General features: G+C 74.0%; 51 protein-coding genes and 1 pseudogene (1 of these 52 running past the window's edge). 25 read left to right on the top strand and 27 right to left on the bottom strand.

Annotation, left to right across the window (positions count from 1 at the left end; translation table 11 throughout):
* The 8 genes from ACIQWR_RS10095 to ACIQWR_RS10060 form a co-directional block, all read right to left on the bottom strand.
* Positions 1-1,040, bottom strand: the 5' portion of a protein-coding gene (locus ACIQWR_RS10095; RefSeq protein ID WP_404006376.1) for an FAD-dependent oxidoreductase. It extends 37 nt beyond the left edge of the window; the window shows 1,040 of its 1,077 coding nt (coding positions 1-1,040); its start codon is at positions 1,038-1,040; its stop codon lies beyond the left edge, outside the window.
* A 63-nt stretch (positions 1,041-1,103) separates the two neighbouring features.
* Positions 1,104-2,465, bottom strand: a complete 1,362-nt coding sequence (locus ACIQWR_RS10090) for a cytochrome P450 (RefSeq protein ID WP_404006374.1) — start codon at positions 2,463-2,465, stop codon at positions 1,104-1,106.
* Positions 2,466-2,547: 82 nt separating this feature from the next.
* Positions 2,548-3,225 carry an HAD family hydrolase gene (locus ACIQWR_RS10085; protein ID WP_404006372.1) on the bottom strand — a complete coding sequence of 226 codons (678 nt, stop codon included), beginning with the start codon at positions 3,223-3,225 and terminating at the stop codon, positions 2,548-2,550.
* 46 nt (positions 3,226-3,271) lie between these two features.
* A complete protein-coding gene (locus tag ACIQWR_RS10080) occupies positions 3,272-3,751 on the bottom strand; it encodes an Lrp/AsnC family transcriptional regulator (protein WP_354379367.1) in 480 nt (159 codons plus the stop codon).
* 123 nt (positions 3,752-3,874) lie between these two features.
* Complete coding sequence (locus ACIQWR_RS10075; RefSeq protein WP_404006370.1) at positions 3,875-4,684, bottom strand: DUF1295 domain-containing protein; 810 nt, start codon at positions 4,682-4,684, stop codon at positions 3,875-3,877.
* A complete protein-coding gene (locus ACIQWR_RS10070) occupies positions 4,684-6,009 on the bottom strand; it encodes a class I SAM-dependent methyltransferase (protein WP_404006368.1) in 1,326 nt (441 codons plus the stop codon). The genes ACIQWR_RS10075 and ACIQWR_RS10070 overlap by 1 nt, the downstream gene beginning before the upstream one ends.
* Complete coding sequence (locus tag ACIQWR_RS10065) at positions 6,006-6,803, bottom strand: DUF1365 domain-containing protein (RefSeq protein WP_404006366.1); 798 nt, start codon at positions 6,801-6,803, stop codon at positions 6,006-6,008. Before ACIQWR_RS10065 ends, ACIQWR_RS10070 begins: the two co-directional genes overlap by 4 nt.
* Positions 6,800-8,083: an NAD(P)/FAD-dependent oxidoreductase gene (locus ACIQWR_RS10060; protein ID WP_404006365.1), complete on the bottom strand. Its 1,284-nt coding sequence runs from the start codon at positions 8,081-8,083 to the stop codon at positions 6,800-6,802. The genes ACIQWR_RS10065 and ACIQWR_RS10060 overlap by 4 nt, the downstream gene beginning before the upstream one ends.
* Positions 8,084-8,295: 212 nt before the next feature.
* On the opposite strand from ACIQWR_RS10060, the gene ACIQWR_RS10055 reads away from it, so the two are divergent.
* The 3 genes from ACIQWR_RS10055 (at position 8,296) to ACIQWR_RS10045 (ending at position 12,466) form a co-directional block, all read left to right on the top strand.
* Positions 8,296-9,903 carry an SDR family oxidoreductase gene (locus tag ACIQWR_RS10055; RefSeq protein ID WP_404006363.1) on the top strand — a complete coding sequence of 536 codons (1,608 nt, stop codon included), beginning with the start codon at positions 8,296-8,298 and terminating at the stop codon, positions 9,901-9,903.
* A gap of 14 nt (positions 9,904-9,917) precedes the next feature.
* Positions 9,918-11,291, top strand: coding sequence for a cryptochrome/photolyase family protein (locus tag ACIQWR_RS10050; RefSeq protein ID WP_404006361.1), 1,374 nt, complete (start codon positions 9,918-9,920; stop codon positions 11,289-11,291).
* Positions 11,292-11,386: 95 nt separating this feature from the next.
* The gene (locus ACIQWR_RS10045) at positions 11,387-12,466 is read left to right on the top strand and encodes a MerR family transcriptional regulator (RefSeq protein WP_404006439.1); all 1,080 of its coding nucleotides are present in this window, start codon (positions 11,387-11,389) and stop codon (positions 12,464-12,466) included.
* Here the strand turns inward: ACIQWR_RS10045 and ACIQWR_RS10040 are convergent.
* A complete protein-coding gene (locus tag ACIQWR_RS10040) occupies positions 12,390-13,016 on the bottom strand; it encodes an RNA polymerase sigma factor (RefSeq protein ID WP_404006360.1) in 627 nt (208 codons plus the stop codon). The two genes, ACIQWR_RS10045 and ACIQWR_RS10040, sit on opposite strands and share 77 nt — an antisense overlap.
* A 343-nt stretch (positions 13,017-13,359) precedes the next feature.
* On the opposite strand from ACIQWR_RS10040, the gene ACIQWR_RS10035 reads away from it, so the two are divergent.
* Positions 13,360-14,556: a sensor histidine kinase gene (locus tag ACIQWR_RS10035; protein ID WP_404006358.1), complete on the top strand. Its 1,197-nt coding sequence runs from the start codon at positions 13,360-13,362 to the stop codon at positions 14,554-14,556.
* Between the two features lie 76 nt (positions 14,557-14,632).
* Positions 14,633-15,301, top strand: a complete 669-nt coding sequence (locus tag ACIQWR_RS10030) for a response regulator (protein WP_399258545.1) — start codon at positions 14,633-14,635, stop codon at positions 15,299-15,301.
* Between the two features lie 102 nt (positions 15,302-15,403).
* Here ACIQWR_RS10030 and ACIQWR_RS10025 read toward each other — a convergent pair.
* Positions 15,404-15,931: pseudogene (locus ACIQWR_RS10025) on the bottom strand (phosphatase PAP2 family protein); the annotation flags it as partial.
* A 238-nt stretch (positions 15,932-16,169) separates the two neighbouring features.
* Here ACIQWR_RS10025 and ACIQWR_RS10020 point away from each other — a divergent pair.
* Positions 16,170-16,784, top strand: coding sequence for a TetR/AcrR family transcriptional regulator (locus ACIQWR_RS10020; RefSeq protein WP_404006356.1), 615 nt, complete (start codon positions 16,170-16,172; stop codon positions 16,782-16,784).
* A gap of 138 nt (positions 16,785-16,922) precedes the next feature.
* Here ACIQWR_RS10020 and ACIQWR_RS10015 read toward each other — a convergent pair whose 3' ends face one another.
* Positions 16,923-17,465 carry a TerD family protein gene (locus ACIQWR_RS10015; RefSeq protein ID WP_404006354.1) on the bottom strand — a complete coding sequence of 181 codons (543 nt, stop codon included), beginning with the start codon at positions 17,463-17,465 and terminating at the stop codon, positions 16,923-16,925.
* Positions 17,466-17,637: 172 nt separating this feature from the next.
* Between ACIQWR_RS10015 and ACIQWR_RS10010 the strand changes: the two genes are divergently transcribed.
* On the top strand, positions 17,638-18,453 hold the full coding sequence (locus tag ACIQWR_RS10010) for a glutamate ABC transporter substrate-binding protein (protein WP_404006352.1): 816 nt from the start codon (positions 17,638-17,640) through the stop codon (positions 18,451-18,453).
* Positions 18,454-18,493: 40 nt separating this feature from the next.
* Here ACIQWR_RS10010 and ACIQWR_RS10005 read toward each other — a convergent pair whose 3' ends face one another.
* A complete protein-coding gene (locus ACIQWR_RS10005) occupies positions 18,494-19,630 on the bottom strand; it encodes an alpha/beta hydrolase (protein ID WP_404006350.1) in 1,137 nt (378 codons plus the stop codon).
* Positions 19,631-19,892: 262 nt separating this feature from the next.
* Between ACIQWR_RS10005 and ACIQWR_RS10000 the strand changes: the two genes are divergently transcribed.
* The gene (locus tag ACIQWR_RS10000; protein WP_404006348.1) at positions 19,893-23,171 is read left to right on the top strand and encodes a TIM-barrel domain-containing protein; all 3,279 of its coding nucleotides are present in this window, start codon (positions 19,893-19,895) and stop codon (positions 23,169-23,171) included.
* On the opposite strand, the gene ACIQWR_RS09995 is transcribed toward ACIQWR_RS10000, so the two are convergent.
* Complete coding sequence (locus ACIQWR_RS09995) at positions 23,161-24,153, bottom strand: LysR family transcriptional regulator (RefSeq protein WP_404006346.1); 993 nt, start codon at positions 24,151-24,153, stop codon at positions 23,161-23,163. The two genes, ACIQWR_RS10000 and ACIQWR_RS09995, sit on opposite strands and share 11 nt — an antisense overlap.
* Before the next feature lie 71 nt (positions 24,154-24,224).
* Here ACIQWR_RS09995 and ACIQWR_RS09990 point away from each other — a divergent pair, with 71 nt between their 5' ends.
* Complete coding sequence (locus ACIQWR_RS09990; RefSeq protein WP_404006344.1) at positions 24,225-25,163, top strand: reductase; 939 nt, start codon at positions 24,225-24,227, stop codon at positions 25,161-25,163.
* 272 nt (positions 25,164-25,435) lie between these two features.
* Positions 25,436-26,938 (top strand): FUSC family protein, encoded by a 1,503-nt coding sequence (locus ACIQWR_RS09985; protein ID WP_404006438.1) that lies wholly within the window; start codon positions 25,436-25,438, stop codon positions 26,936-26,938.
* Between the two features lie 54 nt (positions 26,939-26,992).
* Here ACIQWR_RS09985 and ACIQWR_RS09980 read toward each other — a convergent pair whose 3' ends face one another.
* A complete protein-coding gene (locus ACIQWR_RS09980) occupies positions 26,993-27,472 on the bottom strand; it encodes a hypothetical protein (RefSeq protein ID WP_404006342.1) in 480 nt (159 codons plus the stop codon).
* A gap of 50 nt (positions 27,473-27,522) precedes the next feature.
* Here ACIQWR_RS09980 and ACIQWR_RS09975 point away from each other — a divergent pair, with 50 nt between their 5' ends.
* The 3 genes from ACIQWR_RS09975 (at position 27,523) to ACIQWR_RS09965 (ending at position 31,035) form a co-directional block, all read left to right on the top strand.
* Positions 27,523-28,500, top strand: a complete 978-nt coding sequence (locus ACIQWR_RS09975; protein WP_404006341.1) for a helix-turn-helix transcriptional regulator — start codon at positions 27,523-27,525, stop codon at positions 28,498-28,500.
* 196 nt (positions 28,501-28,696) lie between these two features.
* Positions 28,697-29,833 carry a nitric oxide synthase oxygenase gene (locus ACIQWR_RS09970; RefSeq protein WP_404006339.1) on the top strand — a complete coding sequence of 379 codons (1,137 nt, stop codon included), beginning with the start codon at positions 28,697-28,699 and terminating at the stop codon, positions 29,831-29,833.
* Positions 29,834-29,883: 50 nt separating this feature from the next.
* Entirely contained in the window at positions 29,884-31,035 is a 1,152-nt protein-coding gene (locus tag ACIQWR_RS09965; protein ID WP_404006337.1) for a lactonase family protein, read from the top strand.
* A gap of 581 nt (positions 31,036-31,616) precedes the next feature.
* Here the strand turns inward: ACIQWR_RS09965 and ACIQWR_RS09960 are convergent.
* The 3 genes from ACIQWR_RS09960 to ACIQWR_RS09950 form a co-directional block, all read right to left on the bottom strand.
* A complete protein-coding gene (locus ACIQWR_RS09960) occupies positions 31,617-32,540 on the bottom strand; it encodes a sirohydrochlorin chelatase (protein WP_404006335.1) in 924 nt (307 codons plus the stop codon).
* A 96-nt stretch (positions 32,541-32,636) separates the two neighbouring features.
* Complete coding sequence (locus ACIQWR_RS09955; RefSeq protein WP_404006333.1) at positions 32,637-33,323, bottom strand: uracil-DNA glycosylase; 687 nt, start codon at positions 33,321-33,323, stop codon at positions 32,637-32,639.
* A 45-nt stretch (positions 33,324-33,368) separates the two neighbouring features.
* A complete protein-coding gene (locus tag ACIQWR_RS09950; protein WP_404006331.1) occupies positions 33,369-34,457 on the bottom strand; it encodes a WD40/YVTN/BNR-like repeat-containing protein in 1,089 nt (362 codons plus the stop codon).
* A 219-nt stretch (positions 34,458-34,676) separates the two neighbouring features.
* Here ACIQWR_RS09950 and ACIQWR_RS09945 point away from each other — a divergent pair, with 219 nt between their 5' ends.
* From ACIQWR_RS09945 to ACIQWR_RS09930, 4 genes are all read left to right on the top strand, one after another.
* Entirely contained in the window at positions 34,677-36,029 is a 1,353-nt protein-coding gene (locus ACIQWR_RS09945) for a wax ester/triacylglycerol synthase family O-acyltransferase (RefSeq protein ID WP_404006329.1), read from the top strand.
* An 83-nt stretch (positions 36,030-36,112) separates the two neighbouring features.
* Positions 36,113-37,192 carry an NADH:flavin oxidoreductase/NADH oxidase gene (locus tag ACIQWR_RS09940; RefSeq protein WP_404006327.1) on the top strand — a complete coding sequence of 360 codons (1,080 nt, stop codon included), beginning with the start codon at positions 36,113-36,115 and terminating at the stop codon, positions 37,190-37,192.
* A gap of 104 nt (positions 37,193-37,296) precedes the next feature.
* Positions 37,297-37,647 (top strand): ArsR/SmtB family transcription factor, encoded by a 351-nt coding sequence (locus ACIQWR_RS09935; protein ID WP_404006326.1) that lies wholly within the window; start codon positions 37,297-37,299, stop codon positions 37,645-37,647.
* Positions 37,648-37,858: 211 nt separating this feature from the next.
* The gene (locus ACIQWR_RS09930) at positions 37,859-38,596 is read left to right on the top strand and encodes a class I SAM-dependent methyltransferase (protein WP_404006324.1); all 738 of its coding nucleotides are present in this window, start codon (positions 37,859-37,861) and stop codon (positions 38,594-38,596) included.
* 10 nt (positions 38,597-38,606) lie between these two features.
* Here ACIQWR_RS09930 and ACIQWR_RS09925 read toward each other — a convergent pair whose 3' ends face one another.
* Both ACIQWR_RS09925 and ACIQWR_RS09920 read right to left on the bottom strand, forming a co-directional pair.
* Positions 38,607-39,965, bottom strand: a complete 1,359-nt coding sequence (locus ACIQWR_RS09925; RefSeq protein WP_404006322.1) for an FAD-dependent oxidoreductase — start codon at positions 39,963-39,965, stop codon at positions 38,607-38,609.
* A gap of 52 nt (positions 39,966-40,017) precedes the next feature.
* Complete coding sequence (locus tag ACIQWR_RS09920) at positions 40,018-40,755, bottom strand: DUF305 domain-containing protein (protein WP_404006320.1); 738 nt, start codon at positions 40,753-40,755, stop codon at positions 40,018-40,020.
* Positions 40,756-40,858: 103 nt separating this feature from the next.
* Here ACIQWR_RS09920 and ACIQWR_RS09915 point away from each other — a divergent pair, with 103 nt between their 5' ends.
* Positions 40,859-42,370, top strand: coding sequence for an LVIVD repeat-containing protein (locus ACIQWR_RS09915; protein WP_404006318.1), 1,512 nt, complete (start codon positions 40,859-40,861; stop codon positions 42,368-42,370).
* Between the two features lie 28 nt (positions 42,371-42,398).
* Here the strand turns inward: ACIQWR_RS09915 and ACIQWR_RS09910 are convergent, their stop codons facing one another.
* From ACIQWR_RS09910 to ACIQWR_RS09895, 4 genes are all read right to left on the bottom strand, one after another.
* The gene (locus tag ACIQWR_RS09910; RefSeq protein WP_404006317.1) at positions 42,399-43,040 is read right to left on the bottom strand and encodes a TetR/AcrR family transcriptional regulator; all 642 of its coding nucleotides are present in this window, start codon (positions 43,038-43,040) and stop codon (positions 42,399-42,401) included.
* 37 nt (positions 43,041-43,077) lie between these two features.
* Positions 43,078-43,773 carry a phosphatase PAP2 family protein gene (locus tag ACIQWR_RS09905; RefSeq protein ID WP_404006315.1) on the bottom strand — a complete coding sequence of 232 codons (696 nt, stop codon included), beginning with the start codon at positions 43,771-43,773 and terminating at the stop codon, positions 43,078-43,080.
* Between the two features lie 83 nt (positions 43,774-43,856).
* Complete coding sequence (locus ACIQWR_RS09900; protein WP_404006313.1) at positions 43,857-44,795, bottom strand: M56 family metallopeptidase; 939 nt, start codon at positions 44,793-44,795, stop codon at positions 43,857-43,859.
* Positions 44,796-44,892: 97 nt separating this feature from the next.
* Entirely contained in the window at positions 44,893-45,489 is a 597-nt protein-coding gene (locus ACIQWR_RS09895) for a DUF5134 domain-containing protein (protein ID WP_404006311.1), read from the bottom strand.
* Between the two features lie 149 nt (positions 45,490-45,638).
* Between ACIQWR_RS09895 and ACIQWR_RS09890 the strand changes: the two genes are divergently transcribed.
* Positions 45,639-46,187: a GNAT family N-acetyltransferase gene (locus ACIQWR_RS09890; protein WP_404006309.1), complete on the top strand. Its 549-nt coding sequence runs from the start codon at positions 45,639-45,641 to the stop codon at positions 46,185-46,187.
* A 72-nt stretch (positions 46,188-46,259) separates the two neighbouring features.
* On the opposite strand, the gene ACIQWR_RS09885 is transcribed toward ACIQWR_RS09890, so the two are convergent.
* Positions 46,260-46,943 carry a glycerophosphodiester phosphodiesterase gene (locus ACIQWR_RS09885; RefSeq protein WP_404006307.1) on the bottom strand — a complete coding sequence of 228 codons (684 nt, stop codon included), beginning with the start codon at positions 46,941-46,943 and terminating at the stop codon, positions 46,260-46,262.
* Between the two features lie 180 nt (positions 46,944-47,123).
* Positions 47,124-47,828, bottom strand: a complete 705-nt coding sequence (locus ACIQWR_RS09880; RefSeq protein ID WP_404006306.1) for a PadR family transcriptional regulator — start codon at positions 47,826-47,828, stop codon at positions 47,124-47,126.
* A gap of 49 nt (positions 47,829-47,877) precedes the next feature.
* On the opposite strand from ACIQWR_RS09880, the gene ACIQWR_RS09875 reads away from it, so the two are divergent.
* The 6 genes from ACIQWR_RS09875 to ACIQWR_RS09850 all read left to right on the top strand — a co-directional run bounded on the left by ACIQWR_RS09875 (position 47,878) and on the right by ACIQWR_RS09850 (position 54,161).
* On the top strand, positions 47,878-48,999 hold the full coding sequence (locus tag ACIQWR_RS09875) for an LLM class flavin-dependent oxidoreductase (RefSeq protein WP_404006305.1): 1,122 nt from the start codon (positions 47,878-47,880) through the stop codon (positions 48,997-48,999).
* A gap of 69 nt (positions 49,000-49,068) precedes the next feature.
* Entirely contained in the window at positions 49,069-50,097 is a 1,029-nt protein-coding gene (locus ACIQWR_RS09870) for an alpha/beta hydrolase (RefSeq protein WP_404006303.1), read from the top strand.
* Between the two features lie 81 nt (positions 50,098-50,178).
* Positions 50,179-51,594 carry a DUF6421 family protein gene (locus ACIQWR_RS09865; RefSeq protein ID WP_404006301.1) on the top strand — a complete coding sequence of 472 codons (1,416 nt, stop codon included), beginning with the start codon at positions 50,179-50,181 and terminating at the stop codon, positions 51,592-51,594.
* Between the two features lie 26 nt (positions 51,595-51,620).
* Positions 51,621-52,382 (top strand): SDR family NAD(P)-dependent oxidoreductase, encoded by a 762-nt coding sequence (locus tag ACIQWR_RS09860; RefSeq protein WP_404006300.1) that lies wholly within the window; start codon positions 51,621-51,623, stop codon positions 52,380-52,382.
* The gene (locus ACIQWR_RS09855; protein ID WP_399259046.1) at positions 52,379-53,440 is read left to right on the top strand and encodes a threonine aldolase family protein; all 1,062 of its coding nucleotides are present in this window, start codon (positions 52,379-52,381) and stop codon (positions 53,438-53,440) included. The genes ACIQWR_RS09860 and ACIQWR_RS09855 overlap by 4 nt, the downstream gene beginning before the upstream one ends.
* A 121-nt stretch (positions 53,441-53,561) precedes the next feature.
* Positions 53,562-54,161 (top strand): transglutaminase family protein, encoded by a 600-nt coding sequence (locus ACIQWR_RS09850; protein WP_404006298.1) that lies wholly within the window; start codon positions 53,562-53,564, stop codon positions 54,159-54,161.
* A gap of 33 nt (positions 54,162-54,194) precedes the next feature.
* On the opposite strand, the gene ACIQWR_RS09845 is transcribed toward ACIQWR_RS09850, so the two are convergent.
* Both ACIQWR_RS09845 and ACIQWR_RS09840 read right to left on the bottom strand, forming a co-directional pair.
* The gene (locus ACIQWR_RS09845) at positions 54,195-55,457 is read right to left on the bottom strand and encodes an MFS transporter (protein WP_404006296.1); all 1,263 of its coding nucleotides are present in this window, start codon (positions 55,455-55,457) and stop codon (positions 54,195-54,197) included.
* A 79-nt stretch (positions 55,458-55,536) separates the two neighbouring features.
* Positions 55,537-56,259 carry a lysophospholipid acyltransferase family protein gene (locus ACIQWR_RS09840; protein WP_404006294.1) on the bottom strand — a complete coding sequence of 241 codons (723 nt, stop codon included), beginning with the start codon at positions 56,257-56,259 and terminating at the stop codon, positions 55,537-55,539.
* Positions 56,260-56,336: the final 77 nt, after the last annotated feature.

Genomic DNA, 56,336 nt, shown 5'->3' with positions numbered 1-56,336 from the left:
AGGCGGCGCAGTGCGCGAGCGGCGGCGCCGCCCGCCCGGTTGGCGCCGATGGTGCTGGCCGAGGGGCCGTAGCCGACCAGGTGCACCCGGGGGTCCCGGACCGCCCTGGTCCCGTCCACACGGATGCCGCCGCCCGGCTCGCGCAGGTGCAAGGGGGCCAGGTGGTCGATCGCGGCCCGGAAGCCGGTGGCCCACAGGATCACGTCCGCGTCCACGCGCCGGCCGTCGTCCCAGGCCACGCCCGTGGGGGTGATCCGGTCGAACACCGGCAGGCGGTCCAGGACGCCCGAGGCCAGCCCGGCGCGCACCGCCTCGTTCAGCGGCAGCCCCGTCACGCTGACCACGCTCTGCGGGGGCAGTCCCCGGCGCACCCGCTCGTCCACCAGCGCCACCGCGGCCCGCCCCTCGGCCTCGCCGAAGGAACCGTCGCGGAACACCGGGGGCCGCCGGGTCACCCAGGTGGTCTCCGCGGCGACCCCGGCGATCTCCAGCAGGTGCTGCACCCCGGACGTGCCGCCGCCGACGACGATCACCCGGGCGCCGGCGAACTCCTCGGGCCCCGGGTAGTTCGCGGTGTGCAGCTGGCGGCCCCGGAAGGTCTCCTGCCCCGGGTAGCGCGGCCAGAACGGCCGGTCCCAGGTCCCCGTGGCGTTGATCAGCGCCCGCGCCGACCAGGTCCCGGCGGTGGACTCCACGAGCAGCCGCCCGGCCTCCCCCTCGCGCACCGCCGTCACGTCCACGGGGCGCCGTACGCGCAGCCCGAAGCGCTCCTCGTACGCGGCGAAGTACTCCCCGATCACCTCGGAGGACGGGCGCTCCGGATCGGCGCCGACCAGCTCCATCCCCGGCAGCGCGTACATGCCGTGGACCTTCCCGTAGGTCAGCGAGGGCCAGCGGAACTGCCAGGCGCCGCCCGGTCGGGGCGCGTGGTCCAGCACCGTGTGCTCCAGTCCCGCCCGCCCCAGGTGGTACGCGCTGGACAGCCCCGCCTGTCCGGCGCCGATGACCACCACGTCCACGTCGCTCACGAAATCGTTCACGGTTGTACCAACTGGGCGCGGCCCCGAGATCTTCCCGCCCGGGGGCCGAACCGTCAGACACCTCTAGTCTCCGTGTGCCCGCAGGACCGCCGGCACCGGACCCGTCGGCTGGAGGGTGAGGCCGGGGAAGACCTCGGCCCGCCGCCCCCCGGTGTCCAGGTGGAACCGCTGGCCCAGCACCGCCAGCACCAACGCCGCCTCGACCAGCGCGAAGCGGGCCCCGAGGCAGGCCCGCGGGCCGCCGCCGAAGGGGAACCAGGCCTGTTCCGTCACCGCCGCCGCGGCGCCCGGGTCCCACCGCTCCGGGTGGAAGGCCGTCGGCTCCGGGAACCAGCGCGGATCCCGGTGCACGGACCACGGGCTCGCCCACACCAGCGTCCCGGCGGGCACCTCGCGCCCGCCGATGGTCGCGCCGTGCGTGGCCACCGCGGAGATCAGCCAGATCGGCGGATAGATCCGCAGGGCCTCCTTCACGACCTGCTGCGTCCACACCAGCCGCGGGTAGTCGTCGTAGGTCGGCAGCCGCCCGCCGAGCACCCGGTCCAGCTCCTCGGTGAGCCGGGCGCGCGCCTGCGGCGCCTCGGCCAGCAGCTGCCAGGCCCAGGTCAAGGTGGTCGAAGTGGTCTCGTGGCCGCCGATGTACAGGGTGATCGACTCGTCCCGCAGCTCCGTGCGCGAGAGCGGCCCGCCGTGCTCGTCGCGGGCCGCGAGCAGCCGGCTGAGCAGGTCGTCGCGCTCCTCGCCCGCCGCCGAGGCCGCCTCGTGCTCCCGTACGACGTGCTCGATCTCCCGGTCGAGCACGCGCACGGCAGCCCGCATCCGGCGCCGCCCCGGCGTGCGGACCCAGGGCGGCAGGAACAGCGTCAACCCGCGGAACTCCGCGCCCAGTTCCCGCTGGGCCGTGGCCATGGCCGCGCTGATGGGAGCCTCGCGGCCCGCGGCGTCGCCACCGAACAGGGTCCGCACCGCGATCCGTTGGGTCAGCCCGGCCATCTCCCGGTGCACGTCGATCCGCTGGCCCTCCCGCCAGCCGCCGGCCAGCGCGTCCGCGCACTCCACCATCGTGGCGGCGTACGAACGGACCTGGCGCGGTCGGACGGCGGGCTGCACCAGCGCACGTTTGCGGCGCCAGTCCTCACCGGTGGCCACCACCACGCCGTTGCCCAGCAACTGCCGAAAGGCCCAGCCCAGTTCCGAGGGCTTGAAGCTGCCCTCGACGGCTCCCAGCAGTTCGGCGGCGTGCTCGGGCCGGGAGACCAGCACGTTGCGCTGCGGCCCCAGCGCCCAGGGCACCCAGTCGCCGTACTCGTCGCGCAAGGACTCGAAGAAGGCCAGCGGATCGCGGGCGAACGCGGGAAGGTTCCCGAGCAGGGGCCACCGGCGCGGTCCGCGCTCGGCTCCCACGGGCGGCAGGGTGGCGGTCACGCAGGCATGGTGGCAGCGCCCCCGCCAAGGCACCAGAGCCGCGCCAGAGCCGCGCACCGTCACGGCTCGGGTGGGCTGCGGCTCAGGCGGCGCGGCGGGCGCTCAGCCAGTCGTACGCCGCGTCCGCCGAGAACTGCGCCTGCCCGGCCCGGAAGAGCAGCCCCGCCGTCGCGAAGGCCGGGTCATCGGCGCTCCGCGCCACGTACGGGATCGCCACGCAGGCCATCCCGGCGGCGTGCGCGGCCTCGGCTCCCGGGGCGGCGTCCTCCACCACCACGCAGTCGGCCGGTCGCGCCCCCAGCCGCCGCGCCGCTTCCAGGAAGACGTCCGGCGCGGGCTTGCCGTGCGGGACCTCCTCGGCGGAGACCACGGTGGTCAGCAGGGCGTCCAGCCCGGTCCCGGCGAGCACGGCGTCGATCGCCTCGCGCGAGGACCCGGAGGCCACCGCCATCGGGACCCCCTCGCCGTGCAGTCGCTCCACGAACTTCCGCATCTGGGGGAAGGCGTCGGTCCGGGCCCGGGCCAGCTCCAGGTAGCTCGCGTTCTGCTCGGCGAGCAGCTGCTCGACGGGGGCCCGCAGCGCGTACCGCTCGCGCAGGATCTCCAGCGTCTCCAGGGTGCCGATGCCGATGAAGCGCGCGTGGTCCTCCCACGTGAAATCGGCGACGCCGTGCCGCTCCAGGGTGAGGCGGCCGGACTCGTAGTAGTTCGGCTCGCTGTCCACGAGGGTGCCGTCGAGATCGAATATGACGGAAATCATCCGTTGTGCCCGTCCTGCCGGTTGCGTACGTGTCCCGTCCATCCTGTCAGGGTTTGCGAGCGGACCGGCCCACGGACTCGACGAGGGGGAGCAGCCGGTGCGCGACCCGCTCGCGCAGCGCCACCTCGGTGCGGGTGCGGACCACGCCCGGCAGCCGGATCAGCCCCTGGATCACGTCCTCCAGGTGCGCGTTGTCCCGGGCCGCCACCCGGGTCAGCAGGTCACCGCCACCGGTGATCGAGAAGGCCTCGATGATCTCGGGCACGGCGGCCAGCGCCTCGCCCACCTCGTCCAGGTGCCCCTGCGTGACCTCGATGTGCACGAACGCCAGCACCGGGTGCCCGAGCGCCGCGGGGGACAGCACCGGGCCCGTGCCCGTGATCACCCCGGTCCGCTCCAGCCGGTCGAGGCGGGCCTGGAGGGTGCCGCGCGCCACGCCGAGGCGGCGCGCGTACTCGCGCAGGCTGGTGCGCGGCTCCTCGATCAGCAGCCGCAGGATCCGGGTGTCCAGCTCGTCCACGGCCATGGGTCCGGGGGCCTTCCGTCGGGCGTCGCGATGGCTCCCGGACTGTACCAACGGCTCGTGCGACGACCGCCCGCGCGGCCGGCGGCCCGCCGGAGCCGCCGCCCGTACGCCCCGCCCGTCCCCTCAGCGCCGCCCGCGCGGTGGCCGGGGGAAGAATCCGCTGGTCCGCTCCAGGTACTCCGCGTACCCCGGTCGCCCCGCCATGTGCCGCTCCAGCAGTGCCTTGCCGCTGCCGGCCGTGAGCAGGTACGACATGACCAGTGGCGCCACGACCGTCGCCGCGGCCGCGCCGGGGGAGTCGCAGACGATCAGGAAGAGGCCCCACCACACGCAGAAGTCCCCGAAGTAGTTCGGGTGCCGGGTCCAGGACCACAGGCCCCGGTCCATGATCCGGCCGCGGTTCGCCGGGTCCGCCTTGAACCGGGCCAGCTGGTGGTCGCCGACCGCCTCGAAGGTGATCCCGAGCAGCCACAGGGCGCTGCCGACCGCCGCGAGCGGCCCCATCGGGCCCGTCACGTACTGCCCCGCCTGCACCGGCAGCGACACCAGCCACACCAGGGCCGCCTGGAGCAGGTAGACCATGCGCAGCGCGTACAGGTTCCGCCCGCGCGAGCCCGCCGCCCCCGCCCGGGCCAGCATGCGCTCGTACCGCGGGTCCTCGCCGTGGCCGCGCCCGCGCGCGGCGATGTGCCCGGCCAGCCGCAGCCCCCACACCACGGTGAGCAGGGTCAACAGCAGCCTGCGCCCGCCGTCCCCGTGCCCGGCGGAGGCGGCGTACGAGGCCGGCGCGACCGCGGCGAAGGCCGCGCCCCACGCCACGTCCACCCCGCGGTGCCGGCCGAGGCGCACCCCCAGCGCGAAGGCGACCAGCAGCACGGCGAGGGCCGCGCCCGCCGTCACCGGCAGGCCGGTCGCGAAGGCCGCCCATTCCATCAGCGGCCCCCGTCCCGCTCGGCCAGCACGATCTGGTGCACGTCCAGGTACCCGGAGGCGAACCCGGCCTCCGAATAGGCGAGGTAGAAGGTCCACATCCGGCGGAAGGCCGCGTCGAAGCCCAGCGCGCCGACCCGCTCGGAGCGCTCGCCGAAGCGTTCCCGCCACAACCGGAGCGTCTGCGCGTAGTGCGCGCCGTAGCCCTCGCACCGCTCCACCCGCAGCCGCGTGTGCGCCCGTGCGAGGTCCTCCACGGCCCGCACCGACGGCAGCATCCCGCCGGGGAAGATGTACTTCTGGATCCAGGTGTAGGTGGTGCGGGTGGCCAGCATCCGGTCGTGCGGCATGGTGATCGCCTGGAGCGCCACCCGCCCGCCCGGCGCGAGCAGCCGGTCCAGCGCGCCGAAGTACGCCGGCCAGTACTCGACGCCCACGGCCTCGATCATCTCGACGCTCACGATCGCGTCGTAGCTCCCCCGCGCCTCGCGGTAGTCGCACAGCCGCACCTCGGCCCGCGCGGCCAGGCCCGCGGCCGCGATGCGCCGCTCGGCGAGCGCCTTCTGCTCCCAGGAGAGGGTGAGCGAGACGACCCGGGCGCCGCGCCCGGCGGCCCGGATCGCCAGTTCGCCCCAACCGGTGCCGATCTCCAGCAGCCGGGTGCCCGGACCGACCCCGGCCCGGTCGAGCAGCATGTCGATCTTCCGGTGCTGGGCCGCGGCCAGCCCCGACCAGTCGGCGGGCAGCGCGCCGAACACGGCCGAGGAGTAGGTCATGGTGGGGTCCAGGAACTCGGCGAACAGCTCGTTGGACAGGTCGTAGTGGCGCCGGATGTTGCTCCGGGCGCCGCCCGGGGTGTTGCGGTCGGCGTCGGGGTGACGGGCGGCCCACAGACCCCGCAACCGCTGCAAGGACGGCGGGATCAGCGACGCGACGTTCCCCGCGAGGACGGTCAGCACCGCCACCGGGTCCGGCGCGTCCCACTCGCCGGCCTGGTAGGACTCGCCGAAGCCGATCAGGCCGCCGGTGGCGATCCGGCGTACGAACGCCCGCGGATCGGTCACCGAGAGCTCCGGGCCGCCCCGCCCCAAGGTCCGGCCCGCGGCGCCCTCCGGGGCCAGCCTGACGGTCAGCGGCAGCCGGTCCAGGGCCCGCCGGATCAGCAGCCCGCCGACGGCGGCCCGCACGCGCGAGCACCGGGGCACCGGCGGGGCGGCGGGGACGACCGGGGCGCCGTCCGGGGCGGGCGAGGTCGCGGGCGAGCCCGGGCCCGTGGGCGCCGTCGGGCTCGTGGTCGTGACCGTGGTGGACGTCGTGCGCGTGCTCACTTCACACCCTCCTGGGGGACGTGCGGGGGACGGGGCTGGACGGGCACCCCGCGCAGCCACAGCCGGATGCCGTGGAAGCGGATGCCGAGCGAGACGGCGGCGGTGGGCCAGGGGCGGCGCAGCGCCGCGCGCAGCACCCCGGCCGGGTCGGCGGGCCGGCGCGCACCGCGGACGGTCGCGGTCAGCCGGGTGCCGGCCCCCGTGTCGAGGCGGACGGTCAGGACGAGGCGCTCACCCGGTACCGGCAGCCGCATCCGGTAGTCCCCGGAGACCGGCAGGAAGGGCGAGACGTAGAACTCCTTGCGGGCGTGCCCGGCGCCGGTGGCCGCTTCGGGTCCCAACAGGTAGCAGTGCCGCCCGCCGTAGGTGTTGTGCACCTCGGCGACCACGTGGCGCAGCTCGCCGTCCGGGCCGTGGCACCAGAAGACGGACAGCGGATTGAAGACGTGCCCCAGGACCCGGGCGTGCGCGAGCATCAGCACCCGCCCGCCCGCGGGCGGCGCGCCCCGCGCGGCCAGGAACCGGTCCAACCCCGCCCGGATCGACGGCAGGTCCCCGCCGAAGTGGTCCCGCGCGTCGAACCGGGCCAGCGCGCGCAGCACCCGGGGCAGCCGCGGCAGCCGGTCGAGGTCCACCAGCCACAGCGAGGTGCGCTGGTGCAGCGCGTACGGGTGGGGCCCCGAGCGCACGTGGGTGATCACCGACGGGTACAGCGCGGGCTCGACGCCGTCCACGGCGCCGACGGCGGGCGCGGGGGCGGGTGCGGGGTGGGCCGCACGGATCGGGGCCGTCACCACTCCACCCCCAGCGCGGCGGCCGCCGCGGCCCCCGAACGGCAGCCGTCCTCGTGGAACCCCCAGCCGTGATAGGCCCCGGCGAAGGCCGTCACCGGCCCCGACAGTTCGGGCAGGCGCTGCTGCGCGGCCACCGATTCCGGCGTGTAGAGCGGGTGCGCGTAGTCCATCTCGGCCAGGACCAGCTCCGGCCGCACCCGGCCGTCGGCGTTCAGCGTGACGACGTAGGACTCGGGCCCGTCCAGCCCCTGGAGCCGGTTCATGTCGTAGCTCACCCGGACCCGCGCGTCGCCCGGCCGGCAGCCCGAGAGCCGGAAGTTCCAACAGGCCCGGGCGCGCGGGCCGCTCGGCAGCACGGACGCGTCGGTGTGCAGCACGGTCCGGTTGCGGGAGTACGCGAACGCCCCGAGCGTCGCGCGTTCGGCCGGCGTGGGATCGGCCAGCAGGGCCAGGGCGCGGTCCGCGTGGACGGCGACCACCACCGAGTCGTACGTCGCCCAGGTGCCGTCGCCGAGGGTGACCCGCACCCCCTGCGCGCCGCGGGCCAACGCCCGTACCGGAGTCGAGGTCCGCACCGCCGCCGTGCCCAGCGCGTCGCGCACCAGGCGCACGTACCGGGCCGAACCGCCGCTCACGGTCCGCCAGTCCGGTGAGCCGCCGACCGACAGCATGCCGTGGTGGTCCAGGAAGCGGAACAGGTACCGGGCCGGGTAGCGCAGCGCGGTGTGCTCCGGACAGGACCACACGCAGGACACCAGCGGGATGGCGAAGTGGGCGCTGAAGTAGGCGCCGAAGCGGTGCCGGCGCAGGAACTCGCCGAGCGTCGGATCGTCGTCCGGCGGGGCCGCCAGCAGCTGCCGCGCGCGCCGGTGGAACACCGGGACCCGCGCCAGCATCCCCAGGTACGCCGGGTCCACGGCATTGCGCGGCCGGGCGAACAGACCGCTCGGCCCGCGGGCCCCCGCGTACTCCAGCCCGCACCCCTCGCAGTGCACGGACATGCTCATGCTGGTGCTCCGGGTGGCCACCCCCAGCTCGCCGAAGAGCCTCAGCAGCTGCGGGTAGGTGCGGTCGTTGTGCACGATGAAGCCCGAGTCCACGGACCGGACCACCCCGTCGGACCCCTTGACCTCGTGGGTGTGCGCGTGCCCGCCGAGCCGGTCGTCGGCCTCGTACAGGGTCACGTCGTGGGCGCGCGCGAGCACGTACGCCGCGGTCAGCCCGGACACGCCCCCGCCGATCACCGCCGTGCGCGGCCGCCCCTGTCCTCGCTGCGTCATCGTGCTCCCTCGCCGTCGGTGGTCGCGGCCCCGGTGGTCGGCCGACGCGGGCCGGACACCCCCGTACCCGTACTTCGGAGCCGGAGCCGTTTCGGATGCCCCGGCATTCGGCCCAATGCGGGACCGCGCCGCATCCGCCCTCCCCGCCCGCCGCGAAGCACCATGAGAAGGTCCGGCCGACAGGGGATCGGCAGTGCCGAAGGGAGAGAGCGATGGTCGACCACGCGACCACCACCGGCGGGCTGTCCTGCCTGGTCACCGGCGCCACCGGATACATCGGCGGCCGTCTGGTGCCCGAGCTCCTGGACGCGGGCCACCGGGTCCGCTGCATGGCCCGCTCGCCCGAACGGCTGCGCGACCATCCCTGGGCCGGCCGCGCCGAGGTGGTGCGCGGGGACGTCACCGACGCGGACTCGGTGGCCGCCGCCCTGCGGGGGATCGACGTCGCCTACTACCTCGTGCACGCGCTGGGCACCGGCCCCGGGTTCGAGGAGCGGGACCGCTCCGCCGCCCGGATCTTCGCCGCCCGGGCCCGCGCGGCCGGGGTCCGCCGGATCGTCTACCTCGGCGGCCTGACCCCGGCCGGGGTCCCGCCGCGCGAGCTGTCCCCGCACCTGCGCTCACGGGCCGAGGTCGGCGAGATCCTCCTCGGCTCGGGCGTGCCCACCACCGTGCTGCGCGCCGCGGTCATCATCGGCTCCGGTTCGGCGTCCTTCGAGATGCTGCGCTACCTCACCGAGCGGCTCCCGGTGATGGTCACCCCGAGTTGGGTCGGCACCCGGATCCAGCCGATCGCCGTGCGCGACGTGCTGCGCTACCTCGTCGGCTCCGCCACCATGCCCGCCGACGTCAGCCGCGCCTTCGACATCGGCGGGCCGGACGTGGTCACCTACGAGCAGATGATGCGGCGCTACGCCGTCGTCGCGGGTCTGCCGCACCGGCTGATCCTGCGCGTCCCGATGCTCACCCCGCGCCTGTCCAGCCACTGGATCGGGCTGGTCACGCCCGTGCCGCGGGCGCTGGCCCGGCCGCTGGCCGAGTCCCTGCGCCACGAGGTGGTCTGCGACGAGCACGACATCGCGCGCCACGTCCCCGATCCGCCCGGCACCCCGATCGGCTTCGACCTGGCCCTGACACTGGCCCTGCGCCGGGTGCGCGAGGCGGACGTCAGCACCCGCTGGTCCTCGGCCTCCCTCCCCGGCGCCCCCAGCGACCCGCTGCCCACCGACCCGGACTGGGCCGGCGGCAGCCTCTACACCGACTGCCGGGAGCGGGAGGTGGACGCCTCGCCGCAGGCGCTGTGGCGGGTGGTGGAGGGGATCGGCGGGGAGAACGGCTGGTACTCCTTCCCGCTGGCCTGGGCGGTACGGGGCTGGCTCGACCGGCTCGTCGGCGGGGCCGGGATCCGGCGCGGCCGGCGCGACGCGGCCCGGCTGCGGGTGGGGGACTCCCTCGACTTCTGGCGGGTGGAGGAGATCGAACCGGGGCGGCTGCTGCGGCTGCGCGCCGAGATGCGGCTGCCGGGGCTCGCCTGGCTGGAGCTGTACGTGGAGGAGGACGGCCGGGGCCAGGGCGCGGCGGGCGGGCACCCCGGTGCCCGGTTCCGCCAGCGCGCCCTGTTCCACCCGCGCGGGCTCCTCGGGCACGTCTACTGGTGGAGCGTGTCCCCCTTCCACGCGGTGGTCTTCGGCGGCATGGCCCGCAACATCGCCCGCGCGGCGGCCTCGCTCCCCGCCCTCCCCGCGACCCCCGTCCCCCCGGTCGCATCCGAAGGGACCGGCGGGGCCGAAGTACCGCACGACAGTCGCCCCCCATCCTGACGCGGAGCCCGTCCATGAACGTCGCGGTCGTCCTCTACACCTCCGACCTGCGCCTGCACGACCATCCGCCGATGCGGGCCGCGCTCTCCTCCTCCGCCGAGGTGGTGCCGCTGTTCGTCCGGGACCGGGGCGTCGAGGCGACCGGATTCACCGCCCCCAACCGGCTCGCCTTCCTCGCCGACTGCCTGGTCGCCCTCGACGCCGGACTGCGCGAGCGCGGCGGTCGCCTCGTCGTGCGCTCCGGGGACGTGGTCGACCAGGTGTGCGCGGTGGTCCGCGAGGCCGACGCGGACGAGGTCCACATGGCGGCCGGGGTCAGCGCCTACGCCCACGGCCGGGAGGAGCGGCTGCGCGCCGCGCTGGAGCGCGAGGGGCGGCGGCTCTACGTGCACGACGCGGTGGTGACGGCGCTCGCCCCCGGCGCCGTGACGCCGGCGGGCTCCGACCACTTCGCGGTCTTCACCCCCTACTTCCGCCGCTGGTCCGATCAGCCCCCGCAGCCCCTCGCGCGCGCCCCGCGCGCGATCCGGGTGCCCGAGGCGGTGGGCTCGGAGCCGCTGCCCGAACGGTCCGCGGTGCGCGGCACCTCGCCGGGCCTGGCCCGCGGCGGCGAGGACGAGGCCCGGTCCCGGTTCGCCGCCTGGCTGCGCGACGGGGTGGCGCGCTACGAGGACGTGCACGACGACATGGCGGGCGACGCCACCTCCCGGCTCTCCCCCCACCTGCACTTCGGCACCCTCTCGCCCGCGGAGTGCGTCCACCGGGCGCGGGCGGCGGGCGGCCCCGGCGCGGAGGCCTTCGTGCGGCAGCTGTGCTGGCGGGACTTCCACCACCAGGTGCTCGCGGCCCGCCCGGCCGTCGCGCACGTGGACTACCGGGTCCGGTACGACCGCTGGCGCACCGACGCGGCGGCCGCCGAGGAGGTCGAGGCCTGGAAGGAGGGCCGCACCGGCTACCCGGTCGTCGACGCGGCCATGCGCCAGCTGCGGCACGAGGGCTGGATGCACAACCGGGGCCGGCTGCTCGCCGCGAGCTTCCTCGCCAAGACGCTCTACGTCGACTGGCGGACCGGCGCCCGGCACTTCCTGGACCTGCTCGTCGACGGGGACCTCGCGAACAACCAGCTCAACTGGCAGTGGGTGGCCGGGACCGGCACCGACACCCGGCCCAACCGGGTCCTCAACCCCGTCCGGCAGGCCCGGCGCTACGACCCGCACGGCCACTACGTCCACCGCTGGGTGCCGGAACTGGCGGACCTGCCCGCACCCGAGGTCTTCGAGCCCTGGCGGCTGACCGGGCTGGAGCGGGCCCGGTACGACTATCCGCACCCGGTGGTGGACCTCGCCGACGCGCTGGGCCGCTTCAAGCAGGCCCGCGCCGCATCGTGACGGATCACAGCGTCACGGACCGCAGCGTGACGGACCGGTCCGTGGTGGGCCGCACCGTGGCGGACCGCGGGGCGGATGGCCGTATCGTGACGGGAGTGGACCGTGCGCACCCCACCCCGGAGCCGCCGCCCGTGCCGTGGCCGCTGAGCACCGGCGCCGTCGCCCGGCGCCTGGGCGTCTCGCCCACCACCCTGCGCTCCTGGGAGCGCCGCTACTCCATCGGCCCCGCCCGCCGGGAGGACGGCAGGCACCGCCGCTGGACCCCGCACGACATCGCCCGCCTGGAACTGATGTGCCACCTGACCTCCCAGGGGGTGCCGCCCGCCGAAGCCGCCCGCGCCGCCCTCGCGGGTCCCGCCGGAGCGGCTCCGGAGGCCGTCCCGACCCCGACCCCGCCCCCGCCCCCGCCGCCGGCAGCGCCGGCCGCGCCGCCCACGTCGCGCGGTGCCAAGGCGCCGGGCGGGCGCAACGCGCTGCCGCTGGGGGAGGTCCGCCCCGAGTGCCGGGGGCTCGCGCGGGCCGCCGTACGACTGGACGCGCCCGCGGTGGCGGAGCTGCTGGAGGCGGCCCTGGCCGCGCACGGGCCCGTCACCGCCTGGGAGGAGATCATCGCCCCCACCCTGCACGCGGTCGGCCGCAAGTGGGCCTCCGCGGGGGAGCGCTACGTGGAGGTGGAGCACCTGCTGTCCTGGCTCGTCTCCGGTGCGCTGGGCCGGGTGCGGCCCGCCGCCGAGGGCCCGGGTCGGGCTCCGGTGCTCCTCGCCTGCGCGCCGGGGGAGCTGCACAGCCTCCCGATGGAGGCGCTCTGCGCGGCGCTCGGCGAACGGGGCCTGCCGGTGCGGATGTTCGGTCCCGCGCTGCCCGCCGACGCGCTGCTCGAAGCGGTCCGCCGGATCGGGCCCTGCGCCGTCGTGCTCTGGTCCCAGGTCCGCACGACGGCGGACCGCTCGCTGGTGCGGTCGGTCTCGGCCGTCGAATGGGGACTGCGCGGCGCGCGCGCCCACCCGTGGCTGCTGCTCGCGGGCCCGGGCTGGGGCGCGGGCGGCCCGCCGCTACCGGGCGCGGACCGGCTCCACGCGCTGCGCTCGGCCGTCGACGTCATCGAGGCGCTGGCAGCGGCTGCGCCTGCAGGGCGCTCCGCAGGCACTGCAGCGCGCGCCGCATGTGACTCTTGACCGTCCCCAGCGGCATTCCGGTGCGGGCCGCGATCTGGGTCTGGGTCAGGTCCCCGTAGTACGCCAGCCGCAGGATCCGCTGCTGGGCGGACGGCAGCCGGGCCAGCTCGCCCAGCACGAACACCCGGTCCAGGGCCTGCTCCGGCCCGGCCGCGCCCGCGGACGTCGGCGCGCCCGCGCACAGGGTCCCGGCGGCGGCCACCGCCCGGGCCCGCCGGGTGCGCGCGGCCAGTGCGTCCGCCACCTTGTGACGGGTGATGCCGACCAGCCAGCCGCCCAGGTCGCCGCTGGCGGGCCGATAGCCGCCGCGGCCGCGCCAGGCGGCGAGGAACACCTGCTGGGTCACGTCCTCGGCCTCCCGGTCGTCCCCCAGCCAACGGCGGGCGAGGGAGTGCACGAGCGGCCGCCAGCGGAGGTAGACGGCCGTCATGCCGTCCTCGTCGCCGGCGAGGAAGAGCGCCGCGAGCCGGGCGTCCTCGGCGTCGTCGGCCGTGCCGTCGTCGCCGGTGCGCTGGGCTCGTCCGAGGTCCGGGTGGTCCTTGAGGTCCATGGACCCAGCCTCGTGAGCACCACCGGCCCCTTCAACTCGCATCGTTTCTGCATCGGATTCCGCCGGGAGCGCTGCCCCCTCCGCACGGCCGTGCCCGCCCCCGAACGGGCACGGCCGCACGGCGTCCCCGGGAGCAGGGTCTGCTGCGGGCGGGGCGCCCGCGGAACCGGTGCGGTCGTGGTCGACGTGTCGTCGTGGAGAACGTACGTGCGCCGAGGGGCGGTGCTCGCCCATCCGCGGGTTGAAATGCGCCTACCCCCCTGGGTGTAGACCCTGTACAACCATGAGTGGTCCTGAGGGGGGTGACGTGCGAGGTTCTTCGCGCTGGAGGACGTCGGCGCCGGTGTCGGCACATCCGGCGGTCGTCCGGATCCGGGCGGCGCTGCCGATCGCGGGGGACGCCGCCTACGCGCTCGGGGGGCTGTGGATCTCCGCGACCATGCTCGCCAACTGGCCCGATCCCCACGGCTACTGGCGCGACGGCGACGTCCTCGCCTACGTGCTGCTGGGCGCGATCCTCCTGCCGCAGGTGCTGCGGCGCCGCTTCCCGGCGGCCGTGCTCGTCAGTACGGTGCTGTGGACGGCCTGCTACTTCACCCGCGGCTACTACCACGTACCCGCCGTGGGCTGCCTGTTGCTCCCCCTGTACACGGTCGCCGCCCGCCGGGAGCGGCGGGTTTCGGCCAGCTGCGCCGTCCTGGTGCTCCTCGTCGAGCTGTGGGGCTCGCGGCTGGCCGAACCGGGGATCGGCGCACTCAGCGCCGGCTTCGTCGTGGCCGCCACGATCGTCGGCTGGAAGGCGGGCGACGGGGCCAGGCGCCTGCGCGACCTGACCCTGCGGCTGCGCCGGGAGCAGGAGGAGAAGGCGCGCCGGGCCGTGATGGAGGAGCGCATCCAGATCGCCCGCGAACTGCACGACGTGATCGCGCACCACGTCTCGGTGATCGCCGTCCAGACCGGTGTCGCGGGGTACGTGGTCACCACCGACCCCGCGACGGCGCGCTCCGCCCTCGACGTCATCGCGGCCAGTGCCCGCGAGGCACTGGGCGAGATGCGCCGGATGCTCGTGGTCCTGCGCGCGGCCGACCGGGTTCCGGCCGCCCCGGGCGCGGCGGCCGAACCGGCGCCCGAGGTGCCGGGGCTGGGGCGGCTCGGCGAGCTCGCGGCGCGCGTCTCGGCGGCCGGGGTCCCGGTGCGGGTGCGGGTCACCGGGAGCGCGTACGCGCTCCCGCCCGGGATCGACCTCTGCGCGTACCGCGTGGTCCAGGAGGCGCTGACCAACGTCATGAAGCATGCCCCGGCCGCCCGCACCACCGTCCACGTCCACTACGCGAGGGACTCCGTGTCGGTCCTGGTCAGGGACGAGGGAGCGGCCCAGCGGGTTTCGGCCACCCGGTCCCCGTCCTCCGGCCAGGGCTTGATCGGCATGCGCGAGCGGGCGACGATCTACCACGGCACGGTGGTGACCCGGTCCGTCCCGGAAGGCGGTTTCGAGGTCAGCCTGACCGTCCCGGTGCCCCGTCCGGTCGCCGCCCGGTGAGGAGCGCCGGGCGACGGAACCGGCTCGTCCGGACCCATCGGTAAGCACAGGAAGCACGGGAAGCGGGGGAGCGCGGATGCCGTCTGTACTCGTCGTCGACGATCAGTTCCTGATCCGGTCGGGGCTGACCGCGCTGCTCCGGGCCGCTCCCGGCTTCGAGCCCGTCGGCGAGGCGGCGGACGGCGAGGAGGCGGTGCGCCTCGCGGCCGAGACCCGCCCCGACGTCGTCCTCATGGACATCCGGATGCCGGGCGCCGACGGGATCGCCACCACCGAGCGCATCCTGGCGGCCGCCGCCGCGGACCCGGCCGCCGGTCCGGGCCCGCGGGTGCTCGTACTGACCACCTTCGGCACCGACGAGTACGTCTACCGGGCGCTACGCGCCGGCGCGGGTGGGTTCCTGGTCAAGGACACCCCGCCGGAGCGGCTGCTCGCCGCCATCGAGACCGTCCACGCCGGCGAGATGCTCTTCAGCCCCGGCGCGCTGACCGGTCTGATCGAGAGCTGCGCCCCGGTGCTCCGCACCCCGTGGGCCGGGCTGGACGTGCTCACGCCGCGGGAGCGGGAAGTGCTCGGCCTGGTCGGGGCCGGGCTGTCCAACGCCGACATCGCGCGCCGGCTGGTCCTGAGCCCGGCCACCGTCAAGACCCACGTGCACCACTGCATGAGCAAGCTCGCGCTGTCCAGCCGCGCGCAGGCGGTCGTCCTCGCCCACGAGCACGGTCTCGTCGCCCGGAGCACGTGAACCGCGCTCCGGCACCCGCCGCGTCACGGGCCGGGGCATCACCAGCAGGGCGATGCCGAGCAGCGCGGTCGCCACGGCCGCGTCCAGCCAGTAGTGGTTGGCCGTACCGACTATCACGGTCAGGGTCAGCAGCGGGTGCAGCAGCCACAGGTACCGCCACCGCCCGCGGGTGACCGCGATCATGCCGATCGCGAGCATCAGCGCCCAGCCGAAGTGCAGCGAGGGCATCGCCGCGAACTGGTTGGCCATGTGGTCCTGGGCGGGCGCGGCGCCGTAGACCGTCGGCCCGTAGACCTGGCCGGTGTCGATCAGGTGCGCCGAGTCGAGCAGCCGCGGCGGGGCCAGCGGGAAGCCGAGGTGCACGACCAGCCCGACGGCGGTGAGCGCCGCGAGCACGCGGCGGGCCCACAGGTAGTGGCCGGGCCGGCGCAGGTACAGCCAGATCAGGAAGGCCGCGGTGGCCGGGAAGTGGACGGCCGCGTAGTAGGTGTTCGCGAGGTGGACGACGGCGTCGCTGTGCAGGAGCAGGTCCTGGACCCGGCCCTCGCCCGGCAGTCCCAGGGCGCGCTCGGCGTCCCAGACGCGGCCCGCGTTGCGGAAGGCGTCGTCGGTGTGGCCCGACGTCAGCATCCGGCCGCCCTTGTACACGGCGAAGAGGACCGCGACGAGCAACAGCTCGGGTATCGCGCGGGGCCGCCCGACGGCCGTGGTGCGCTGGGTCATGCCCCGGTCTCTTTCCTCTGCGACTATCGATACGACAATGTATCGATACGAGAGTGTACCGATACGTCTGCGTTCCGGTACGCTGCCGTATCGAAGGGCACCGCACCCGCCACCCGCCCCGCCGTCCGCCGAAGGAGAGCCGCTCATGACGTCGTCGCCGTTGCCGACGGCCGCCGCGCGCCGCTCCAAGATCACCCCGGAGCGGGAGCAGGAATTCTTCGACGCGGTCCTCGAACAGCTCCGCGAGCACGGCTACGAGGCCCTGACCATGGAGGGCGTCGCGGCCCGCGCCAATTGTGGCAAGTCCACGCTCTACCGACAGTGGAGGACCAAGCCGCGCCTGGTCGCCGCGGCCCTGCGCTCGGCGCGGAGCGACCGCAGCCTCGCCGCCGTGGACACCGGAACCCTCGCCGGGGACCTCCGCGCGGTCGCCCGCATCGCGGCCGGCACCTCGGGCCGTGACACCCGCCTCACCCAGGCCCTCGGCCACGCCGTCATGAACGACGAGGAACTCCAGGGAGCCCTGCGCGAGGCGCTGGTCGAACCCGAACTCGCCGCCTTCGACGTGATGGTGGCCCGCGGCGTCGCCCGCGGCGAGATCGCCGCGGGGCACCCCGCCGTGGAGTTCCTCCCGGCGCAGTTGATGGGCGTCCTGCGGATCCGCCCCGTCCTGGAGGGCCGCTACGCCGACGCCGACTACCTCGTCCGCTTCGTCGATGCCGCGCTGCTCCCCGCACTGGGCCTGGCTCCGGGCCCCTGAAGACCGGCGGGCGGCCGTCTCCGATGACCGGACGGCCCGCCTGCCCGCGCTGCCTCGTGGGGACGGTGGCAGCGCACCCCCGCGGACCGGGCGGCGGACGCTCCAACAGGAGCGGCCGCCACCCGGTCCGCGTTCGTTTCAGGCGCCGGCCCCGGGGGTGTCGCCCATGGTCCGGAGGTACTCGTCCGGACCGGCCGTCGAGCCGTGCACGGCCGCGTCCAGGGACCACGCGCCCCCGGCGTCCCGCGTGAACACCGCGACCGTGGCCGCCGTGGCGCCGGTCACGCCCGCGACCGGGCCCTCGGTGACGAGGTCGACGTACCCCTCGCGGATCCGCAGGGCCAAGCCGCCGATGTCGCCGAAGGTCTTCGAGCCGTCGTCGCCCTGGATGACCACGCCCACGACCACGCGGCGCAGCCGCTCCGACATCCGGTCGAGTTCGAGGGTCATCACCTCGTCGAAGCCGAACCCCTGGCCGGTGCGGCTGTCCCGGTTCAGGGTGACGGTGCCGTCGGGGGCCCGATGGTCGAAATGGACGACGTACTCGGGCGTGCCCCGCAGATCACCCTCCGCGTACACCGCCGCGATGATGTCGAGGTCGTTCGCGGGCTCACCGGACGCGCTGGGGTCCCATTTCAGCGCCACCTCCACCCGGGCCAGACTCTTGCGTACTCCACTCACCGAACTCCCCCTCCAGGTCATGTGCGTTGCCCCCGTACCCCGTCATGCTGTCACGGGGATCTTCGCGCCCGACCGGATCGTTATCCTCAAGTTTCGCTCAGATGTAGTGACGCTGCGCTCACGGGCTTTCTAGCTTCTCCAAGCAAGCCGTTACCATCGGAGAGAGTCCAGCATGAAGGTTTCCCAGGCCGGTGCGGTCGCCGCAACGATCGCCCTAGCCCTGACCACCTCCGGGTGCGGCGGGAACGACGACGCCAAACACACGATCCCGATCGGCATCAAGTTCGATCAACCCGGCCTCGGGTACCGGGCGGCGGACGGCACGTTCTCCGGGTTCGACGTGGACGTCGCCCGCTACGTGGCCAAGGAACTGGGTTACAAGCCCAGCGAGATCGAGTTCAAGCAGGTCTTCAGCGCCGACCGGGAACTGCTGATCCAGTTCAACGAGGTCAAGTTCGTCGCGGCGAGCTATTCGATCAACGACAAGCGCAAGTCCAAGGTCGACTTCGCCGGGCCGTACTTCCTGGCCCACCAGGACCTGCTGGTCCGTTCCTCCCAGGCCGACATCACCAAGGCCGAGGACCTCAACCACAAGAAGCTCTGCTCGGTGACCGGCTCCACCTCCGCCGAGAACATCAAGAGCAACCTCGCCCCCAAGGCGGAGCTGCTGGAGCTGCCCGGCTACTCCGAGTGCCTCGTCGCCCTCCAGGACAGCCAGCTCGACGCGCTGACCACGGACAACACCATCCTCGCCGGCTACGCCGCGCAGGAGGGGAACCAGGGCAAGTTCAAGCTGGCCGGATTGAACCTGAGCAAGGAGAACTACGGCATCGGGATCAAGAAGGGCGACAAGGAGCTCCAGAAGAAGATCAACGCCGCGCTGCGCAAGATGGAGCAGGACGGGTCCTGGGAGAAGTTCGTCAAGAGCAACTTCGGGGCGGCCAACTACAAGAACGAGCCCGCCCCGGCGATCACCGAAGGCAGCTGACCCGACCGTCGTCCCGGCCGCCCCGGTGACGGGACACCCCCTAGGCGGTCGGGACCGGTCCCCGCATGTGCTGACTGATCCACTGGATCAGGCCGCCGTCGTACATGCCGGGGACGTAGCTGTAGGCGTCGTGCCCGCCGCCCTCGTCGACCCGGAACTTCGTCTTGACCGGGCCGACCCCGTACTGCTTGATGAACTTCTCGATGGGCGGCCGGTTGCGGATGTCACTGCCCTTGGTGCCGACCTGGAAGCCCAGGTAGACCTCGGGGCCCTGGCGGTCCAGCAGCTTCTGCGCGAGTTCCGGAGGGCTGTTCTCGGCCTTCTCCCGCGGGTGTCCGTTCCACAGCCGGGAGTCGGGAACGATGTCGGGCCCTCCGGCGATCACGGCCTTGAACTGGTCCGGCTTCTGCAGCACCGCCTTGAGCCCCGCGAAGCCGCCCGAGGAACTGCCCATGAAGGCCCACCCGTCGCGCGAAGCGATGGTGCGGAAGGTGGCCCGGACCAGGTCCGGCACGTCCTCGGTCAGCCAGGTGCCCATCTTGGGCTGGCCGGGGATGTCGCTCCCGTCCCAGTAGAGGCCGTCCCTGTCGGTCTGCGGGTTGAGGACGGGCATGGCCAGGATGAAGGGCAGGCTGCTGCCCTCCCGTGACCACTTGGAAATGCTGGACTCCAGCTTGAGGTGCGGGTCCATCCAGTAGTTGTTCGGGTACCCGGGGCCGCCCGGCAGGGCGATCATCACGGGGAACCCGCTGTGTGCGTAACGGGGTTCCTTGTACTGCGGGGGCACCCACAGCCAGACCCTTCCGGTGAACCCGGACTTCTTCCCCTCCAAGTTCGTGACCATGACCTTGGTGCCGTCCTCGGGGACGGTGGCGGCGATCCGCAGCTCCGGCCGGGGTCCGGTCGGCATCAGGGTCAGCGGATCGGCGGGTGCGACCGCCGGATCGCCGGCCCGGACCGGTGGCCGGCCCTGGCCCTGGTCCTGTTCCTGGTCGACGCGGACGATGTCACCCGTGTCCGAGAACACGTCGTCGTACGCCAGCGCGCATCCGACCGCGCCGCCCGCCAGCACGACCGCGGCCACGGCGCCGATCCAGCGACCCCGGAGCGTCCTGCGCGGCGGGGCGGTCAGCGGCGGCGACGACGGCTCCGGGGGTGGTGGTGTGCGGTGTTCCATGGGGCCGCTCCTGTTGCCTCGTCGCCGTGTTGTCGCCCTGGCGTCACGGTAGGAGAGGCCGGGCCGAATACCGCGGTTCGCCACCAACGGGTATGAACCGCGCGAACGGTGAGCCGTGTTCGGCCAGCAGCGCGTGCTCGAAGCTGCGCGATAATGCGTCACTTCGAGCATCTTCCTTCACGTGAACCTGTGGGCGCGCTATGTTGCCCGGTGCATGCCAAAGAGCTGTGTCCGTTTCCCGGACCGCACGAGGAGCTGCCCCATGAGACTCACCCCCCACCTCCTGCCACCGCTCCCACCCCTGTTCCGGCGATCCCGGCGCCCCGGCGGGACCCCGCCCCGGCGCCGCGCCCACCTCGCCGCGCTCCTGGCCGGCGCCCTCGCCGTGGCGGGCCTGGCCGCCGCGGGACCGGCGGCCTCCACGGCCGAGGCCGCGCCCACCGACTCCGCCGCGGCCGCGTCCACGGCCGGCAACGCCACCGGAGTGAGCCAGTCCGCAAACACCTTCACCGTGACCTCCACCAGCGGCGCCAAGGTCCGCGTGGTGGTCGCGCGGGCCGATGTCTTCCGGCTCTGGCTCTCCCCGGACGGCGCCTTCACCAACGATCCCGCGGGCTCCGACCTGGCCCCCACCACCGACTTCGGCCCGGTGAACGCCGGATACACCGACGCCGGCAGCTATTACAAGATCACCACGGGTTCCACCGCCGGCTCCGTCTCGATCCGGGTGAACAAGTCGCCGTTGCAGTTCTCCGTCTACCGGGCCGACAACACCACCCTCGTCTGGCAGGAGTCCCAGCCGACCAGCTGGACCGCCGGTCAGACCACCCAGTACCTGGCCCGCGGCGCCGACGAGCAGTTCTACGGAACCGGCCTGCGGCTGGGGGAGTGGGCGCTGCGCGGCAAGACCGTGCCGGTGGCCGTGGACAACAAGTGGCGGGAGAACAACAACGCCAGCCCCGCGCCCTTCTACATGTCGACCAACAACTACGGCGTCATGCGCAACACCTGGGCCCCGGGTTCGTACGCCTTCAACGCCCCCAGCGCGCTGACCCACGACGAGAAGCGCTTCGACGCCTGGTACTTCACCGGCGATTCCCTCAAGTCCGTGCTCGACGCCTACACCGATGTCAGCGGCAAGCCGTTCATGGCCCCCCTGTGGGGCTTCGAGCTCGGCAACGCCGACTGTTTCAACGCCTCCAACCCCGCATACCAAGGTGACCACGACCGGCTGCGCCACCAGAGCACCCCGGACGTCGTCGGCTACGCGAGCGACGCCCGCGCCGCCGACATGCCCTCCGGCTGGTTCCTGCCCAACGACGGCTACGGCTGCGGCTACACCGCGCCCCTCAAGTCCACCGTCGACGCCCTGAAGGCCAAGGGCTTCCAGACCGGACTGTGGACCTCCACCGGGCTCGGCTCCATCAAGGACGAGGTGTCCGTGGCGGGCAGCCGGGGGGTCAAGACGGACGTCGCCTGGATCGGCGGCGGCTACAAGACCGCCTTCACCGGCGTCCAGCAGGCCGTCGACGGCATCGAGAAGAACTCCGACGCCCGCCGCTACGTGTGGACCGTCGACGGCTGGGCGGGCACCCAGCGCAACGCCGTCGTCTGGACCGGGGACACCAACGGCACCTGGGACGACATGCGCTGGCACGTCCCCGCCATCGCGGGCGCCGGCCTGTCCGGCCTGAACTACGCCTCGGGGGACGTCGACGGCATCTTCGGCGGCAGCCCCAAGACCTACGCCCGCGACCTCCAGTGGAAGGCCTTCACCCCGGCCTTCATGACCATGTCCGGGTGGGGCGCGACCGGCCCGAGCGCCGGCTACCAGGACAAGCAGCCCTGGCGGTTCGCCGAGCCCTACCTGTCCATCAACCGCAAGTACCTCCAGCTCAAGATGCGCCTGATGCCGTACCTCTACACGATGAGCTCCGTCGCCCACGACACCGGCGTGCCCAGCACCCGCGCCATGGTCCTGGACTACCCCGACGACCCGGTGGCCCGCGGCAACCTCACCAGCGGCCAGTTCATGGCCGGGGACTCCTTCCTCGTCGCCCCGGTCGTCTCCGACACCGCCGTCCGCGACGGGATCTACCTCCCCGCCGGGACCTGGACCGACTACTGGACGGGCAGGACCTACGCCGGACCGGGCTGGCTGAACGGCTATGCGGCCCCCCTCGACACCCTGCCCCTGTTCGTCAAGGGCGGAGCCATCGTGCCGATGTGGCCCCAGATGAACTACGCCGGCGAGAAGCCGGTCTCCACCCTCACCTACGACATCACCCCGCGCGGCAACTCCGCCTTCTCCCTCTACGAGGACGACGGCCTCACCCGAGCCCACCAGAACGGCGCCTTCGCCCACCAGCAGGTCGACGTCAGCGCGCCGACCACCGGCTCCGGCACCGTCACGGTCTCCGTCGGCGCCCCCACCGGCAGCTACGCGGGCAAGCCCGCCTCCCGCGGCTACGAGTTCACCCTCCACGTGGCCTCGGCCCCCGCCACCGTCACCGCGGACGCCGCCGCCCTCACCCGCCTCGGCTCCAAGAGCGCCTACGACGCGGCGACGACCGGATGGTTCTTCGACCCGGCCGACCGGGCGGGCGTGCTGTGGGTCAAGACCGGGACGAAGTCCGCGGCCTTCACCGTCTCCGCCACCGGTACGACGCTCCCCGCGGCCCAGCCGATCCCGACCTCCGCCACCCCCGTCCCGCAGGCAGGCTGGTCCCTGATCTCCGCGGACAGCCAGGAGACGAGCGGCGAGAACGGCGCCGCCGCCAACGCCTTCGACGGCAACCCGGCCACCCTCTGGCACACCGCCTGGTCCTCCGGCACCCCGGCGGCGCTGCCGCACGAGATCCGCATCGACCTCGGCGCCCGCTACGCGGTGGACGGCCTCGGCTACCTGCCCCGCCAGGACGGCGGGAGCAACGGCCGGATCGGCGGCTACGAGGTGTACCTCTCCGACAGCACCACCGACTGGGGCTCCCCGGTGGCCACCGGGACGCTCGCCGACACCGCGGCGGCCAAGACCGTACCGCTGGCCGCTAAGACCGGCCGCTACCTGCGGCTGAAGGCGCTCACCGAAGCGGGCGGCCGCGGGCCCTGGACCAGCGCGGCCGAGATCACCCTCACCGGGCGGCCCGCGCCGCTGCCCACCGACGCCACCCTGGTCAACGGCGCCTCGGGCAGCTGCGCGGACCTGCCGCACAGCGCCACTGCACCGGGCACCGAACCCACGCTGTACACCTGCCACGGCGGGCCCAACCAGCACTGGAGCCTGACGGGCGACGGCCGGCTCACCGGGCTCGGCGGGGTCTGCCTCGACTCGACGGCCGGGGCCACCGGCGCCGTGACCGTACGGGCCTGCGCCCCCGCCCCGGTCCCGGCCGCGCAGAGTTGGCAGCAGGGGCCGGACGGCAGCCTGCGCACCGCCGGTCAATGCCTGGTCCCGACCGGCTCCGCCGCGGCCAACGGGACCACGTTCGGGCTGGCCGCCTGCACGGGCGCCGCGGCGCAGCGCTGGACCTTCACCCCCTGACGGACACCGGGGCCGCGGCGGCCGGGGCGGGATCCTCCGCCCCGGCCGCACCCCTGTCCGCGCCGGTACCCGTCCGCGCACCCCTGTCCGCGCGGGCCTCGGCGACCAGCTCGGCGGTCAGCGCCTCGACGTAGGGCTGCGGCGCGCGCCGGCGCACCGCGATCACCCCGAGGTACCGGGCCGGCCGCGGCGGTTCGACCTCGACCGCCACCGCTCCCGGCCCCGGGGCCAGTGAGACCCGGGGCACGAGCGAGACCCCCACACCCGCCGTGACCAGCGACTGCGCGAAGAAGTAGTCGGTCGTGGAGGCGGCGACGCGCAGCTCGAAACCGGCCTGCGCCGCGTACCGCCGCAGGTACGCCTCCGTCTTCAGGCAGCCCAGCACCCAGCGCTCGGCCGCCAGCTCGCCGAGCTCCAGCGAGCCCCGTTCCGCGAGCCGGTGGCCGCGCGGCAGCACCACCGACAGCGGATCGTCCATCAGCGGCGTCCAGTCCAGCGCGGGCCGGCTCCCGGGCCCCGAGGGCTGCGGACCGTCGAAGTGGTAGGTCAGGGCCAGATCGGCCGCGCCCCGGCGGACCATCGGCACCGCCTCCTCCGGCTCGGCCTCCAGGACGGTCAGCTCGACCTCGGGGAGCGCGGCCACGAAGCGCGCCAGCGCTCCTGGCAGCATGTGGCGGCCACCGCTGGTGAAGGTGGCCAGGGTCAGCCGGGGGCGCGCCGCGCCCAGCCGGTCGATCCGCCGCCGCACCCGATCGAGCTCGTCGGAGATCGACTCCGCCGCTTCGACCAGCAGCCGGCCGGGCTCGGTGAGGGTGACCCCGCGGGTGCTGCGCACCGCGACCGGGTGACCGAGCGTCCGCTCCAGCACCGCGATGTGCTGCGAGACCGCCGACGGGGTGAGCAGCAGTGCCCCGGCGGCCTTGTTGAAGCTGCCGTGCTCGGCGACGGCCCGCAGCACGCGCAGCCGCTGCACATCGATCATCAGTTTTCCTTCATACGGGTGCAGCAAGTGGTCGGTTCCGCTGGGGACCGGCCGGCGGCAGAGTCGAGGGCATGCGAAACATATGCGTCATCGGCGGAAGCCGGTACTTCGGCAAGCACCTGGTCGCCCTGGAGCGGGACGCCGGCCACGCGGTCACCGTCATCAACCGCGGCTCCGGCGAGCCGCTGCCCGGCACCACGCGTCTCGTCGCCGACCGCGACGACGAGCGGCAGCTGCGCGAGGCCCTGGGCGAGCGCACCTTCGACGTGGTCATCGACCAGATCTGCTACACCCCGCGGCAGGCCGCCCTCGCCCGCCGGGTCTTCGCGGGGCGCACCGGGCGGTACGTGATGACCTCGACCATGGAGGTGTACGACCCCGCGACCTTCGCCGTCCCGCCCGTCCCGCCCGTCGCGAACGCCGGGGCGAGCACGGGCGCCGCGCTCACCGAGGACCACCTCGACCTCGCCGCCCTGTCCCCGGCGCGCGGTGGCGGCGCGCCGGACCCCGCGACCGCCTACGCCGAGGGCAAGCGCCGGGCCGAAGCGGTGCTCTTGAGCGACCCGGAGTTCGACACCGTGTCCGTCCGCACCGCCCACGTGCTCGGCGGCGGCGCCGCGGACTTCACCGGGCGGCTCGCCCACTACGTCGAGCGGATCGCCGCGGGTCGCCCCCTCGACGTCCACCCCGACCCCCGCCCGACCTCCTTCGTGCACCACGAGGAGATCGCCCGCTTCCTGCACTGGGCGGCGGCCGGCACCTTCACCGGACCCGTCAACGCCGCCTCCCACGGCGCGCTCGACGTGACCGGACTGGCCGAGCTGATCGCCGCCGGGGGCGGCCCGCGCCCCCGCTACCGCACGGTGCACGACGGCGCCGCCTCCCCCTTCTCCTTCGACCGTTCCTACGCGATGGACAACGAGCGGGCCGCCCGCCTCGGCTTCGCCTTCTCCCGGGTCGCCGACTGGCTGCCGGGGGCCGCGGCGGAGGCACGTGCGCAGGCTGCCTGAAGAAGTGGTCCGACGGTCCTCTGTCGGCCACCACGCAGCCCCGTCGACTGTGCCAATGGCCCAGTCATCGGAGGGCGAGTTGAGCCGTTGGGCCTCCGGATGGTTATCTGTGCCGTATCCATGTACTTACGGCGCCGTGCAGCGCCGGACGGCGACGAGGCCGCTCCGGACCACGGTGCCTTCGCCGTGTCCGCCCACGCCCACCACCCCGGGCCGTCGCGCGACCGGCGAGCGCACCATCGCAAGGGGGGCGGCACACCGCCGTGAAGAGGATGTTCGTGGCTCCGGATCCGGGGCGTCTGAGACTGCGCAACTCACTGCGCGCCGTGGTCGGGATCGGCCTCGCCGTCACCGCCGCCGAGCTGTGCGGCTTCTCGCTCACCGCCTCCATCACCGGAGGCCTGACCGCACTGCTCGCCCTGTTCACCGTGACCGACGCCAGCGTGCGCGCCCAGCGGGCGACCACGGCCCTGCTGCCGGTGGCCGGGTTCCCGGTGCTGGCCCTGGCCACGTGCCTGCACGGTGTCCCGCTCGCCCGCGACGCGGCGTTCCTCGTCGTCGTCCTCTGCGGGGTCTACGCCCGCCGCTGGGGCCCGCGCGGCCACGCCCTCGGCATCTTCGCCTTCATGAGCTTCTTCGTCACCCAGTTCCTGCACGCCGTCCCCGCCCAGCTGCCCGAGCTCTACGCCGCCGTGGCGCTCGCCCTGCTGGCCGCGGGCACGGTGCGGTTCCTGCTGTGGCCCATCGAGCGGCGCAACCCGCCCGCCGCCGTGCCCCCGGGGCTGCCCGGGCGCGGCTTCGCCCGCCCCACCACCCGCCAGGCCCTCCAGGCCACGGCCGCCTGCGCGGTCGCCCTGTCCCTCGGCCAGTTCTTCTCCGAGGACCGCTGGTACTGGGCCGTCGGCACCACGTGGTGGATCTTCGTCAACACCGCCTCGCGGGGCGAGACGCTGGTCCGGGGCTTTCGCCGGGTGCTCGGTACGGTCATCGGCATCGTCGTCGGCCTGCTGATCGCGATCCCGCTGCACGGCGCCCCCGCGCCGACCGCCGCGCTGGTCGCCGTGTGCGTCTTCGGCATCTTCTACACCGCCCCCGTGTCCTACAGCTGGATGATGCTCGCCGTCACCGTGATGGCCGGGCTGCTCTACGGCCTCCTCGGCGTGCTGAACCCGGCCCTGTTGGTCCTGCGGCTGGTGGAGACCGGGGTCGGGGCGGTGTGCGCCGCGCTCGCCGTTGTCCTCGTCCTGCCCGTCACCACCCACGCCACCAACGACGCCTGGATCCAGCGCGCCCTGCGCTGCGTGCACGCGGCCACCGCGGCCGCCGCGGCGCGCCTCGCCGGCTCGCCGACCGCCGATCCGGCCCCGCACGCCGCGGAGCTGGAGCTGCTCCTGGCGCGCGTACGGATGGCGCTCGCGCCCCTCGTCCATCCGCTGAGCCCCTTCCGCGACCGCCGGGCCCGCGCCCGCCGGGTCATCGCCCTGCTGGACGACTGCGCCCGCGAGGTGCGCGGCCTCGCCGCCGTCGCGGCCGATCCCTCCGCCTCCCACGACGCCCGGCTCGCCGCCGCCTGCTGGCGGGTGGAGGCCGCCGTGGAGGCGCTGACCGCGCCCATCACCGACCTCGGCCAGGACCGGGAGCCCGCGGTCGCCGCCACGCCCCCGCCGCTGGCCGAGCCCGCGCTCGCCCACCTGCACGGGCTGGAGCGGGCGCTCGCCGAACTGGCGCACCCGCTGCGCTCGGACCGGCCCTCCCCGCTGGTCAGCGCCGGCTGAAGGCCGTCGCCCGGTGGGTGACGTCCCGGGCGCCGGTGGCGAAGTCGACGTCGTTCACGCGCGGTCTCCCGTCGTGCCCGCGGCGAGCGAGTCGGCGAGGTAGCCGTCGAGGTCGGGGCGGTCGGGGGCGAGCAGGTGGCGCACCCAGGCGTCGCGCTCGTGGAGCAGGGGCGCCAGTTCCCAGACGCAGCCGATCAGCCCCGGCCCGATGCGGACGAAGCGCGTCGGATCGGTGTCCGGACAACCGAGCACCGGCTGGCCCGCCGCCGCGCCGACGAAGTGCAGCGCGTTGTCCCAGGCCCAGCTGTAGACGTTGAGGTAGGCGCCGGTGTCCCCGCCCCGGTGGAGGACGACGAAGGACGCGGGCGGCGTCCCGTCCGGCTCGGGCAGCAGCTCGGGCAGGAGCGCGTAGGCCGCCCGCTCCACCCCGGGCTCGATCCCGGCGGGGTCGTAGGTGACGTGGTAGCGCTTGATCCGCCGGCCGCCCACCTCGATCGGCGCGGGCACGGTCAACAGCTTCTCGGTGAAGGTCATGGCTGGACCGTAGGACGTCTTCACTGACACCTTGTGTCAGTGAAGACGCCGTGAAATCCAGCCGCCTGCTGTCGATCCTGCTGCTGCTCCAGACCCGCGGACGGATGACCGCCGCCCGCCTCGCCGAGGAGCTGGAGGTCTCCGTCCGGACCGTCTACCGCGACATCGACGCCCTGCTGGCCGCCGGGGTCCCGCTGCGCGCCGACGCGGGACACGACGGCGGCTACCGGCTGCTGGAGGGCTACCGCACCCGGCTCACCGGACTGAACGCGGACGAGGCGGAGGCCCTCTTCCTCACCGGCGTCCCGGGACCCGCCGCCGAACTGGGTCTGGGCACCTCGCTCGCCGCCGCCCAGCTGAAGCTGCGCGCGGCGCTCCCGCCCGAGCTGCGCGCCCAGGCCGATCGGATGCGCTCGCGGTTCCACCTCGACGCCCCCGGCTGGTACGCCCGGGACACCGGGGTGCCGTTCCTCCCGCAGGTCGCCGACGCGGTGTGGCGCAGCCGGGTGATCGAGGTCCGCTACCGCCGTTGGAAGGCACCGACCGACGTGGACCGGCGGCTGGAGCCCTACGGTCTGGTCCTCAAGGCCGGGCGCTGGTACCTCGTCGCCGGGCCGGGACCGGGGGCGCGGACCTATCGGGTGGACCAGATCCTGGAGCTCTCGGTGGCGTCGGAGGGGTTCGAGCCCCCGGCGGACTTCGATCTGGCCGCGCACTGGGCCGAGGCGCGGGTCGGGTTCCACGCGCGGCTGCACCGCGGGGAGGCGGTCGTACGGATCTCGGCGCGCGGCGCGGCGGCCCTGGAGGGGGCCGCGGCCACGGCCCTGGCCGAAACCGGAACGCCCGAGGAGGGCGGCTGGACGCGCGCGGTGCTGCCCATCGAGTCCGTCGACCACGCGCACGGCACGTTCCTGGCCCTGGGCGCGGAGGTAGAAGTGCTCGCCCCGCCGGAGCTGCGGGCGAGGATCGCGACCACCGTCGCGGAGCTGGCCCGGCGCTACGGTGCGTGGCCGAATACCGCTGGTTGAGCCTTCGTCGTGCCGCGGATCCTATGCCGGCGCCCCGACTGACGCAGCCATTCGCGCACATTTCACTCGAACGGGTGTTCCGGGGTCAGCTGTCTTACGCGGCTGACCTGCGGCCCGTACAAAGAGTGATGGCGCATCGCACATTCATCTGACATGTACAGGGTGGATCTGCCCGGACAGGGGGTAACCGCACGAAATGGAAATTCTGCATCAGACGCCGACGGCCCATCAGGTGTGGGAAGAGGCGCAGGAGTTCATCGGGCTGTTCCACCGGGAGAATCCGGAGGCGGGCGATCCGGCCATGCGACTCGAAGCCGTACGGGCGGAGTTGGCGGAGACCGGAACCTACCGGCACACCCACGACGAGGTCGTCCACGGGGCCCGCGTCGCCTGGCGCAACAGTAACCGGTGCATAGGTCGGCTGTACTGGAACTCGCTGCGCGTGCGCGACCGCAGAGGGCTCACCGGGGCGGACGAGATAGCCGAGGAGTGCTTCGAGCACCTGCGGGACGCGACCAACGGCGGGCGGGTGCGTCCCACGATCACCGTCTTCGCCCCGGACGCCCCCCACCGCCCCGGGCCGCTGATCTGGAGCGAGCAGCTGATCCGCTACGCCGGATACGGCGACGAGGACTCGATCCCGGTGGGCGACCCGCGCAACGCGTCCCTGACCCGGACCCTGTGCCGACTGGGCTGGACCGGCGCCCGCGGCGGCGCCTTCGACCTGCTGCCCCTCGTGGTGCAGGGCTGTGACGACAAGCCCCGCTGGTTCGAACTCCCCGAGGACGCGGTGCTGGAGGTGCCCATCGAGCACCCGGAGGGCGACCACTGGGCGGACTGGGGGCTGCGCTGGCACGCGGTTCCGGCGATCTCCAACATGTGCCTGGAGATCGGCGGCATCCACTACCCGGCCGCCCCCTTCAACGGCTGGTACATGGGGACCGAGATCGGCTCCCGCAACCTCGGGGACGAGGACCGCTACAACCTGCTGCCCGAGGTGGCGCGCAGGATGCGCCTGGACACCTCCAGCGACCGCTCGCTGTGGAAGGACCGGGCGATGGTCGAGCTGAACCGGGCCGTGCTCGACTCCTTCGACCGCGCCGGCGTCACCATCGCCGACCACCACACCGAGTCCCGCCGCTTCCTCTCCCACATCGACCGGGAGGAGCGCAAGGGGCGCGAGGTGGGAGCGGACTGGTCCTGGATCGTGCCCCCGATGTCCGGCTCGGCGACCCCGGTCTTCCACCGCACCTACGAGGACCGGAAGCAGAGCCCGGCGTACGTCCAGCACGCCGGCGCGCGGGAACGCGCCCAAGGGCGAGATTTGGTCTAGACCCCTCTGTTACCGTCGGCCCCGGACGAACCGACGGAAAGGGGAAGACCGTGGGAAGTACGGACCGGGGCGGCGAGCGGGCGGACGCGGGCGGGCACGGCGGCGCGGGCGGGACGGCGGCCGGGCCCGCGGAGCCCGGGCCCGCGCGCGGGCGGCGCGCGTACGTCGGCTCGTTCACCTCGACGGGCGGTCGCGGCATCACCACGGCGACCGTCGATCCGGCGAGCGGCGCCCTGACCCCGATCGCCACCACCGACGCCCTCGACGACCCCTCGTACCTCGTGCTCGGCGCGGGCGGTGCGGACGGCTCCGGCGCTGCGACGCTGTACGCGGTCAGCGAGACCAAGCGCGGCGCCGTCGGAGCCTTCCGGCCGACCGCCGCCGGGCTCGTGCCCCTGGGCTCCCCGGTCGTCGTGGACGCCTCCGGCCCCACGCACCTCAGCCTCGCCGGGGACCACCTGGTCACCGCGAACTACACCTCGGGCAGCGTGAGTACGCTCGCCCGCGCCGCCGACGGGCGCCCGACGGGCCCGGCTTCGGTGCTGCGCCACCACGGCTCCGGTCCCGACGCCGACCGGCAGCGGGAGCCGCACGCCCACCAGGTGCTGCCGGATCCGAGCGGGCGTTGGGTGCTCAGCGTGGACCTCGGCACCGACTCGGTCCGCGTGTGCGCCCTCGACCCGGCCTCAGGCGCCCTGCGGGTGCACTCCGAAGCCGCGCTGACGCCGGGTCACGGTCCCCGGCACCTCGCCTTCCACCCCGGCGGAGCGCTGCTCTACGTACTGAACGAGCTGCGGCCGCTGCTGACCGTCTGCCGGTGGGACGCGACCGCCGGGACAGTGGAGCCGGTCGCGGAGCTTCCGGTCGCCCCAGAGGGCGGCTCAGGGGCCGCACGGGCCTATCCCTCGGCCGTCGTCGTCTCGCCGGACGGCCGGTTCCTCTGGGCGGCCGTCCGCGGCATCGACGTGATCGCCGCCGTCGCCCTCCCCGGCGACGGCGCGCGCCCCCAGCTCACGGGCAGCGTGTCCTGCGGTGGTCGGTGGCCGCGCGACCTCGCCCTCGACCCGACCGCTCGGCGGCTGTACGCCGCCAACGAGCACTCCGGGGACGTCACCTGGTTCGACGTGGACCCGCTGACCGGCCTGCCGCGGCGCGCCGGATCCGCCCCGGTGCCCGCCGCCACCTGCGTCGTCTTCGACTGAGGTCCCGACCGGCACGGCCGTGCGGGCGCCTGCGGCGGGCTGTGCCCGTCCGTTTCAGCCGCCCGGCGTTCGAGGTCCGGCTTCGACCGGAGCCGCGGTGAAGGGGTCGGGCCCGCTTCGGCCGCCCGGCGTTCGAGGGCCGGTTCTGACCGGAGCCGCCGTGCGCGTGTCGTGCCCTCCGGGGGCGCCTCAAACGCCGGCGGGGCTGGAAGCGGCGGGGGCCGGGCCCGCTTCAGCCGCCCGGCGTTTGAGGGCCGGCCGGAGGCGAGTCCGACCGGGGTGGCCGTGTGGGCGTCTGCGGCCGGGTGTGCCCGTTTCAGCCGCCCGGCGTTTGAGGGCCCGCCGGAGGCGAGTCCGACCGGGGTGGCCGTGTCGGCGTCTGCGGCCGGGTGTGCCGGCTTCAGCCGCCCGGCGTTTGAGGGCCCGCCGGAGGCAACTTTGGCCGGCACGGCCGGGTGGCCGCCTGCGGCGGGGTGGGCCAACCCAGGGGCGCCTGGAAGGCCGGCGGGCTCCCGCAACCGCGAGAGGGCCCGCCCCCGGACCTGGTGGTCCGGGGCGGGCCCTCGTGCGTACGGGAACGGTCAGTGCACCGGGGCGTCCAGGGTGATGCCCGCCGCACGGCTGTACTGGGCCACGGCGAGCTTGCCGAGCGCCGGGTACGCCCCGAGGGCGTCGGCCGCGGCGCAGCCGGCCTCCTTGCACGCGGTGTCGACCAGACCGTCGGCCGCCTCCGGCCCGATCAGGTAGGGGGCCAGCGCCAGCTGGACGGCGCCGGAGGACTGGCGCAGCTCGTCGGCGACGGCGGCCACGGAACCCTCCTGGTCCAGGGCGGCGGCCATCACCGGCACCGCGAGGCGCGCGGCCAGCAGCATGCCGGTGATACCGGCGGCCTGGACGGCCTCCGGACCACCGGTGGTGGCCAGGATGATGCCGTCGGCGGCGGTGGTCACGGTGAACAGTCGGGCGCGGTCGGCGCGGGCCAGGCCCGCCTCGGAGAGCCGTACGTGCACGGCCTCCGCCAGCAGCGGGTGCGGACCGAGCACGTCGGCCAGCTCGACGGCGGCGGCGCAGTCCATCATCGCCTGGCGGATCCGGCGCAGCAGGTCGCCGTCGGGGCCGACCAGCAGCGGCACCACCACGGCGTCCGGGCCGCTGGGCGGGGGCACCTCCTGCCCGCTCGCGCGGGCGAATTCGGCGCGCGCCGCGCGCTGGTGTCCGATCGCGGTCAGGACGCCCGACAGGGCGGGGAATTCGGCGCCCGGGGTGTCATCGCCGTCGAGGAAACCGATGTGCGCGTCCAGGCCGGGCAGCTCGGAGCGCCCGATGCTCAGGATCTCCTCCGCGTACCCCCGCGAGGCGGCCGAGGGCGCACCGGGCACGGCGAGCACCAGCGCGGGCGCGCCCTCGGGCGCCACCGCGGGCTCGGGCCGGCGGTGCCGTCCGGTCTGGCGGGGTCGCGGCATTCGTACGGGCAGGCCATTCGCGGGCCCAGTGGGGGAGCTCATGGCGCCGCATGCTACTGGCTTTCCCGGACCGGGGGTTCGGGCAGGGCCCGGTCGAGCGGCATCTGTCCGTATTTATCCGGTGAAGTTCAGATACGATCAACTGACTGACGGCAAGCGCCAGTCCACGGGCTGTGACCCCTGGTGAACCAGCAGGTCGTTTGCCCTGCTGAAAGGCTTGGACCCGAAGAACCCGCGGTCCGCCGACATGGGGGAGGGGTGCGCCGCCTCCAGGGCCGGCAGCTCCCCCAGCAGGGGGCGCAGATTCCGGGCATCCCGGCCCCAGAGCACCGAAACCAGCGGCTTGCTGCGGGCCACCAGGGCCCGGATCGCCTGCTCCGTCACCGCTTCCCAGCCCTTGCCCCGATGGGCGGCGGGCTTGCGCGGCGCCGTCGTCAGGGCGCGGTTGAGCAGTAGGACGCCCTGGCGGGTCCAGGGGGTCAGGTCGCCGTTCGCGGGCCGGGGCACGCCCAGGTCGCTGTGCAGTTCCCGGAAGATGTTGTCGAGGCTGCCGGGCACCGGGCGCACGTCGGGGGCCACCGAGAAGGACAGCCCGACCGCGTGCCCCGGGGTGGGGTAGGGGTCCTGCCCGACGATGAGCACCTTCACCTCGTCGAAGGGCTGTTGGAAGGCGCGCAGGACGTTCGCACCGCTCGGTAGGTACGTCCTGCCCGCCGCTATCTCGGCGCGCAGGAAGTCGCCCATCGCGGCGATCTGCTCCGCCACCGGTTCCAGAGCGCGGGCCCAGCCCGGCTCGACGATCTCGTTCAAAGGTCGTGCTGCCACGCTGCGCAACTCTAGTTGATGCGCGGCGGCGGTCGGTGCGTGCGATCAGCCGATCACGGCGGCCCGGACGCAGAGCACGTCGGGCAGGTGTCCGGCCAGCAGCTGCCAGCTGTCGCCGTCGTCGGCGCTGGCGTACAACTCGCCGTTGCGGTTGCCGAAGTAGATGCCCGCCGGGTCCGCGTCGTCCGTGCAGAGGGCGTCGCGCAGCACCGTTCCGTAGTGGTCGCCGGAGGGCAACCCGGCGCTCAGCGGCTCCCAGGTGGCCCCCGCGTCGCGGGTGCGGAAGACCCGGCAGCGGTGGTCGGCCGGGACCCGGTCGGAGTCGGCGTTGAGGGGGAAGACGTAGGCGGTGTCCGGCCGGTGGGGGTGGGCGGCCACCGCGAAGCCGAAGTCGGACGGCAGGCCGGTGCCGATGTCCGTCCAGCGCGCCCCCGCGTCGTCGCTGCGGTAGACGCCCCAGTGGTTCTGCAGGTAGAGGCGGTCCCCGTCCCCCGCGTCCTGGGCGATCTTGTGGACGCACTGGCCGAACTCGGGCTGTGGATCGGGCAGGAAGACCGCGGAGACCCCCTGGTTGGACGGGGCCCAGCTCGCCCCGCCGTCCTCCGTGCGGAAGACCCCGGCCGTGGAGACGGCGACGGTCACCGCCTCGGCGCGGGCCGGGTCGGTGATCACGGTGTGCACGGCCTCCCCGCCGCCACCGGGCACCCAGGCCGAGCGGGTCGGGTGCTCCCACAGCGGCCGTACCAGCTCGAAGGTCTCGCCCCGGTCGGCGGAGCGGAACAGTGCCGCCGGTTCGGTCCCGGCGTACACCACGCCCGGGGCCTCGGGGCCGGCCGGATGCAACTGCCAGACGCGTTCGAGGGAGGCGCCGGTGTCCTGGGGGAACTTGACCGCGGGCGCGGCCGGTTCGTGCCAGGTCCCGCCGAGGTCGTCGGACCGGAAGACGGAGGGCCCCCAGTGCAGGCTGTCCGCGCCGACCAGCAGCCGGGGCGCGGGGCCGCGCCGGTCGATGGCCACGGCGTAGACGGCCTGGGCGTTGAAGTGCGGTTCCTCGAACGCCCAGCGGCCGTCGGCCCCCCGGCGGCCGATGAAGAGCCCCTTGCGGGTTCCTGCGAGCAGTAGCACGTCGGACATGGCCGACACCTCCCGGACGTCGTTGTCCCTGGGACGATCCCTTCCGGCCAGTCTGCACCCGGGCACTGACAGTGACCCGGCAAGCACGCGGGGGCGCGCGGTCGCGCTGACCTGCTGATCGATCGTGATCGACAGGTGGATCAAGCCAGCTGGTTACTTGATCGTACGGAGCCGGAAAGGGTTCACTTCTGCCCTCTGCTGACTTGTGAGAGGCGATCCGTGGCCACCGAGCACCTTCCTCCGCTCGACCTCGCCTTCTGGCGGATCGAATCCGCCTCCCATCCCATGCACCTCGGCGCCCTCGGCGTGTTCGAGGCCGCCGGTCCGGACGCGGCCGCCCGCGCCGCCGAGCTGATCGCCGAGCGCTGCGCCGACGTGCCCCGGCTGCGCCGCCGGATCCACGACGTCCTGCTGCCGGTGGGGGCGGCCGCCTGGTCGCCCGCCCGGGACTTCGACCCGGCCCGGCACGTGTCCCTCCTGCGGCACGCGCATACGGACCCGCACGCCGCCGCCGGGCCGCTGATGGCCAGGCCGCTGGAGCGGGGGCTGCCGCCCTGGGAGGCCCACGTGCTGGCCGGGCCGGACCCGGGCACCTTCGCGGTGCTCTTCAAGTTCCACCACGCCCTCTCCGACGGGCTGGGCGTCCTCGCGCTGGCCGCCGGTCTCTTCGACGAGGGGCAGGCGGTACGGGGCTCCGCGCGTCCCCCGGGCCGCGCGGAGCGCCGGCGCGGCGACGGCCCGCCGGCCGGCTCCGGCTCGGCCCTGCGGCGACTGCCCGGCGCGCTGGCCGCGCGCGCCCAGGACGTCGGGCAGGCGCTGGAGATCGGCGCCGCGGTGGCCCGGTCGGGGTTGCCCTTCGGCGTGCCCGACGGGCTGAGCGCGGGCGCTGGCGCGGCGGCCGGGACCCGGGCGCTCGCCGGTGTCGCGCTCGACCTGGACGACGTGAACCGGATCCGCAAGGTCGTCGGAGGAACCGTCAACGACGTGCTCATCGCCCTGGTCGCGGGCGCCTTGCGGCGCTGGCTGGTCGGGCGCGGCGAACCCGTGGACGGCGGCAGCGGACCGCGCGCCCTGATTCCCGTCTCGCGCCGGCGCACCCGCGGCGGCTCCGACGGCGGGAACCGGCTCTCCGGGTACCTGCTGCGGCTGCCGGTCACCGAGGAGGAGCCGCTGCGCCGCCTGGACGCCGTGCGGGCGGACATGGACCGGAACAAGGAGGCCGGCCCGGCCCGGGGCGCGGGGGCGGTGGCGCTCCTCGCCGACCACGTGCACCCGCTCGGCCACCGGCTCGGCGGGCCGCTGCTGGCGCAGGCCGCGCGACTGCTGTTCGACATCCTCGTCACCAGCGTGCCGCTGCCCGGGTTCGGCTTCTCGCTCGGCGGCAGCGCGGTCCGCGAGATCTACCCGCTGGCTCCGCTGGCACAGGGGCACGCGTTGGCCGTCGCGGTCTCCAGCTACCGGGGGACGGTGCACTACGGGCTGGTGGCCGACGGGGCCGCGGTCCCGGACCTGGACGAGCTGGCGCTGGCGCTGCGGACCGAACTCGAAGAACTTGTACGAGAGATCTCGTAGTACGAGGGATTCCGTAGTACGGTGTGTCTCGTACTTAGTCGTCGTGCCCGGCTCCCGCCGGCCGCATCCCGTGGAGAGTCCAGATGAGTACCACCCTGTTCGAGCCCTACACCCTCCGTTCTGTGACCGCGCCGAACCGCGTGTGGATGGCCCCGATGTGCCAGTACAGCGCGGAGCCCACGGGCCCGCAGGCGGGTGTGGCCCACGACTGGCACTTCGCGCACTACGCGGCCCGTGCGGTCGGCGGTACGGGGCTGATCCTCCAGGAGGCCACCGCCGTCTCCCCGGAGGGTCGGATCTCGCCCTACGACCTCGGCATCTGGAACGACACCCAGGTCGAGGCGCTGCGCCGGATCACCGACTTCCTCAAGGCCCAGGGCACCGTCCCCGGGATTCAGATCGCCCACGCGGGGCGCAAGGGATCGACCGACGCCCCCTGGAAGGGCGGAGCCCCGGTCGGCCCCGAGGGGCACGGTTGGCGGCCGAGCGCCCCGAGCCCGGTGCCCTTCGCCGAGGGCCACCCCGTGCCGCACGAGCTGACGGTGGAGGGGATCGGGGAGGTGGTCGAGCAGTTCGCGGCCGCCACCCGGCGCGCGCTGGCGGCCGGCTACCAGGTCGTGGAGATCCACGGCGCACACGGCTACCTGATCGGGGAGTTCCTCTCCCCGCACAGCAACCGGCGCACCGACGAGTACGGCGGATCCTTCGAGAACCGGATCCGCTTCCCCCTCGCCGTGGTGGACGCGGTGCGCGCCGAGTGGCCCGAGGAGCTCCCGCTCTTCTTCCGGATATCCGCCACCGACTGGCTCGAAGAAGGCGGGTGGACCGCCGACGAGACGGTCCGGCTGGCCGAGGTGCTCCAGCGGCACGGGGTGGATCTGCTCGACGTCTCCACCGGTGGGCTCGCCCCGGACGTCCGCATACCCGTCGGCCCGGGCTACCAGGTGCCGTTCGCCGCGCGGGTCAAGGCGGAGGCCGGATTCCCGGCCGCCGCGGTGGGGCTGATCACCGAGCCGGCGCAGGCGGCGAAGATCGTGGCCAATGGCGAGGCGGATGCGGTGCTGCTCGGGCGTGAACTCCTGCGCGACCCCCACTGGGCGCGGCGCGCGGCGGGTGAGCTGGGGGCCGAGGTCCGCCGTCCGAACCAGTACCACCGGTCCTGACCGGGGTGTCGGGTCGCGGGTGACGCCTTCCACGGTTCTCCGGCGGGAGATGTACTACGATGGTTCTCGTACCTTCGTGGTGTCCAGTGAGTGGAGGAGTACACATGACGGAGCCCAGCGCCACCGCCCGTTCCCTCGACCACCCGTCTCCCGCCGAGATCCGGTTGGAGAGCGTGCTGCACGCCCTCTCCGATCCGGTGCGGCTGTCCATCGTCCGTGAGTTGGCGGGCGGCGGCGGTGAGCTGGCCTGCTCGTACTTCGAGTTGCCGGTGACCAAGTCGACGAGCACGCATCACTTCCGGGTGTTGCGCGAGAGCGGGGTCGTGCGTCAGACCTACCGCGGCACCACCAAGCTCAACGACCTGCGCCGGGACGACTTGGAAGCCCTCTTCCCTGGCCTCCTCACCGGCATCCTGACGGCCGCCTCCGCCGAGGCGGAGCGCACGGCCGGCTGATTCGAAAACCCGCCCGAGGGGCGCCGCCCGCGCCCCCGTGGAACCCCTCGGCGGGTCCTACGGCGGCCTCGCACCCGGGGGTCGGTCGGGGGGCGTCGGCCCGCGTGGCGTAGCTCGCGAGAGGGGCGACCACGGCTTCGGCGCACCCCGTCTGACCTGGTCTTTCATCAAGATCCGGCCTACGGTTCCCCACGGGAGAAGGGGGGACCGGATGGACCGGAACATCCGCACCATCGATGACGTACTTCAGCTCATGGACGGGCTGTTCGCGCCCGAATCCGACCGCTGGACGGCCGGTGCGGCCGACTGGTGGGACGGCTTCTACGCGGACCGGAGCAGAGCCGTGCCGTTCTTCGTGGCGAAACCGGACGAGCACCTGGCCGAGGCGCTCGACCGGGGCGCGATCGCACCGGGCCGCGCGCTCGAACTCGGCTGCGGGCCCGGCCGCAACGCCCTCCACCTCGCCTCGCTCGGCTTCGAGGTGGACGCGGTCGACCTGTCCCCGGCGGCCCTCGCCTGGGCGGGGGAGCGCGCGGCGGAAGCGGGCCTCGACGTCCGCTTCCACCACGGCGACATCTTCGACCCGGCCGCGGCAACGGCCTGGAGCGGCCCGTACGACCTGATCCTCGACTCCGGCTGTTTCCACCACCTGCCGCCGCACCGCCGGATCAGCTACCTGGCCCTGCTGGAACGGTCGTTGGCCCCCGGCGGCCACTTCTCGCTCACCTGCTTCGCCGCGGGGGAAGCGGGCATGGGCTCCGAGCTCCCCGACGCCGAGTTCTACGGCCAGGCGCGCCTCCACGGCGGCCTCGCCTACACGGCGCAGTCGCTCCGCGCGATCTTCGCCGACCTCACGGAGGTCGAACTCCGCCGCATGCGCGACGAACCGTCCGCTTCCCCGCGCTTCGGCGAACCCTTCCTTTGGGCGGGCCTGTTCCGCAGGCCGTAGTACACACCCCCTACTCCCCGGCGGCCGCCGCGAGGAGGCCCGGCCAGTCCGGGATCTTCACCGAGCGGCGGCCCAGGGAGCGGCCCAGCGTCGACTCCGCGGCCTCGATCGCCAGCCAGCCCGGCCACGGCACCGGGGCCAGGCCCGCCGCGCGCAGGGCGTCCAGGGGGTCGCCGGGCAGATCTCGCCGGGCCAGCGCGCCCGCGTCCTGGAGCAGCGAGGAGGCGGTCTCCTTCGCGCAGGGACGGTTGGTGCCGATGACCCCGGTCGGGCCGCGCTTGATCCAACCGGCCACGTACTCGCCGACCGAGGCCCGGCCCTCCCGCAGGACCCGACCCGCCGCGTGGGGGACCGTACCGCGCGCCGCGTCGAAGGGCAGCCCGGGCAGCGGGACGCCCTGGTAGCCGACCGACCGCAGCACCAACTGGGCGTCGACGTCCTCGAACGTCCCGGTTCCCGACACGCCTCCGCGCCCGTCCGGGACGGTGTGCTCGAAGCGCACCCCGCTCACCCGTCCGTCCGCCCCGCCCAGCACCTCGACGGGCCGCAGGAAGAACCGCAGGGTGATCCGCCGCGCCCGCGCGTCCGGCCGGTGCGCGGTCCAGTCCCGCAGCACCTCCACGTTGCGCCGGTTCACGGCGGGCAGCGCGGCGGCGGCCGCCGGGTCGGCGTAGGCGGGGTCCCGTGCCAGCTCGTCGGCCAGCACCGTGGTGTCCACCCCGGACAGGGTGGCGAGTTCGCGCAGTTCCTTGGTGGTGAACTTGCCCTGCGAGGGCCCGCGCCGGGCCACCATGGCCACCTCGCGGATCCCGCTGGCGGCCAGCGCCCCCAGGGCCGGCTCCGGCATGTCGGTGAGCCGGAGCTCCGGGGCGCCGCGGGCCAGGATCCGGGTCACGTCCACGGCGACGTTCCCCGCCCCGATCACGACCGCCGACCGCACGTCCGTCAGGCCGAAGCCGGCCGCCGCCGCGTCCGGGTGCGCGCTGTACCAGGAGACGAAGGCGGTCGCCGAGTGCACCCCGGCCAGCTCCTCGCCCGGGATCCCCAACATCCGGTCCCGGGCGGCGCCCACGCAGTAGACGACGGCGTGGTACAGCTCCAGCAGCCGCCCGGTGGTCAGCGCCTCCCCGCCCACCTCGACATTGCCGAGGAAGCGGATCCGCTCGTCCTCCAGGACGCTGCGCAGGCTGCCCTGGAGCGATTTGATCTTCTCGTGGTCGGGGGCCACGCCGTAGCGCACGAGGCCGTAGGGGCAGGGCAGCCGGTCCAGTACGTCGACCCGCACGCCCGGCACCTCGCGCTGCTGGACCAGGGTCTGTGCGGCGTAGACCCCGCTCGGGCCCGAACCGACCACGGCGACACGAAGCACGGAGGGTCTCCTTCCGCAGAGGGATCCAGCATGGCACCGCTCTCCCGGACCGTCAGCCCATCGCGCGCATCCGGCGTACCTCGGCGCTCTGCTGGGCCACCACTTCGTTCGCCATCTCCTCCACCGCCCCGTTGTTCCCACCCGCGAGGGCCTCGCCCGCCATCGTCACGGCCCCCTCGTGGTGCGCGATCATCAGACGAAGGAAGAGCCGGTCGAAGTCAGGGCCCGTGGCGGCCGCCAGCTCCGCCAACTGCTGCGCGGTGGCCATCCCGGGCATGGTCGCCCCGCCGTGGTCGTGGTCGCGGGTCCGGTCGTGGGCCGCGGGGTCCTCCGTGGCCCGGCCGCTCCCGCCCGTCGGGGCGGTGCCCGGGTCCGGGTGGTTGGTCAGCCAGCTCTCCATCACCGCGATCTCCGGCCGCTGGGCCGCCGCGATCCGTTCGGCCAGCCGCTTGACCGGCTCCGCCGAGGCGCGCTGCGGTGCCAGCGCGCTCATCGTCAGGGCCTGCCGGTGGTGCTCGGTCATCCGGCGCACGTAGCTCAGGTCGGCGGCGTTCGCGCTGTCGTCGGGCCGTTCCCGCGCGGCCTGGCCGGGGGAGAGGGTGCGGGACCCCTCGCCGGGCCGGCCCGGGGCGATGACCACCGGCCCGGCGGCGGCCCCGTCGTCGTCACCGCCGACGCGACAGGAGGTCAGCCCCAGCACACCGATGAGGCCCGTGGCACCGATGACGCCGAGGACGAAGACGGGGCGCAGGGCCGCCGCGGTGCGCCGGCGGAACAGTCGTGCCGTCATGCGCGCTGTTGTCATGGCCATGCAAAGGAAGATACTGCGGGAGTCGGGGGTACTGGTTCCGTTCCCGCCGATAGGGCTCGGAACGCCCCCAAGGGAGGACACAATGACCTCGTCAGTCCCATCAGCCCCACAGTGCATCCCCAGAGCACGCACCCGGACCCGGACCCTGGCCGCCGCCGCGGCCGGCGCCGGACTCCTCGTGACGCTCCTCGCCGTCGCCGGACCCGCTTCCGCCACACCCGACCCCGGGGACCTGACTCCGTTAGGGCCCGGCCGGAGCGCAGCCGGCCCACCGGCCACCGGAACCGTTTCCTCCGAGATCCCCGGCCAGGACGAGATCGTCCACAGCCGCAACATCACCCCCTTGGCCAACGTTCCGAGCGCCAACCCGGCCGTGATCAACTCCGACATCGCCTTCCAGGGCCGGTACGCCTACGCGGGCAGTTACGACGGCTTCACCATCTACGACATCGGCAACCCGAGCGCCCCCAAGACCGTCACCACCGTGCTCTGCCCCGGAGGCCAGAACGACGTCTCCGTCTCCGGCGACCTCCTCTTCCTCTCCACCGACTCCTCGCGCAGCGACGACTCCTGCAACAGCGTCTCGCAGCCCGCGACCGAGAAGTCGTCGTGGGAAGGCATCAAGATCTTCGACATCCGCGACAAGAAGAACCCCAAATACATCAAGTCGGTCGAGACGGCCTGCGGTTCGCACACCCACACCCTGGTGCCGGGCAAGCGGGGCGACGTCTACCTCTACGTCTCCTCGTACTCGCCGAGCGCGGCCTTCCCGGACTGCCAGCCGCCGCACGACGGGATCTCCGTCGTCAAGGTCCCGAAGAAGGACCCCCGGCAGGCGTCGGTCGTCGGCTTCCCGGTGCTCTTCCCCGACGGCGGCAACCCGGGCGCACCCACCAACCCCGGGGTCTCCCAGACCACCGGCTGCCACGACATCACCGTGCTGCCCTCGAAGGACCTCGCCGCGGGCGCCTGCATGGGTGACGGCATCCTCTTCGACATCAGCGAGCCCGAGCGGCCGCGCGTCATCGACCGCGTCCAGGACAACGTCAACTTCGCCTTCTGGCACTCGGCGACCTTCAACGAGCGCGCGGACAAGGTGGTGTTCACCGACGAGCTGGGCGGCGGTGGCGGCGCCACCTGCAACGAGGCCACCGGCCCGAGCCGCGGCGCCGACGGCATCTACGACATCGCCGGCCGCGGCGACCAGCGCAAGCTCGTCTTCCGCGGCTACTACAAGATCCCGCGCCACCAGGCGGACACCGAGAACTGCGTCGCCCACAACGGCTCACTGGTGCCGGTGGGCGGCGGTCGCGACATCATGGTGCAGGCCTGGTACCAAGGCGGCGTGTCCGTCTGGGACTTCACCGACTCCACCCGGCCGAAGGAGATCGCCTACTTCGAGCGCGGCCCGCTTAGCACCGACAAGCTGACCCTGGGCGGGGCCTGGTCGGCGTACTACTACAACGGCCACATCTACGCGAACGACATCACCAAGGGCCTCGACGTGCTGCGCCTCGACGACTGGCGCACCGAGAGCGCCAAGTGGGTCTGGACGGACCGGCTGAACGTCCAGTCGCAGCCCGACTACCACTGAGCGCGCCGGGCCCCTACGCCCCCGCGACCTAGAGGAACGTTCCGTCGGGCGGCCCGCCGTCCGGCGGGACCCCCAGCTCCCAGTCGAGCCCGTAGCGCTGGAAGAGCTCCGCCCGCAGTCGGGCCGCCGCCATCGGCGCCCCCGGCAACAGGACGGCGAACACCGCGCCCATCAGCAGGGCCCGCAGGAGCGGGTAGTCCCGATCGGGGTCGACGTCCGGATCGTCCGCGCCGTGCCGGGCCACCGTCTCCCGCAGCAGCTCCGCCAGCTGCTGCTGCTCCGGGCCCTGGACGAAGCCCTCGTTCGAGAGGATGCCCGCCATGTGCGTGCGCATCAGCAGCGGATGTTCCAGCGCCAGCCCGAGGATCGCGTCGATCGCCCGGGCCAGCAGCTCCCGCCCGGCGTCCGCTCCGGTGGGCCGGGGCTCGCGCTCCAGCGCTTCGCGCAGGGTGCGGAACATGAGGCGGTGCACCGCCGACTGCAACAGCTGGCGCTTGCCGGGGAAGTAGTAGGAGATCAGGCCGCGTGCCGCGCCCGCCCGGTCCGCGATGTCGCCGAGGGTCGTGGCCTCGTAACCGCGTTCGCCGACGAGTTCGACCGTGGCCTGGAGCAGCCGCTCCCGGGAACGTCTGCGCAATTCTTCATTGACCGACGGGCTGCGCGGGACCATGCTTGCTCCTGCGTTGACTGGCTCCGGGCCAATATACTCAGCGCGCGGGCCGACTGGTGGTGGGCGACGCGGGGGATCGCCCACCACCGGCCGTCCCCGTCCGGATTTCGCCGCTCCTCGGCGCTCCCGCCCCACCGATCGCGAAGGCGGCCAGGGCCGCGCCCAGCAGCCAGCCACCGACCACGTCCGACGCCCAGTGCACACCCAGGTAGAGCCGGCTGAAGCCGACTCCGAGGACGCAGACGAGGGCGCCGCCGAGGGCGGCGGTCCGCGCCCCGCCGGAGCGGGGGAGCAGCCACAGCAGCAGCCCGCACACCACCGTCGCCGTCAGCGCGTGCCCTGACGGGTACGCCGCGAAGTGCGCCGAGTCCACCGGATCCGGCCACACCGGCCGCTCGCGCCCCACCGCCGCCTTGAGCCCCTGCGACACCACGGCCGCGGCGAGGACGGCCGCGCCGAACCGCCGAGCGAGGGCCCGTTCCCCGCGCCGCCACAGCCACACGCAGGCGAGCGCCGCCGCCGCCCGCATCGTCCAGGGGTCCCACGGCCAGTCGCTGAGCACCCGCAGCAGCCGGGTGGGCACCGGATGCCCGAGCGCGTACGCGTGCAGGGACCGTGCGACCCGGGCGTCGAATGCGATCAGCGGCGGCCATCGGGCCACGACCAAGGCCGTGAGCACGGCGGCGAGCAGCACGCACCCGGTCGCGGTCCGTCGTACGAGAGCCCCGGTCATGCGTCGATCCTCGCATCCGGCCCGAGCATCCGGCCCGCGCGTCCGGTCCGCGCGTCCGTCCCGACCCTCCGGGCGAGGTCCCGCTACGTCAGGGTGCTGAGCCCCGGTACGAACGCCACCAGCACCGGGACCGCCGGCACCAGGGCCGCCAGCGCGGTCAGCCGCAGCCTGCGCACGGGGGAGAGCCGCGGCGCGGCCGAGAGCAGTCGGCGCACCCGCGCGGGGACGTGGGCGTGCGGGGTCGGGCAGGGCCCGAACACGCCGCGGTCCTCGTTCAGCCCGACCAGCGCCAGCGCCACGGTGAGGCGCCCGTACCGCCGCGAGGCCACGTCGTCGGCGGCCAGCTCGACCAGCCGGTGCATCTGCGCCTCGAACGCGGCGAACACCGGGACCTGCCCGAACGCCCCCGACAGCGCCCGCGAGCAGTGCAGCAGCCAGTCGTGCCGGGCCGCCGCGTGCCCCTGCTCGTGCGCGAGCACGGCGTCCAGCTGCTGGCCCTTGAGCCGCCCCAGCGCACCCGTCGTGACCACCAGCTGCGGCGCGGCGCCCGGCAGCCACCACGCGTCGGGCCGCCGGCCCTCCAGGACGACCAGCCGGCCGCCGTCGGGCTCCTCGCCCGGCAGCAACGGCGCCCGCACCAGGAGTTCGGCCCGCTCGGCGCGCCGGCGCGAACGCGCCCGCAGCACCTCCGCGGCCAGCATCGCCCCCGTCCACAGCCCGCCGCCCGCGAGCACCAGCGCGGTCCCGGCGGCCCAGGGGCCTGAGCCGGATCCCAGCGCGTACGCGTCGACCACCCCGCGCGGCGCCGAAGCGAAGAGCGGGCCGCGCACCGCCAGCCAGGCGGCGGCCGCGCTGAGCAGCATCGACAGGGCGAAGCACAGGAGCACCGCGGCCACCACGCACTGCCACACCCACAGGGCCACCACGGGCTCGCGCTCGGGCCACTCGGCACGGGCCAGCAGGCGGGGGGCGAGGAGGGAGGTCAGGGCGCCGAGCAGCAGGAGAACGGCGGGGACCATCATGGCCGCATTTTAGGAGGGCGGAGCTGCCCACGGGTATGGACACCGTCCATTGGTGACGCACGACACGTCGCCCCCGCCGCCTCCCGGGCGCGGCGCCTCACATGGTGAGCAGCATGGCCAACATCCCCATTCCCATGGCCAGTCGGCACGCCCGCGTCACCTCGGCGGCTCCGCGCCCGAGCCCCACCGGGCCGCCCGGCGCCAGGGCGACCGCGGACCCGCCGGCCGTCGTCACCAGCCGCGCCCCGCCGAGCAGCACGTACCCCGCGAAGTAGAGGAGCAGCGCCCCGGTCACCAGCGGGAGCCCTTGCGCCAGCCCCTCGCCGTGGCCCCCCGCGTGCGCGCCGCCCGCACCCGGGGACGTCGCCGCCCCCATCGTCACCGTCATGTAGACCATGGCCAGCGACCCCACCAGGTGGTGGACGTGGTGGACGCCGCTGCGCAGCAACCACACCGCGTGCAGCGACGCCGCGCAGAAGACCGCCAGCAGCACCCCGGACCCCCACGCCCCGGTCCCCGTCGGCGCGGCCATCGCCGCCATCCCGAAGCCCATCAGGGCCTCGCCGCCCGCCGCGCCCCGAGCGGCCCGCTCCGCTCTGCGCGCCCGCAGCAGGCAGTACGCACCGCTCAGGGCGCACAGCGCCACCAGCAGCCAGCCGGACACGGCGGCGGCGGTGGAGGTGGGAAGGGACATCGCGGGACCGTGCACGGCGGAACCCCCCGGTTCGTCGGCGTCACCGGAAGAGATGCCCGCCCCGGGGGGGCCGCACGCCGACCGGGTTAGGCTCTCCTGGGCCGCACCAGGCTTGTCATATGCCAGTTTTTCCGAACGGAGCCGCACCGATGTCGACCGCCGAGCCCACCCGCCCCACGGCCCTCAGCTTCCGCAGCGCCGACGACTCGGACGCACCGGCTCTGGTGGCGCTCGTGGAGTCGGCGTACCGCGGCGACGTCAGCCGGGTCGGCTGGACGACCGAAGCGGACTACCTCGACGGACAGCGGACCGACGAGCGGGGCGTGCGCGAGGTGATCGCGACCCCCGACAGCATCCTCCTGCTGGTCGAGCGCGACGGCGAGCTCGTCGCCTGCTGCCACCTCGAACACCGCGGCGACCACGCCTACTTCGGGATGTTCGCGGTCCGCCCCGCACTCCAGGGCGCCGGCCTCGGCAAGGAGATCATGGCCGAGGCCGAACGCCGGGTCCGCGAGGAGTGGGACGCCAAGGAGATGCGCATGACCGTGGTGAGCCTGCGCGAGGAACTCATCGCCTACTACGTGCGTCGCGGCTACCGGCGCACCGGCGAGCTGACCCCGTTCCCGTACGGCGACGAGCGCTTCGGCATCCCGCGCCGCCCCGACCTGGTCTTCGAGCTGCTCGTCAAGCAGCTCTGAGTCGGGAGCGCGCGGCAAGGGACCGGCCCGGCGCCGCGCGGGCGCCGGGGGCCGGCCCGGGGGCGGGGCGGATCAGGCGGTGAAGCGGCCCGTGCGCCGGATCTCCGGCAGGTCCGTCACCGCGGCGTCCAACTCCAACGCCCGCGCCAGCTTCAGCCGTTCCTGCGTGTTGACCGTCCAGCCCGTCACCCGCAGCCCGGCCGCGTGCGCCGATTCGACGGTCTCCAGCGTGAGCCGCCGGATGTCCAGCGCGAGCGTCCGCGCGCCGACGGCCAGCGCCCGCTCCACGATGTCCGTGCCGTAGCTGCCCGCGCTCAGCACGGTCCGCACCCCCGGCGCCAGGTCGGCGATCCCGGCGAGCACCGCGTCCTCGTCCGAGCAGACCTCGACCCGGCCGGTCAGGTCCCGCCGCAGCAGCACCTCCGCCAGCACCCGGGCGCAGCCGAGGTCCCGCACCGTGACCAGCAGCGGCGCGGCGACCGCGTCCAGCACCTCCTCGAAGACCGGCACCCGCTCGCCGTGGCCGGCGTCGAGTCCGCGCAGTTCCGCGAGGGTCAGATCGGCGACGGCTCCCGAGCCGTCCGTGGTCCGGTCGACCTCGGGATCGTGCAGGGCGACGAGTGCGCCGTCCTTGCTGAGCCGCAGGTCCAGCATGATCACGTCCATGCCGCTGCGCTGTGCGCGGACGAACGACCGGAGGGTGTTCTCCGGTTCCACACCCATGACCCCGCGGTGACCGATGGTGAGGAAAGTCAAGGTTCTCTCGCTTCCGTCGACGGCGGCTCCCCACGCGGCCGCGGTGTCCCGACCGCCCGCGTGGTGAGGACGCATGCTAGTGCGCCGACGGTGCGATGGGACCGCCCGTGCAGCGCTCCGGCAGGACCCTCCGGCCGGTTCCCGCCAAGGGTTGTGCACGGCGGCCGTCGTCGTCCGGCGTCACCCTGCCGTGGGCGCGTCCCCATCGCCTTGACCCCGACCCTCGACCTCAGGTTCAGGGTGACTCCCGGCGCCGGTCGCGGACGGTCCGACGGACCCGGTCGCCGCCCCGGCCGCGAGCGCCGCCGGGAGCTCCGCGAGGTCCGCGAGGAGGGCCCCGGTCAGCTCCAGTTCGGCCAGGTGCTGCCGCTCGCTCCAGCGCAGCGCCAGCCGGGGGAAGGCCCAGTCCGGTGCGTCCGCGGCCGCGAGGGCCGCCCGTACGGAGTCCAGCTCGCCCCGGGTGCGCTCCAGGTGCTCCGTGACCATGGCCCGCAGCCGCTCCGGCTCGGCCAGGTGCCCCAGCCAGACCCGGAGCAGCAGCCCGTGCTTGAGCACCGGGGGCCCGGCCTCGGCGGTGTCCGAGGCCCAACCCGCCAGGGCCGCGCGCCCGGCGGCGGTGATCGCGTAGCGCCGTTTGGCGCGGACCTCCTCGGGTCCCGAGCGGGTGGAGGCGGCGTAGCCGAGGTCCTCCAGGCGCCGCAGCTCGGCGTAGATCTGACTGATCGCGGGCGACCAGTAGAAGAAGCGGAGCGAGGAGTCCGCCCACTTCTTCAGCTCGTACCCGGTCCGCTCGCCGGGGAAGGACAGCAGGCCGAGCACCGCCCACGCGGTCGGCGGCAGGTCGTCGCGCGCCTCTTGCTTCTTCGAGGTCTGACTACTAGTCATATTTCGAATTGAAGTGAGACCGGGCACAGGACGCAACCCTGGAGGCATCGTGAAGTTCTCCGTCATCTTCGAGGCGCAGCTCGCCGACCCGACCGTGGAGCGGGAGCACCAGGTCATCCGGGACTGCGTCGAGCAGGCCGTCCTGGCCGAACGGATGGGATTCGACCGGATCTGGGCCGTCGAGCACCACTCCCTGAAGTGGTACGCCCACATGAGCGCTCCGGAGGTCTTCCTCACGTGGGTCGCGGCCAAGACGCACACCATACGCATCGGGCACGGCGTCGTGTGCATGCCCTTCAACTTCAACCATCCCGTCCGGGTCGCGGAGCGCGCCGCGATGCTCGACCTGCTCTCCGGCGGGCGGCTCGACCTGGGTGCGGGCCGCGGCGGCACCGCCCAGGAGACCTCGCTGTGCGGGGTGGACCGGGACCGCACGACCCAGGAGGTCGAGGAGGCGCTGCGGATCATCGGCAAGGCATGGCAGGAGGACGAGCTGGAGTACCACGGCGAGCTGATCGACATCGATCCGCACCCGATCCTGCCCCGGCCCCGGCAGACCCCGCACCCGCCCCTGTTCCTCGCGTGCAGCCGCGCCGACACCCTGCGCCAGGCCGCCGAACTGGGCGTCGGCGCCCTGGTGATGGGCTTCGCCGGGCCGGAGTCGATCGCCGCGATGCGCGCCGCGTACGACGCGGCGATCGCCGGACGCGACGGTTCCCGGTTCGTGTCGAGCGTGGTCAACGACCACTTCTCGGTGCTCTGTCCGACCATCGTGCTCGACGATCCGGCGCGGGCCCGCCGGATCGGGGTCCGGGGCCAGCGCTTCTTCGCCCAGTCCATCGGCCACTGGTACGGCGGTGCGGGGGTCCCCGACGAGGCGGTGGTCGCGGGCGCGGACGAGGGGGAGGAGCTGCGCCGGGCCGCCGAGCAGGTGGTGGCGCGGCTGCACGAGCTGGACATACCGGTCCGGCCCGCCGCGACCGCCACCTTCCACGCGGACCACGCCTACGGCGGCGCCGACGACGCGATCGCCTACGTCGAACGGCTGCGGGCGGCCGGAGCGGACGAGGTGATGTGCCTGATCCAGATGGGGACCGTGCCGCAGGAGGCCTGCCTGGAGACGCTGCGGCAGTGGGGGGAGAAGGTCATCCCGCACTTCCGGGAGGTGTGAGAGGGGCGCCCCAGCGGTAGTGACCGATGCGCGACACGCGATCCGAGACCCCTGCCGGAGGTACCTCTGATGCCGTCCAGCCCCGCTACTCCCTTTGTTCCCGAGCCCGACCCCGACCGGCTCGATCCCGGCGTGCGCCCCTTCGCCGACGCCCTCGCCGACGCCTTCCCCGACGTCGGCGGCCGGGTCACCGACGCCGCCACGGCCCGTCGGATCCTCGCGGCGCTCCCGGTGTCACCGCTCCCGTCGCCCGTCGTCGCCGGCGTCGAGGACCGGGTGGTGCCCGGGCCCGCCGGGGCGCCGCCGCTGCCCGTGCGCGTGTACCGGCCCGACCCGGAGCGGTGGCCCGGACCCCGGCCGACCGTGGTGTTCTGCCACGGCGGCGGGTGGGTGCTGTGCGACCTGGACACGCACGACTCCACCGCGCGGCACCTGTGCCGGTCCGCCGGCGCGGTGGTGGTGTCCGTGGACTACCGGCTCGCTCCGGAGGCCCCCTTCCCGGCCGCCGTCCACGACGCCCACGCCGCCCTGTGCTGGGCGGGCGGGCGGGTGGCCGAGCTCGGGGGCGACCCCGGGGCGCTGGTGATCGCCGGGGACAGCGCGGGCGGCAACCTGGCGGCCGCCGCGCTGCTGCTCGCCCGCGAGCGGGGCGGACCGGCGGTCGCCCTCCAGGTCCTCGTCTACCCGGCCCTCGACGCCGCACAGGACACCGCTTCGTTACGGCGCAACGCCGAGGGGTACTTCCTGACCGCCGCGCACCTGCGCTGGTTCTGGGCGCAGTACCTCGGGCCCGGCGGCGACGGCGCGGACCCCTTGGCCTCGCCCTTGCGCGCGGACCTCACCGGGCTGCCGCCCGCCCACGTGGTCACCGCGGGGTGCGATCCGCTGTGCGACGAGGGGGCGGCGTACGTTCGCGCGCTCCGCGAGGCGGGCACGAGCGCCCACGAGGACCATCATCCCGGGATGTTCCACGGATTCCTGGGGCTGGTCGACTTCCTGCCCGCGGCCCGCCGTGCCCTGGACGGAGTAGGCGAAGCGATCGCGCGGACGGTATCGGGCAGGAAGAATTGCGGCGTCAACGGGGGTGACGCAGGATAATTTTCGGCTTTACCTCTTGAGCGGGAGAGCCTCACATGCATACGCTGTCTTAACGTGAGGTTCTCCTGTGGAGGAAGTGACATGACGGAAACTCTTGTGCCGGGACCGGTCGGTGCCGTGATAACCGCCGGAGCACGGGTGGTGGACCACCCGGCGTGGCCCCAGCTCAAGGCCGCCGTGGAGGAGATCCGTCCTTGGCAGGCCAAGGACGGTTCGATCGACTTCGAGGTCGCGGGCGCACCCACACGCCTGGAGGCCGAAGCGGTCGTCGAGCGGATGATCGACGCCGTGGAGCAGCTGTCGCCGCTGCTGCCGCACTCCCTGGAGTACCACCGCGCCCTCGTCGCCGACCTGCGCAAGTGGGTCGCGGACGGCTTCGCCGTGCCGGACTTCCTCGACTCGCTGCTCGCCTTCCACCCGGCCGCCGAGCGCGCCGACGGGCTGCAGCACCTCGTCGTGTTCCCCATGTACACGCAGAACGGGAACCCGGACCGCAACTTCGAGGCCGTCGCGCTCAAGATGGTGTGGCCCGAGTGGCTCGCCGAGCTGGAGCGCACCCGGTACGACAACCCGCTCTTCCTCGGCATCACCTTCGAGGACTTCACCGCGGGCTACGACACCCACTCGGCCGTGCTCTTCCCGGAGACCATCGCGGTCCGCGAGGCCCCCGAGCGCTTCACCTGGGGCGGCATCTTCTGCGACCGCGAGGCCGCGCGCTTCCGCAAGGTCACCGAGGCGGCCGTGGACATCCTCGGCGTCACCCTGCCCGCCGACATCGCCGCCATGGTCACCGACCAGGAGCGCTGCGAGAAGGCCTTCGTCCTGTGGGACATGGTCCACGACCGCACCCACAGCCACGGCGACCTGCCGTTCGACCCCTTCATGATCAAGCAGCGCCAGCCGTTCTGGATGTACGGCCTGGAGGAGCTGCGCTGCGACCTCACCGCCTTCAAGGAGGCCGTGAAGCTGGAGTCCGAGGGCAACGAGCACGGTCGTGACGTGCAGTACGCCGTCCTCTTCGACCGGATGTTCCGCTTCCCCGTATCCGGTGACCGCACCCGCAACTACGACGGCCTCGGCGGCCAGCTGCTCTTCGCGTACCTCCACAAGCACGACGTCGTGCGCTGGACGGACAACACGCTGAAGATCGACTGGATGCGCGCCCCGCAGGTCACCAACCAGCTGTGCGCCGAGATCGAGGACCTCTACCGGGCGGGCATCGACCGCCCCAAGCTGGTTCACTGGTTCAAGGCCTACGAGCTGGTCGCGACCTACCTCGCACCGCACCCGGGCTCCCGCTGGGCCAAGGGCCCGGACGCCCTGGACCTGACACAGCCGCCGCGCAAGCTCGTGGACGACGTGCTTCCGGACGAGTTCCCCCTCAGCATGTTCTTTGAGGCCCTCGCCAAGAAGCTCAAGGGCGTCATCGCCTCGACCAAGGGGATCACGGCGCTGAACGCCGAGGACCGTCGCCAGGAAGAGCGGGTCGCCGCGTGAGCGCTCGCGCGGAGGAGGCAGTGCCGATGAACGGCTCCGGGAACGGAAACGGGAAGCTCAGCGGAGCGGTCGTGGCGGTGGCGGGGGCCGGCGGGCCCGCCGGCCGCGCCACGCTGATCCGCCTCGCCGAGGCGGGTGCCACGGTGATAGCGGCCGACGCCGACGCGGCGCGCCTCGCGGAAGCGGTGGACGCCGCCCGCTACGCCCACGGCGGGGCCACCGTCACCGGTGACACCGTCGACCTGCTCGACCTGGACGCCACCAAGGAGTGGGCCGCCCGGACCGAGAAGGAGTACGGCTCGGTCGACGGCGTCGTCCACCTCGTCGGCGGCTGGCGCGGCAGCACGTCCTTCACCGAGACGGACCTGGCGGACTGGGACTTCCTGGAGAAGCTCCTCATCCGCACCGTCCAGCACACCTCGCTCGCGTTCCACGACGGCCTGCTGCGCAGCGGCCGCGGTCGCTACGTCCTGGTGAGCCAGTCCGGCGCGCACAAGCCGGTCGCCAACAACGCCGCGTACAACGCGGGCAAGGCGGCGGCCGAGGCGTGGACCCTGGCGCTCGCCGACTCCTTCCGCAAGGCGGGAGGTGAGGACGGCCCGGGCGCCGCAGCTGCGATCCTGGTCATCAAGGCACTGGTGCACGACGCGATGCGCGCCGAGCGACCCACTGCGAAGTTCGCGGGCTTCACCGACGTCAAGGAGCTGGCCGAGGCCATCACCGGCGTCTGGGAGCGGCCCGCCACCGAAGTGAACGGACAGCGTCTGTGGCTGACCCCGCAACCCTGAGGACCGACGCCCGCCGGCACCACGACCCGGCGGTGCGCGGCTTCGCGAGCGACAACTACGCGGGAGCGCATCCCGAGGTCCTGGCGGCGATAGCCCTGGCCAACGGCGGCCACCAGGTCGCCTACGGCGACGACGAGTACACCGCGCACCTCCAGAAGGTCATCCGCAGCCACTTCGGTCCGTACGCCGAGGCCTACCCGGTCTTCAACGGCACCGGCGCCAACGTGACCGCGCTGCAGGCCCTGACCGACCGCTGGGGCGCGGTGGTGTGCGCCGAGTCGGCCCACATCAACGTCGACGAGGGCGGCGCGCCCGAGCGCATGGCGGGCCTCAAGCTGCTCACCGTGGCGACGCCGGACGGCAAGCTCACGCCCGAGCTGATCGACCGGCAGGCCTGGGGCTGGGAGGACGAGCACCGGGCGATGCCGCAGGTCGTGTCCATCACCCAGAACACCGAGCTGGGCACGGTCTACACCCCGGACGAGATCCGGGCCATCTGCGAGCACGCGCACGGGCTGGGCATGAAGGTCCACCTCGACGGGGCCCGGATATCCAATGCGGCGGCGTCGCTGGACGTGCCGATGCGCGCGTTCACCAACGCGGTCGGGGTCGACGTGCTCTCGTACGGCGGCACGAAGAACGGCATGCTCTTCGGCGAGGCCGTCGTGGTGCTCAACCCGGACGCCGTCCGGCAGATGAAGCACGTCCGCAAGATGTCGATGCAGCTGGCCTCCAAGATGCGGTTCGTCTCGGTGCAGCTCGAAGCGCTGCTCGCGAAGGACCTGTGGCTGCGCAACGCCCGGCACGCGAACGCGATGGCGCAGCGGCTGGCGGCGGGAGTGCGGGAGCTGGACGGGGTGGAGATCCTCTATCCGGTGCAGGCCAACGCGGTGTTCGCGCGGCTGCCGCACGAGGTGTCGCGCCGCCTGCAGAAGCGTTTCCGCTTCTACTTCTGGGACGAGGTGGCGGGCGACGTGCGCTGGATGTGCGGCTTCGACACCGAGGAGGAGGACGTCGACGGCTTCCTCCAGGCGCTGAAGGAAGAGCTGGCGCGCTGACGGGTCCACCGTCCGACGGTCCGGTCGCCTGAGGGTCGGGCCGCGACAACCGCATGCATGGACATACCCCGCACCGTAAATCTATAGACTTACGGTGCGGGGTATACCTATGCTCCCGATCATGGAACCGATCCCGGAGCATCCCGACCTCGCGCCCTATCTAGTGGCTGACGAGGTCATAGATCACGGCCACCCACTGGTACAGGAGACCGCCGCAGCCCTCTGGGCCGATACCGGTGATGCATATTCATACGCCGAGGCCGCCTTCGTATTCGTCCGCGACACCATCCCGCACTCGAACGACGTCGACGATCCGCGCGTCACCTGGCGGGCCTCCGACGTCCTGCGCCTGCGCACCGGCATCTGCTACGCCAAGGCCCACGCCCTGACCGCGCTGCTGCGCGCCCGGGACGTCCCGACCGGGCTCTGCTACCAGCTCCTGGGGGACGACGACGGCTCGGGCGCGGTCATCCACGGCCTGGTGGCCCTGCGGCTGCCCGGCCGCACCACCTGGTCCCGGATCGACCCGCGCGGCAACAAGCCGGGGGTGGACGCCCGGTTCTCGCTGGAGGCCGAGCGGCTGGCCTTCCCGGTCCGTCCGGAACTGGGCGAGATCGACTACCCGACCCTGTACGCCGCCCCGCCCGCGCCGGTGCTCGACGCCCTGCGCGCGGCCCCCGACAGCAAGGCCCTGTGGGACCTGCTGCCGACGGGGCTGTAGGCGGGTCCGTAGGCGGGTCTGTAGGAGGCGCCCCTACGGCCCGGCGGGGGCGTCCTGCGGGGCGTCCCGCGGCGCGACGGGGGCGGCCGGCCCGGCGGCGGCCGCGGGGAGCGGCGCGGCGGGCGGCCGGGCGGGGCCCGCGGCCGCCCGGTGCACGACCACGGCGGCGAGCTGGAGCGCCGCGATGCCCAGGACCAGCATCCCGGGCGGCCGCCCCGCCGCGAGGCCCACCAGGGCCGCCCCGGCGGCCGCCGCCGTGACCTTGAGTCCGGCGCCCAGGGTGAACACCTGGGCCCGCACCGCGTCCGGCGCGTGCTCGGCCCGGATCCGCAGTGTCGCCGTCAGCAGGGGGCCGTCGCACACCCCCGCCAGTGCGAAGCCGGCCGCGGCCAGCGGCACGGTCGGCGCGAACGCGACCGCGACCAGCGCGACCCCGGTGCCGCCCAGCGCCCAGCGCGCCAGCAGTCCCGGATCGTCCGCGCGGCCGGAGGCCCGCCGCCGGGCCAGCAGCACGGATCCCGACAGCGCGCCCACGGCGAAGGCCGTCATCAGGGCGCCCCCGGCGCCGGGGGCGCCGAGGCCGCGGGCGAGCAGGACCGCCGTGGTGCTCAGCGCGCCGATGCCGACGAAGGCCAAGGTGGTCGCCGCGGAGATCGCCCGCAGCTCGCGGACCCGCCACAGGGCGGCGAACCCGCCGCCCGCGGTGGGTCGGGGCGCCGCGTCCCGGTGGCGGGCGCGCGGGGCCTCGTACGGGAGCAGGGCGGCCAGGACGGCGGCCAGCGCGCCCGAGCAGGCCAGTACGGCCATCGCCGGGCCCGCCGAACCGAGCGAGGCGATCAGGCCCACCACGGCCGGGGCGGTGACGCCCGCCGCGTTGTAGGTGGCCGCGTCCCAGGCGTAGGCCTGGTCGCGTTCGGCGCCCGCCGGGATCAGCGAGGCCACCAGGCTGGACAGCCCGCCCGTGACCATCGGTCCGCAGCTGCCACCGGCCACCGCCACCGCGATCACCACGGGGACCGGGGCCCGGCCCACCAGCACCGACAGGGTCGCCACGGCCAGCGTGAAGCAGACGAGGGCGCCCACGTGGAAGAGCCGGGGGCGCGGGGTCCGCGCCGCGGCGGCTCCCGCGAGCGGGGCCGCCAGCACGTGCGGTGCCAACCAGGCCGTCAGGACGAAGGCGCCGTTCGCGGCGCTCCCGGTCCGCTCCAGCGCCAGCAGCACCAGCGCGATCCCCATCCCCTCGGACGCGAACCGGCCGGCCAGCGCCGCGGCCAGGTACCGCTTGAACCCGCGCACAGGACCACCACCCCCCGGGTCGAGACGGTACTCCGCGGGGGTGGAGCGGGGATAGAGACGGCCGTCCGGCCCGGGCCCGTCAGCCCGCTTCGCGGACCTGGGCGGGGGTGGGCGCGGTACCGCCGAGGTGCGCCGGCAGCCACCACGAGTCGTCCGTGCCCTTCGGCTTCGCCGGGTAGGCCCGCTGCGCCGCGTCGAGGAGCTCCTGCACCCGCTCGCGCAGCCGCCGGGTGATCGCGCCGGCGAACTGGTCGGCCGGCGCCTCCATGGGCTCGCCCACGCGCATCGTCACGGGGATGTGGCTGCGCCGCAGGTCCTTCGGGTGGCCCTTGGTCCACATCCGCTGGGTGCCCCACAGCGCCACCGGGATCAGCGGGACCCCGGCCTCCTGCGCCATCCGCGCCGCGCCGGACTTGAAGCTCTTCAGCGTGAAGGACTGCGAGATCGTCGCCTCGGGGAACACCCCGATGATCTCGCCGCCGCGCAGCGAGTCGAGGGCGAGCTGGTAGGCGGACTCGCCCTGCGTGCGGTCGACCGGGATGTGCTTCATCGCGCGCATCAGCGGGCCGGACACCTTGTGCCGGAACACCGACTCCTTGGCCATGAAGCGCACGAGGCGCTTGGACGGCCGCGCCGTCAGACCGGCGAAGATGAAGTCCAGGTAACCGACGTGGTTGGAGACGAGCACCGCACCGCCCTTGCGGGGGATGTTCTCGGTGCCCTTCATGTCGATGCGGACGTCCAGCGCCTTGAAGAGCGTGTGCGCCGCGCCGATCACCGGGGGGTAGACGAACTCAGCCATGTGGGGAGACCCCGCTTTCTGCCTGGGGAGGTACTCCCGGCCGTAAGTTACGCCATCGTAGGTACGTAGCCATGGGG

This window comes from Streptomyces sp. NPDC098789, from assembly GCF_044759975.1.
In the GTDB taxonomy this organism is placed as follows: domain Bacteria; phylum Actinomycetota; class Actinomycetes; order Streptomycetales; family Streptomycetaceae; genus Streptomyces.
Note: the sequence above shows the minus strand (reverse complement) of the source record. Positions and strands in the feature narration are given on the sequence as shown.

Coding starts and splice junctions, on each gene's coding strand:
- ACIQWR_RS10085 (WP_404006372.1), bottom strand. CDS start 3,225: ATGATTTCCGTCATATTCGATCTCGACGGCACCCTCGTGGACAGCGAG.
- ACIQWR_RS10080 (WP_354379367.1), bottom strand. CDS start 3,751: ATGGCCGTGGACGAGCTGGACACCCGGATCCTGCGGCTGCTGATCGAG.
- ACIQWR_RS10075 (WP_404006370.1), bottom strand. CDS start 4,684: ATGGAATGGGCGGCCTTCGCGACCGGCCTGCCGGTGACGGCGGGCGCG.
- ACIQWR_RS10060 (WP_404006365.1), bottom strand. CDS start 8,083: ATGACGCAGCGAGGACAGGGGCGGCCGCGCACGGCGGTGATCGGCGGG.
- ACIQWR_RS10055 (WP_404006363.1), top strand. CDS start 8,296: ATGGTCGACCACGCGACCACCACCGGCGGGCTGTCCTGCCTGGTCACC.
- ACIQWR_RS10050 (WP_404006361.1), top strand. CDS start 9,918: ATGAACGTCGCGGTCGTCCTCTACACCTCCGACCTGCGCCTGCACGAC.
- ACIQWR_RS10040 (WP_404006360.1), bottom strand. CDS start 13,016: ATGGACCTCAAGGACCACCCGGACCTCGGACGAGCCCAGCGCACCGGC.
- ACIQWR_RS10030 (WP_399258545.1), top strand. CDS start 14,633: ATGCCGTCTGTACTCGTCGTCGACGATCAGTTCCTGATCCGGTCGGGG.
- ACIQWR_RS10020 (WP_404006356.1), top strand. CDS start 16,170: ATGACGTCGTCGCCGTTGCCGACGGCCGCCGCGCGCCGCTCCAAGATC.
- ACIQWR_RS10010 (WP_404006352.1), top strand. CDS start 17,638: ATGAAGGTTTCCCAGGCCGGTGCGGTCGCCGCAACGATCGCCCTAGCC.
- ACIQWR_RS10005 (WP_404006350.1), bottom strand. CDS start 19,630: ATGGAACACCGCACACCACCACCCCCGGAGCCGTCGTCGCCGCCGCTG.
- ACIQWR_RS10000 (WP_404006348.1), top strand. CDS start 19,893: ATGAGACTCACCCCCCACCTCCTGCCACCGCTCCCACCCCTGTTCCGG.
- ACIQWR_RS09995 (WP_404006346.1), bottom strand. CDS start 24,153: ATGATCGATGTGCAGCGGCTGCGCGTGCTGCGGGCCGTCGCCGAGCAC.
- ACIQWR_RS09990 (WP_404006344.1), top strand. CDS start 24,225: ATGCGAAACATATGCGTCATCGGCGGAAGCCGGTACTTCGGCAAGCAC.
- ACIQWR_RS09985 (WP_404006438.1), top strand. CDS start 25,436: ATGTTCGTGGCTCCGGATCCGGGGCGTCTGAGACTGCGCAACTCACTG.
- ACIQWR_RS09980 (WP_404006342.1), bottom strand. CDS start 27,472: ATGACCTTCACCGAGAAGCTGTTGACCGTGCCCGCGCCGATCGAGGTG.
- ACIQWR_RS09970 (WP_404006339.1), top strand. CDS start 28,697: ATGGAAATTCTGCATCAGACGCCGACGGCCCATCAGGTGTGGGAAGAG.
- ACIQWR_RS09960 (WP_404006335.1), bottom strand. CDS start 32,540: ATGAGCTCCCCCACTGGGCCCGCGAATGGCCTGCCCGTACGAATGCCG.
- ACIQWR_RS09950 (WP_404006331.1), bottom strand. CDS start 34,457: ATGTCCGACGTGCTACTGCTCGCAGGAACCCGCAAGGGGCTCTTCATC.
- ACIQWR_RS09940 (WP_404006327.1), top strand. CDS start 36,113: ATGAGTACCACCCTGTTCGAGCCCTACACCCTCCGTTCTGTGACCGCG.
- ACIQWR_RS09935 (WP_404006326.1), top strand. CDS start 37,297: ATGACGGAGCCCAGCGCCACCGCCCGTTCCCTCGACCACCCGTCTCCC.
- ACIQWR_RS09930 (WP_404006324.1), top strand. CDS start 37,859: ATGGACCGGAACATCCGCACCATCGATGACGTACTTCAGCTCATGGAC.
- ACIQWR_RS09920 (WP_404006320.1), bottom strand. CDS start 40,755: ATGACGGCACGACTGTTCCGCCGGCGCACCGCGGCGGCCCTGCGCCCC.
- ACIQWR_RS09915 (WP_404006318.1), top strand. CDS start 40,859: ATGACCTCGTCAGTCCCATCAGCCCCACAGTGCATCCCCAGAGCACGC.
- ACIQWR_RS09910 (WP_404006317.1), bottom strand. CDS start 43,040: ATGGTCCCGCGCAGCCCGTCGGTCAATGAAGAATTGCGCAGACGTTCC.
- ACIQWR_RS09905 (WP_404006315.1), bottom strand. CDS start 43,773: ATGACCGGGGCTCTCGTACGACGGACCGCGACCGGGTGCGTGCTGCTC.
- ACIQWR_RS09900 (WP_404006313.1), bottom strand. CDS start 44,795: ATGATGGTCCCCGCCGTTCTCCTGCTGCTCGGCGCCCTGACCTCCCTC.
- ACIQWR_RS09895 (WP_404006311.1), bottom strand. CDS start 45,489: ATGTCCCTTCCCACCTCCACCGCCGCCGCCGTGTCCGGCTGGCTGCTG.
- ACIQWR_RS09890 (WP_404006309.1), top strand. CDS start 45,639: ATGTCGACCGCCGAGCCCACCCGCCCCACGGCCCTCAGCTTCCGCAGC.
- ACIQWR_RS09880 (WP_404006306.1), bottom strand. CDS start 47,828: ATGACTAGTAGTCAGACCTCGAAGAAGCAAGAGGCGCGCGACGACCTG.
- ACIQWR_RS09870 (WP_404006303.1), top strand. CDS start 49,069: ATGCCGTCCAGCCCCGCTACTCCCTTTGTTCCCGAGCCCGACCCCGAC.
- ACIQWR_RS09865 (WP_404006301.1), top strand. CDS start 50,179: ATGACGGAAACTCTTGTGCCGGGACCGGTCGGTGCCGTGATAACCGCC.
- ACIQWR_RS09860 (WP_404006300.1), top strand. CDS start 51,621: ATGAACGGCTCCGGGAACGGAAACGGGAAGCTCAGCGGAGCGGTCGTG.
- ACIQWR_RS09850 (WP_404006298.1), top strand. CDS start 53,562: ATGGAACCGATCCCGGAGCATCCCGACCTCGCGCCCTATCTAGTGGCT.
- ACIQWR_RS09840 (WP_404006294.1), bottom strand. CDS start 56,259: ATGGCTGAGTTCGTCTACCCCCCGGTGATCGGCGCGGCGCACACGCTC.